General features: G+C 44.7%; 67 protein-coding genes, 1 tRNA gene and 2 other annotated features (2 of these 70 cut by a window edge). Of the genes, 11 read left to right on the top strand and 57 right to left on the bottom strand.

Features of this window, described 5'->3' with window-relative positions:
* The 15 genes from recN to FFM70_RS02400 all read right to left on the bottom strand — a co-directional run.
* Positions 1–467, bottom strand: partial view of a DNA repair protein RecN gene (recN, locus tag FFM70_RS02470; RefSeq protein WP_137615263.1) — the 5' end (the start) only. 1,228 nt of this gene lie to the left of the window's left edge; 467 of the gene's 1,695 nt are visible here — the first part of the coding sequence; the start codon lies at positions 465–467; the stop codon falls past the left edge of the window.
* A 62-nt stretch (positions 468–529) separates the two neighbouring features.
* The gene (locus FFM70_RS02465) at positions 530–988 is read right to left on the bottom strand and encodes an arginine repressor (protein ID WP_137615262.1); all 459 of its coding nucleotides are present in this window, start codon (positions 986–988) and stop codon (positions 530–532) included.
* An 85-nt stretch (positions 989–1,073) separates the two neighbouring features.
* Positions 1,074–1,889, bottom strand: a complete 816-nt coding sequence (locus tag FFM70_RS02460; RefSeq protein WP_137615261.1) for a TlyA family RNA methyltransferase — start codon at positions 1,887–1,889, stop codon at positions 1,074–1,076.
* A gap of 13 nt (positions 1,890–1,902) precedes the next feature.
* A complete protein-coding gene (locus tag FFM70_RS02455) occupies positions 1,903–2,793 on the bottom strand; it encodes a polyprenyl synthetase family protein (protein ID WP_137615260.1) in 891 nt (296 codons plus the stop codon).
* Positions 2,786–3,025, bottom strand: coding sequence for an exodeoxyribonuclease VII small subunit (locus FFM70_RS02450; protein WP_137615259.1), 240 nt, complete (start codon positions 3,023–3,025; stop codon positions 2,786–2,788). The genes FFM70_RS02455 and FFM70_RS02450 overlap by 8 nt, the downstream gene beginning before the upstream one ends.
* On the bottom strand, positions 3,018–4,370 hold the full coding sequence (gene xseA / locus FFM70_RS02445; protein ID WP_137615258.1) for an exodeoxyribonuclease VII large subunit: 1,353 nt from the start codon (positions 4,368–4,370) through the stop codon (positions 3,018–3,020). The genes FFM70_RS02450 and xseA overlap by 8 nt, the downstream gene beginning before the upstream one ends.
* Positions 4,363–5,223: a bifunctional 5,10-methylenetetrahydrofolate dehydrogenase/5,10-methenyltetrahydrofolate cyclohydrolase gene (locus tag FFM70_RS02440; RefSeq protein ID WP_137615257.1), complete on the bottom strand. Its 861-nt coding sequence runs from the start codon at positions 5,221–5,223 to the stop codon at positions 4,363–4,365. The genes xseA and FFM70_RS02440 overlap by 8 nt, the downstream gene beginning before the upstream one ends.
* A gap of 143 nt (positions 5,224–5,366) precedes the next feature.
* Complete coding sequence (gene nusB / locus FFM70_RS02435; RefSeq protein WP_137615256.1) at positions 5,367–5,786, bottom strand: transcription antitermination factor NusB; 420 nt, start codon at positions 5,784–5,786, stop codon at positions 5,367–5,369.
* The gene (locus FFM70_RS02430) at positions 5,783–6,241 is read right to left on the bottom strand and encodes an Asp23/Gls24 family envelope stress response protein (protein ID WP_137615255.1); all 459 of its coding nucleotides are present in this window, start codon (positions 6,239–6,241) and stop codon (positions 5,783–5,785) included. The genes nusB and FFM70_RS02430 overlap by 4 nt, the downstream gene beginning before the upstream one ends.
* Positions 6,242–6,285: 44 nt before the next feature.
* Positions 6,286–6,843, bottom strand: coding sequence for an elongation factor P (efp, locus tag FFM70_RS02425; RefSeq protein WP_137615254.1), 558 nt, complete (start codon positions 6,841–6,843; stop codon positions 6,286–6,288).
* A 72-nt stretch (positions 6,844–6,915) separates the two neighbouring features.
* Positions 6,916–7,980 (bottom strand): M24 family metallopeptidase, encoded by a 1,065-nt coding sequence (locus FFM70_RS02420; RefSeq protein ID WP_137615253.1) that lies wholly within the window; start codon positions 7,978–7,980, stop codon positions 6,916–6,918.
* Positions 7,981–8,104: 124 nt separating this feature from the next.
* Entirely contained in the window at positions 8,105–8,383 is a 279-nt protein-coding gene (gene rpmA / locus FFM70_RS02415; protein WP_137607477.1) for a 50S ribosomal protein L27, read from the bottom strand.
* Between the two features lie 23 nt (positions 8,384–8,406).
* A complete protein-coding gene (locus FFM70_RS02410) occupies positions 8,407–8,742 on the bottom strand; it encodes a ribosomal-processing cysteine protease Prp (RefSeq protein ID WP_137615252.1) in 336 nt (111 codons plus the stop codon).
* A gap of 21 nt (positions 8,743–8,763) precedes the next feature.
* The gene (gene rplU / locus FFM70_RS02405; protein WP_137607475.1) at positions 8,764–9,072 is read right to left on the bottom strand and encodes a 50S ribosomal protein L21; all 309 of its coding nucleotides are present in this window, start codon (positions 9,070–9,072) and stop codon (positions 8,764–8,766) included.
* A gap of 22 nt (positions 9,073–9,094) precedes the next feature.
* Positions 9,095–9,167: a sequence feature (ribosomal protein L21 leader region), on the bottom strand.
* 61 nt (positions 9,168–9,228) lie between these two features.
* Positions 9,229–9,858: a TetR/AcrR family transcriptional regulator gene (locus tag FFM70_RS02400; RefSeq protein ID WP_137615251.1), complete on the bottom strand. Its 630-nt coding sequence runs from the start codon at positions 9,856–9,858 to the stop codon at positions 9,229–9,231.
* Positions 9,859–10,073: 215 nt separating this feature from the next.
* On the opposite strand from FFM70_RS02400, the gene FFM70_RS02395 reads away from it, so the two are divergent.
* Positions 10,074–10,229 (top strand): hypothetical protein, encoded by a 156-nt coding sequence (locus FFM70_RS02395; protein WP_137607473.1) that lies wholly within the window; start codon positions 10,074–10,076, stop codon positions 10,227–10,229.
* Between the two features lie 81 nt (positions 10,230–10,310).
* On the opposite strand, the gene FFM70_RS14025 is transcribed toward FFM70_RS02395, so the two are convergent.
* Positions 10,311–10,436, bottom strand: a complete 126-nt coding sequence (locus FFM70_RS14025; protein ID WP_263390595.1) for a hypothetical protein — start codon at positions 10,434–10,436, stop codon at positions 10,311–10,313.
* A 327-nt stretch (positions 10,437–10,763) separates the two neighbouring features.
* A tRNA-Arg gene (locus FFM70_RS02390) sits at positions 10,764–10,837 on the bottom strand.
* Positions 10,838–11,041: 204 nt separating this feature from the next.
* Between FFM70_RS02390 and FFM70_RS02385 the strand changes: the two genes are divergently transcribed.
* Entirely contained in the window at positions 11,042–11,536 is a 495-nt protein-coding gene (locus FFM70_RS02385; protein ID WP_137615250.1) for a sunset domain-containing protein, read from the top strand.
* Between the two features lie 76 nt (positions 11,537–11,612).
* Here FFM70_RS02385 and FFM70_RS02380 read toward each other — a convergent pair whose 3' ends face one another.
* The 7 genes from FFM70_RS02380 to FFM70_RS02350 all read right to left on the bottom strand — a co-directional run bounded on the left by FFM70_RS02380 (position 11,613) and on the right by FFM70_RS02350 (position 17,731).
* Entirely contained in the window at positions 11,613–12,152 is a 540-nt protein-coding gene (locus FFM70_RS02380; RefSeq protein ID WP_137615249.1) for a dUTPase, read from the bottom strand.
* A gap of 15 nt (positions 12,153–12,167) precedes the next feature.
* Positions 12,168–13,118, bottom strand: a complete 951-nt coding sequence (locus tag FFM70_RS02375; RefSeq protein WP_137615248.1) for a hypothetical protein — start codon at positions 13,116–13,118, stop codon at positions 12,168–12,170.
* Positions 13,108–13,995 (bottom strand): exonuclease SbcC, encoded by an 888-nt coding sequence (locus tag FFM70_RS02370; RefSeq protein WP_137615247.1) that lies wholly within the window; start codon positions 13,993–13,995, stop codon positions 13,108–13,110. The genes FFM70_RS02375 and FFM70_RS02370 overlap by 11 nt, the downstream gene beginning before the upstream one ends.
* Positions 13,996–14,181: 186 nt before the next feature.
* On the bottom strand, positions 14,182–15,528 hold the full coding sequence (gene glnA, locus FFM70_RS02365) for a type I glutamate--ammonia ligase (RefSeq protein ID WP_137615246.1): 1,347 nt from the start codon (positions 15,526–15,528) through the stop codon (positions 14,182–14,184).
* A 44-nt stretch (positions 15,529–15,572) separates the two neighbouring features.
* Complete coding sequence (locus tag FFM70_RS02360; protein WP_137615245.1) at positions 15,573–15,953, bottom strand: MerR family transcriptional regulator; 381 nt, start codon at positions 15,951–15,953, stop codon at positions 15,573–15,575.
* 110 nt (positions 15,954–16,063) lie between these two features.
* On the bottom strand, positions 16,064–16,990 hold the full coding sequence (miaA, locus tag FFM70_RS02355) for a tRNA (adenosine(37)-N6)-dimethylallyltransferase MiaA (RefSeq protein WP_137615244.1): 927 nt from the start codon (positions 16,988–16,990) through the stop codon (positions 16,064–16,066).
* Positions 16,991–16,996: 6 nt separating this feature from the next.
* The gene (locus FFM70_RS02350; RefSeq protein ID WP_137615243.1) at positions 16,997–17,731 is read right to left on the bottom strand and encodes a glycerophosphodiester phosphodiesterase; all 735 of its coding nucleotides are present in this window, start codon (positions 17,729–17,731) and stop codon (positions 16,997–16,999) included.
* Positions 17,732–17,834: 103 nt separating this feature from the next.
* Here FFM70_RS02350 and FFM70_RS02345 point away from each other — a divergent pair, with 103 nt between their 5' ends.
* Complete coding sequence (locus tag FFM70_RS02345) at positions 17,835–18,011, top strand: DUF3042 family protein (protein ID WP_024625559.1); 177 nt, start codon at positions 17,835–17,837, stop codon at positions 18,009–18,011.
* Between the two features lie 52 nt (positions 18,012–18,063).
* Here FFM70_RS02345 and FFM70_RS02340 read toward each other — a convergent pair whose 3' ends face one another.
* The 7 genes from FFM70_RS02340 to FFM70_RS02310 form a co-directional block, all read right to left on the bottom strand.
* Positions 18,064–18,477, bottom strand: a complete 414-nt coding sequence (locus FFM70_RS02340; RefSeq protein ID WP_137615242.1) for a rhodanese-like domain-containing protein — start codon at positions 18,475–18,477, stop codon at positions 18,064–18,066.
* 135 nt (positions 18,478–18,612) lie between these two features.
* Positions 18,613–19,575, bottom strand: coding sequence for an ROK family glucokinase (locus FFM70_RS02335; protein ID WP_137615241.1), 963 nt, complete (start codon positions 19,573–19,575; stop codon positions 18,613–18,615).
* 17 nt (positions 19,576–19,592) lie between these two features.
* A complete protein-coding gene (locus FFM70_RS02330; protein ID WP_137615240.1) occupies positions 19,593–19,814 on the bottom strand; it encodes a YqgQ family protein in 222 nt (73 codons plus the stop codon).
* A 27-nt stretch (positions 19,815–19,841) separates the two neighbouring features.
* Complete coding sequence (locus FFM70_RS02325) at positions 19,842–20,519, bottom strand: rhomboid family intramembrane serine protease (protein WP_137615239.1); 678 nt, start codon at positions 20,517–20,519, stop codon at positions 19,842–19,844.
* Entirely contained in the window at positions 20,506–21,072 is a 567-nt protein-coding gene (locus FFM70_RS02320; RefSeq protein WP_137615238.1) for a 5-formyltetrahydrofolate cyclo-ligase, read from the bottom strand. Before FFM70_RS02320 ends, FFM70_RS02325 begins: the two co-directional genes overlap by 14 nt.
* A 158-nt stretch (positions 21,073–21,230) precedes the next feature.
* The gene (gene rpmG, locus FFM70_RS02315) at positions 21,231–21,380 is read right to left on the bottom strand and encodes a 50S ribosomal protein L33 (RefSeq protein WP_137607457.1); all 150 of its coding nucleotides are present in this window, start codon (positions 21,378–21,380) and stop codon (positions 21,231–21,233) included.
* 127 nt (positions 21,381–21,507) lie between these two features.
* On the bottom strand, positions 21,508–23,547 hold the full coding sequence (locus tag FFM70_RS02310; RefSeq protein WP_137615237.1) for a peptidoglycan D,D-transpeptidase FtsI family protein: 2,040 nt from the start codon (positions 23,545–23,547) through the stop codon (positions 21,508–21,510).
* A gap of 484 nt (positions 23,548–24,031) precedes the next feature.
* Here FFM70_RS02310 and FFM70_RS02305 point away from each other — a divergent pair, with 484 nt between their 5' ends.
* Both FFM70_RS02305 and FFM70_RS02300 read left to right on the top strand, forming a co-directional pair.
* Positions 24,032–26,671: a YfhO family protein gene (locus tag FFM70_RS02305; RefSeq protein ID WP_137615236.1), complete on the top strand. Its 2,640-nt coding sequence runs from the start codon at positions 24,032–24,034 to the stop codon at positions 26,669–26,671.
* A gap of 174 nt (positions 26,672–26,845) precedes the next feature.
* A complete protein-coding gene (locus tag FFM70_RS02300) occupies positions 26,846–27,304 on the top strand; it encodes a hypothetical protein (RefSeq protein WP_137615235.1) in 459 nt (152 codons plus the stop codon).
* 67 nt (positions 27,305–27,371) lie between these two features.
* Here FFM70_RS02300 and FFM70_RS02295 read toward each other — a convergent pair whose 3' ends face one another.
* The gene (locus FFM70_RS02295; RefSeq protein ID WP_137615234.1) at positions 27,372–27,674 is read right to left on the bottom strand and encodes a HesB/YadR/YfhF family protein; all 303 of its coding nucleotides are present in this window, start codon (positions 27,672–27,674) and stop codon (positions 27,372–27,374) included.
* A 258-nt stretch (positions 27,675–27,932) separates the two neighbouring features.
* On the opposite strand from FFM70_RS02295, the gene FFM70_RS02290 reads away from it, so the two are divergent.
* Together FFM70_RS02290 and FFM70_RS02285 are read left to right on the top strand one after the other, a co-directional pair.
* Positions 27,933–28,388 carry a LytTR family DNA-binding domain-containing protein gene (locus tag FFM70_RS02290; protein ID WP_137615233.1) on the top strand — a complete coding sequence of 152 codons (456 nt, stop codon included), beginning with the start codon at positions 27,933–27,935 and terminating at the stop codon, positions 28,386–28,388.
* A complete protein-coding gene (locus tag FFM70_RS02285) occupies positions 28,385–29,092 on the top strand; it encodes a LiaF transmembrane domain-containing protein (RefSeq protein WP_137615232.1) in 708 nt (235 codons plus the stop codon). The genes FFM70_RS02290 and FFM70_RS02285 overlap by 4 nt, the downstream gene beginning before the upstream one ends.
* 71 nt (positions 29,093–29,163) lie before the next feature.
* Here the strand turns inward: FFM70_RS02285 and greA are convergent, their stop codons facing one another.
* The 8 genes from greA to FFM70_RS02245 all read right to left on the bottom strand — a co-directional run bounded on the left by greA (position 29,164) and on the right by FFM70_RS02245 (position 37,652).
* Positions 29,164–29,646 (bottom strand): transcription elongation factor GreA, encoded by a 483-nt coding sequence (gene greA / locus FFM70_RS02280; protein ID WP_137615231.1) that lies wholly within the window; start codon positions 29,644–29,646, stop codon positions 29,164–29,166.
* Positions 29,647–29,753: 107 nt separating this feature from the next.
* Positions 29,754–30,383, bottom strand: a complete 630-nt coding sequence (gene udk / locus FFM70_RS02275; RefSeq protein WP_137615230.1) for a uridine kinase — start codon at positions 30,381–30,383, stop codon at positions 29,754–29,756.
* 17 nt (positions 30,384–30,400) lie between these two features.
* Positions 30,401–31,597, bottom strand: coding sequence for an endolytic transglycosylase MltG (gene mltG, locus FFM70_RS02270; protein ID WP_137615229.1), 1,197 nt, complete (start codon positions 31,595–31,597; stop codon positions 30,401–30,403).
* Between the two features lie 197 nt (positions 31,598–31,794).
* Complete coding sequence (pheT, locus tag FFM70_RS02265) at positions 31,795–34,212, bottom strand: phenylalanine--tRNA ligase subunit beta (protein WP_137615228.1); 2,418 nt, start codon at positions 34,210–34,212, stop codon at positions 31,795–31,797.
* Positions 34,213–34,221: 9 nt separating this feature from the next.
* The gene (locus FFM70_RS02260; protein WP_137615227.1) at positions 34,222–35,268 is read right to left on the bottom strand and encodes a phenylalanine--tRNA ligase subunit alpha; all 1,047 of its coding nucleotides are present in this window, start codon (positions 35,266–35,268) and stop codon (positions 34,222–34,224) included.
* Positions 35,269–35,319: 51 nt separating this feature from the next.
* Positions 35,320–35,553 (bottom strand) — a binding site (T-box leader).
* A 45-nt stretch (positions 35,554–35,598) separates the two neighbouring features.
* Positions 35,599–35,970 carry a winged helix-turn-helix transcriptional regulator gene (locus tag FFM70_RS02255; RefSeq protein WP_137615226.1) on the bottom strand — a complete coding sequence of 124 codons (372 nt, stop codon included), beginning with the start codon at positions 35,968–35,970 and terminating at the stop codon, positions 35,599–35,601.
* A 31-nt stretch (positions 35,971–36,001) separates the two neighbouring features.
* Positions 36,002–36,508 (bottom strand): HD domain-containing protein, encoded by a 507-nt coding sequence (locus tag FFM70_RS02250; protein WP_137615225.1) that lies wholly within the window; start codon positions 36,506–36,508, stop codon positions 36,002–36,004.
* 373 nt (positions 36,509–36,881) lie between these two features.
* The gene (locus FFM70_RS02245) at positions 36,882–37,652 is read right to left on the bottom strand and encodes a TrmH family RNA methyltransferase (RefSeq protein ID WP_137615224.1); all 771 of its coding nucleotides are present in this window, start codon (positions 37,650–37,652) and stop codon (positions 36,882–36,884) included.
* A gap of 149 nt (positions 37,653–37,801) precedes the next feature.
* Between FFM70_RS02245 and FFM70_RS02240 the strand changes: the two genes are divergently transcribed.
* Positions 37,802–38,074, top strand: a complete 273-nt coding sequence (locus FFM70_RS02240; RefSeq protein WP_137615223.1) for an acylphosphatase — start codon at positions 37,802–37,804, stop codon at positions 38,072–38,074.
* Between the two features lie 63 nt (positions 38,075–38,137).
* Positions 38,138–39,067, top strand: a complete 930-nt coding sequence (gene yidC / locus FFM70_RS02235) for a membrane protein insertase YidC (protein WP_137615222.1) — start codon at positions 38,138–38,140, stop codon at positions 39,065–39,067.
* A 49-nt stretch (positions 39,068–39,116) separates the two neighbouring features.
* On the opposite strand, the gene FFM70_RS02230 is transcribed toward yidC, so the two are convergent.
* Positions 39,117–40,010 carry a helix-turn-helix domain-containing protein gene (locus FFM70_RS02230; protein WP_137615221.1) on the bottom strand — a complete coding sequence of 298 codons (894 nt, stop codon included), beginning with the start codon at positions 40,008–40,010 and terminating at the stop codon, positions 39,117–39,119.
* A gap of 101 nt (positions 40,011–40,111) precedes the next feature.
* Between FFM70_RS02230 and FFM70_RS02225 the strand changes: the two genes are divergently transcribed.
* Positions 40,112–41,332: an MFS transporter gene (locus FFM70_RS02225; protein ID WP_137615220.1), complete on the top strand. Its 1,221-nt coding sequence runs from the start codon at positions 40,112–40,114 to the stop codon at positions 41,330–41,332.
* 31 nt (positions 41,333–41,363) lie between these two features.
* On the opposite strand, the gene FFM70_RS02220 is transcribed toward FFM70_RS02225, so the two are convergent.
* From FFM70_RS02220 to FFM70_RS02195, 6 genes are all read right to left on the bottom strand, one after another.
* Positions 41,364–42,302, bottom strand: a complete 939-nt coding sequence (locus FFM70_RS02220; RefSeq protein ID WP_137615412.1) for a 1,4-dihydroxy-2-naphthoate polyprenyltransferase — start codon at positions 42,300–42,302, stop codon at positions 41,364–41,366.
* 160 nt (positions 42,303–42,462) lie between these two features.
* The gene (locus FFM70_RS02215; RefSeq protein ID WP_137615219.1) at positions 42,463–44,112 is read right to left on the bottom strand and encodes a HAMP domain-containing sensor histidine kinase; all 1,650 of its coding nucleotides are present in this window, start codon (positions 44,110–44,112) and stop codon (positions 42,463–42,465) included.
* A complete protein-coding gene (locus FFM70_RS02210; RefSeq protein ID WP_024626232.1) occupies positions 44,112–44,798 on the bottom strand; it encodes a response regulator transcription factor in 687 nt (228 codons plus the stop codon). Before FFM70_RS02210 ends, FFM70_RS02215 begins: the two co-directional genes overlap by 1 nt.
* A 210-nt stretch (positions 44,799–45,008) precedes the next feature.
* Entirely contained in the window at positions 45,009–46,346 is a 1,338-nt protein-coding gene (locus FFM70_RS02205; protein ID WP_137615218.1) for a replication-associated recombination protein A, read from the bottom strand.
* A 152-nt stretch (positions 46,347–46,498) separates the two neighbouring features.
* Positions 46,499–47,851, bottom strand: coding sequence for an MFS transporter (locus FFM70_RS02200; RefSeq protein WP_137615217.1), 1,353 nt, complete (start codon positions 47,849–47,851; stop codon positions 46,499–46,501).
* 139 nt (positions 47,852–47,990) lie between these two features.
* The gene (locus FFM70_RS02195; RefSeq protein WP_137615216.1) at positions 47,991–48,275 is read right to left on the bottom strand and encodes an ArsR/SmtB family transcription factor; all 285 of its coding nucleotides are present in this window, start codon (positions 48,273–48,275) and stop codon (positions 47,991–47,993) included.
* A 110-nt stretch (positions 48,276–48,385) separates the two neighbouring features.
* Between FFM70_RS02195 and FFM70_RS02190 the strand changes: the two genes are divergently transcribed.
* On the top strand, positions 48,386–48,688 hold the full coding sequence (locus tag FFM70_RS02190) for a bacteriocin immunity protein (RefSeq protein WP_137615215.1): 303 nt from the start codon (positions 48,386–48,388) through the stop codon (positions 48,686–48,688).
* A 78-nt stretch (positions 48,689–48,766) separates the two neighbouring features.
* On the opposite strand, the gene gndA is transcribed toward FFM70_RS02190, so the two are convergent.
* The 10 genes from gndA to yqeH all read right to left on the bottom strand — a co-directional run.
* On the bottom strand, positions 48,767–50,203 hold the full coding sequence (gene gndA, locus FFM70_RS02185) for an NADP-dependent phosphogluconate dehydrogenase (RefSeq protein WP_137615214.1): 1,437 nt from the start codon (positions 50,201–50,203) through the stop codon (positions 48,767–48,769).
* A gap of 355 nt (positions 50,204–50,558) precedes the next feature.
* Positions 50,559–50,738 (bottom strand): 50S ribosomal protein L32, encoded by a 180-nt coding sequence (gene rpmF / locus FFM70_RS02180; RefSeq protein WP_137607429.1) that lies wholly within the window; start codon positions 50,736–50,738, stop codon positions 50,559–50,561.
* A 60-nt stretch (positions 50,739–50,798) separates the two neighbouring features.
* Positions 50,799–51,350 carry a YceD family protein gene (locus FFM70_RS02175; RefSeq protein WP_137615213.1) on the bottom strand — a complete coding sequence of 184 codons (552 nt, stop codon included), beginning with the start codon at positions 51,348–51,350 and terminating at the stop codon, positions 50,799–50,801.
* A 134-nt stretch (positions 51,351–51,484) separates the two neighbouring features.
* Positions 51,485–52,627 (bottom strand): nucleotidyltransferase, encoded by a 1,143-nt coding sequence (locus tag FFM70_RS02170; RefSeq protein ID WP_137615212.1) that lies wholly within the window; start codon positions 52,625–52,627, stop codon positions 51,485–51,487.
* A 10-nt stretch (positions 52,628–52,637) separates the two neighbouring features.
* Entirely contained in the window at positions 52,638–53,375 is a 738-nt protein-coding gene (locus tag FFM70_RS02165; protein ID WP_137615411.1) for a class I SAM-dependent DNA methyltransferase, read from the bottom strand.
* Positions 53,372–53,728 carry a ribosome silencing factor gene (gene rsfS / locus FFM70_RS02160; RefSeq protein WP_137615211.1) on the bottom strand — a complete coding sequence of 119 codons (357 nt, stop codon included), beginning with the start codon at positions 53,726–53,728 and terminating at the stop codon, positions 53,372–53,374. Before rsfS ends, FFM70_RS02165 begins: the two co-directional genes overlap by 4 nt.
* Before the next feature lie 24 nt (positions 53,729–53,752).
* Positions 53,753–54,376, bottom strand: coding sequence for a bis(5'-nucleosyl)-tetraphosphatase (symmetrical) YqeK (gene yqeK, locus FFM70_RS02155; protein WP_137615210.1), 624 nt, complete (start codon positions 54,374–54,376; stop codon positions 53,753–53,755).
* Complete coding sequence (locus tag FFM70_RS02150; RefSeq protein WP_137615209.1) at positions 54,354–54,995, bottom strand: nicotinate-nucleotide adenylyltransferase; 642 nt, start codon at positions 54,993–54,995, stop codon at positions 54,354–54,356. Before FFM70_RS02150 ends, yqeK begins: the two co-directional genes overlap by 23 nt.
* A gap of 13 nt (positions 54,996–55,008) precedes the next feature.
* Complete coding sequence (yhbY, locus tag FFM70_RS02145) at positions 55,009–55,323, bottom strand: ribosome assembly RNA-binding protein YhbY (RefSeq protein WP_137615208.1); 315 nt, start codon at positions 55,321–55,323, stop codon at positions 55,009–55,011.
* Between the two features lie 9 nt (positions 55,324–55,332).
* Positions 55,333–56,101, bottom strand: the 3' portion of a protein-coding gene (yqeH, locus tag FFM70_RS02140; protein WP_137615207.1) for a ribosome biogenesis GTPase YqeH. The gene runs 368 nt beyond the window's last position; 769 of the gene's 1,137 nt are visible here — the last part of the coding sequence; its start codon lies off the right edge, out of view — the gene reads right to left on this strand; the stop codon is at positions 55,333–55,335.

Genomic DNA, 56,101 nt, shown 5'->3' with positions numbered 1-56,101 from the left:
TGCACCTTCTGCGCAGCAAACTCATCCAACAAACCGAGATGTTTTTCAGGTTGCATGAGTTCTTGATGTTCATTTTGACCGTGAATATCGACAATCGTTTCACCGATTCGCTTAAGCGTCGTCGTATTCACTAACATCCCATTAATTCGACAAGTATTCCGACCACTTTTAGCAATCTCACGTTGCAGGATCACCGTATTATCCGCATGATCAATACCCGCATCATCCAACATGCGCGCCGTGACACCATCTGCTGGCAAAATAAACATGCCTTGCAAGACTGCCTTATCCGCACCGGTTCGAATAAACTCTTGGGAGCCACGGCCACCAGCCAATAGTCCGACCGCATCGATAATGATCGACTTTCCGGCGCCAGTCTCACCAGTCAAAACCGTCATGCCATTTTCAAAAGCGATATCCAATTGCTCGATGATTGCAAAGTTCGTAATTGATAATTCTTGTAACACCGCAGATTCCCCCTATAAAAAACGGCCCGTCTCACGAATCGAGAACAGGCCCATGATAACCCTTAGTTATCGCTTAATAGTCGTTGAAGCGTTTGTTGTAATTCTAAGGTCGCATCGAGTGATTTACAGATAATTAAGACGGTCGAATCATCACCCAACGTCCCAAACACATGCTCATAGTGCATCGCTTCAACTAACGAGGCGAGTGCTGGGCCGTTGCCGGGTAAAACTTTGATCAAGACGAATTTATCTTGCGTCGCATAGGACACGTAGGCATCTTTCAAAGTCCGTTTGAGTTTTTTTTCAGTATTCATCTTTTTTTGGACCGGTAGGCTGTAATGATAGCCACCCGTTGCCGAGGGAACTTTAACCAGTTGCATGTCCTTAATATCTCTAGAAATGGTGGCTTGCGTCACTTCAATATTTTCTGCATGTAATAAGCTGACAAAGTCTTCTTGTCGTTCAATTTCTTTTGAACTTAATAATCGTTTAATATAGCGTTGGCGCTCCTGCTTTTTCACCCGATCACCCCCGGCGTTTTAGTCAGTTCACTAACCACATCATAAGCTATTTTGCATAAATATGAAAGACTGGATTACAAAATAATTACTTATTCAATTGGTCGTAAGCGGCTTGCTGCGTCTGTTCAATGGATACGGCGGGTTTGATTTCAGCGACCCCATCAGTCGCTTGCAAATGGACTAAAAATTCAATATTGCCTTCGCCGCCTTTAATCGGTGAAAAGTCCAAACCTAAGACATTGTAGCCGGCAGATTGTGCAAAATTGACAATGTCGGTTAAGACGGCCGTATGAACGGCATGATCACGCACAATCCCGTGCTTACCCACGTTTTCACGACCGGCTTCAAATTGCGGCTTGATCAACGCGACGACCTCGCCACCATTTTTAAGAATGGCATGGAGCGGTGGCAAAATCAAATGTAAGGAAATGAATGACACATCGATCGAAGCAAAGCTGGGTTGGCCACGCTTAAAGTCGGCTAACTTGCTGTAACGAAAGTTGGTATGTTCCATCACTTCGACCCGTGGATCAGTCCGCAATTTCCAGACCAATTGGTTACTCCCAACATCCAAGGCATAGCTCATCTGGGCGCCATTTTGTAGCATGACATCCGTAAAACCACCCGTTGAAGAGCCAATGTCTAAGACGATCCGATCGGTCACGTCGATTTCGAAACTCTTAAGCGCTTTTTCAAGCTTCAAGCCCCCTCGAGAAACGTAAGGCATCGGCTTGCCCTTTAAATGTAATTCAGTCGTCACTGGAATCTTGACGCCCGGCTTGTCCAGCCGTTCTTCATTAACGCCTAAGATTTCACCAGCCATCACGGCACGCTTGGCTTTTTCCCGCGTATCAAATAGTCCTTGTTGCACTAATAAAACGTCGATCCGTTCTTTTTCCATCTATATAAGTCCTCTAATTCATAAAATACGTTAAAAACGATGCCAATAAGCTTAAATCCCGTTGACTCAATTGTTCAGCACGATCAAGCGCCGTTTGGGCAGTCGTCACAGCTTGGTGCAACGCATCCTGAGCTCCTGCAAGTCCTAAGAGTCCAGGATAAGTGTTTTTATGCTCACCAGCATCTTTATGAGTCTGCTTACCAAGTTGTTCGGGCGTACTCGTCACATCTAAGATATCGTCATAGATTTGAAAAGCTAAACCAAAAGCATCACCAAAGGCCAATAACGCCGTCTGCACATCAGGGACAACCTCGGCTTGGATGGCACCTGCCAACACGGCATAGTGAATCAAGGCGCCCGTTTTTTCACGGTGTAACTGTTGTAAAGCTGGTAAGGCTAAACGCGTCCCAGCGCCCTGAACATCCGCAACTTGACCAGCAACCATCCCCGCTGCCCCAGCCGCTTGTGCTAGACCCAAAGTCAATTTAGTCACTTGTTCAGCAGGTAGCCCACTGTCCGCTAACCATTGAAAGGTCAGTGGTTGTAAGGCATCACCTGCTAAAATGGCAATATCTTCACCAAACTTAACGTGATTGGTCGGTTGGCCTCGACGCAATCGGTCATTATCCATGGCAGGAAGATCATCATGGATTAACGAATAAGTATGCATTAATTCCAAGGCCGCACTGGCACGTAAATTAGCCGCTGTAATGGCCTTCCCGAAAACCGTCAAGACTGCTAGCGTCAATAAAGGTCGCAACCGTTTGCCACCAGCAAGCACTGAATAACGCATTGATGCGGTCAAACTAGCCTGATCACTGACTGACCGTAAATTCTCGTCCAAATAAGTATTGAGCCGTGGTCGCCAAGTTGCTTCAAAGGCCGCTAACTGTTGCTTACTCATTGGAATCAGAGGCTTGTGGTTGCTCGAATGGGACTTCACTGCCGTTTTCGTCCATCATCTTAGTCAGTGTCTTCTCGGCCCCTTCCAACGTCGTTTGTAACTGTTTGCTCAGGGCAACCCCTTTTTGGAATTGATCCAAAGCTTGTTCTAGTGGCACGTCGCCTTGCTCTAATTGGTTCACGATTGTTTCTAATTGCGTTAAATTTGCTTCAAAAGTTGGTTTGTCAGCCATTTGTTTTTCCTCCATCAATCTTTGTAATAGTCGCTTCCGCTTCACCATCCGCAAAATGGACAGCGACGGTCTGATTCGGCGCAACTTGTTTGACTGACCGTACGATTTGATCCTCGTGCGTCACAAAAGCATAGCCACGGCCCATAATCTTCAACGGGCTCAGTAAGTCTAACGATTGAATCGTGCGGTTCAACTGCTGCTCCTTACCTGTCAGGACTAATTGCGCCCCTCGTTGTAAACGTTGCTGTAAATTCGTCAACTGCGTTTGCGCCTGGCGAACGCGATGGATCGGCGTCTGCTGCCCCAATCGTTGGGCTAACCATTGATAGGCCTGCTGCGATTGAGATAATCGTTGCGCTCCCGCTTGCTTTAGCCGTTCCGACAAGAAGTCTAGTTTTTGAATATAGCCTTCATATAGGCGATTCGGTTGGGTGAAGACATACGAACCGGTTAACTTATTCAGGCGTTGTCGATCCCGTTGAACTGAATTTTGAAACGCATTGAAAAGCCGCGTTCGGTCCTGATTCAGTTGTAACAAAATATCGTTATAAACTGGCACTGCTAGTTCGGCTGCAGCCGTTGGCGTCGCAGCTCTGACATCGGCAACTAAATCAGCAATCGTCGTATCCGTTTCGTGTCCGACCGACGAAATCACTGGTAAGTCACTCGCAGCAATCGCTCGAGCGACGACTTCTTCATTAAACGGCCATAAGTCTTCAATTGAGCCACCACCCCGACCAATGATCAAGGTGTCAAACGTCCCAGCCGCATTTGCGCGCTCAATTTGGCGGGCAATTTCCGGTGCTGCCGCGTCACCTTGGACTTGTGCAGGGAATAACACGATCTGTGCAATTGGGTAACGGCGCCGGGCAGTCGTGATAATATCACGAATCACAGCCCCAGACTGACTCGTAATCACCGCAATACGCTTAGGAAAACGTGGTAACGGCTGTTTAGGCGCACTAAAAAGCCCTTCAGTCGCTAATTTCTTTTTCAATTGTTCATAAGCTTGATAAAGCGCACCGACCCCATCTGGTTCCATGCGTTCCACGTAAATCTGATAACTACCACTTGCCTCGTATAACCCAATTCGGCCGACGACTAACACTTTCATCCCGACTTCTGGTTGAAACTTCACTTTGGCGAAGGCGGAACGAAACATGATTGCCGAAATCTTGGCATGGTCATCCTTCAAGCTAAAATACTGATGCGTATTCGGTCGTGGTCGATAATTAGAAATCTCACCTGTTAAATAGACTTTGCCTAAATACGGGTCCACATCAAACTTGCGCTTAATATATTGCGTCAGTGCGGAAACTGTCAAATATTGCTGACTGTCACTCACCTAAATCACTCCACTTTGCTAATTCTACGGTTGTTTGCATCAAAGTGGCAATCGTCATCGGACCAACACCACCGGGAACTGGTGTTATCGCACCTGCAATCCCTTGTGCTGAGTCAAAATCGACATCGCCCACTAATTTGCCATTTTCATCGCGATCCATCCCAACATCAATGACCGTTGCCCCCGGTTTAATATCTGCCCCGGAAATCAGATGAGCGATCCCGGTTGCCACAACTAAAATATCCGCCGTGCGAGCGACCGCTTTTAAGTCAGCTGTTCGGCTATGGGCAATTGTAACTGTCGCGTTAGCATTGGTTAATAATGCGGCCATGGGTTTACCCACAATCGTACTACGGCCAATGACGACGGCCGTCTTGCCCGCTGGATCAATATCATAGGCCGCGAGCATCGTCATAATTCCGCGCGGCGTGTTTGCCACCGGATAGTTGCCCGGAAAATTCGTGACTAGTTTTCCAACGTTGGTTGGATGGAATCCGTCGACATCCTTTTTAGGATCAATCGCCATGGTCACTAACGGTTCATTAATCTGTTTTGGTAATGGTGATTGCACTAAGATTCCATGAATTGATGGATCTGCATTGTATTCGGCAATGATTGATAGTAGTTCGGCTTGCGTCGTTGAAACTGGTAACTCGCGCACGATGGAGTGCATCCCGAGTTTCTCGGCTTTGCGATTCTTGTTACGAACATAGATTTGACTGGCTGGATCTGCCCCCACAATAATGACTACGATTCCAGGTTGGACACCTTGTTCAACTAACTTGGCAACTTCAGCTTGCGTTGCCTGATTAACTTGTTTCGCTACGGCTTTACCATCAATAAGTGTTGTCACACACGCCACGCTCCTTTGATTTGTCTTTTTTCATTTTAGCATATTCCGTGGCGGATAATATAGCAGGTTCACTAAGAGTTATGAAAAAAAGCCTGGCAACTTGCCAGGCTTTCAAATTGAACATAATATTGTTCGGTTTTAGACTAAATGTTATCGTTCATGACGGCTTTACCCAAGACGCCACTCACAAATTTCCGTGATTGATCATCACTGAAAGCCTTTGTTAATTCGATGGCTTCATTGACGGCAACCTTGGCAGGCACATCATCCACATATTTCAACTCATAAAAAGCAATGCGCAAGACGATCAAATCAGTTTTTGCCAACCGATCTAATGACCATGTGCTACTTAAGTAAGTTTGAATTTGGGCGTCTAATTCCGCTTGATGTTCCGTGACACCCGTAACCAACGTACTGAGATAACTCGGAATTTCTAATTCCGCGGTTTCATCAGGATTGAGTAATTGTTGATACAACTGATTTTCATCAGCATCTGGGTTAGCGTTCAAGGCAAATAAGGCTTGAAACGCTTTTTCACGAATTTCATGACGCGTTAAACTCAAGATTCTTCACCGTCTTCATTTTCTGGGGTTTCCGGGTCAGCATCACCGAAAAGATTATTCGGGTCGATCCCGCTTTCAGTCTTTTCAGTGACGATCCCAGTAATGTGCACGTTAACTTCGCTCAAGGCCAAATCGGTCATGAACAAAATTTGTTGTTTGACCTTATCTTGAATCGCTAAAGCCACTTTAGGTACGGAAACACCGTAATCCAAGTAAGCATAGACATTCACACTAATTTGGTCATCCACAATCGTTAACTTAACACCTTTACTGAGTGGCTTTTTACGACCGAACAACTCATTTACACTGGAAGAAATCGAGCCACGCATCCGGTTAACCCCATCAATCTGGCTTACCGCGATACCAACGATTATCTCAAGCACTTCTGGTGCAATTTGAATTTGTCCCAAGCTGGGTTCTTTACTTTGTAACGTAATGTTGCTACTTTCAGCCATTTTGACATTCCTCCAATTCCATGTTTGTCGGTACTATTAAAAAATTAAGCCCGAGAAACGTAGGTGCTGTCAACCGTATTAACGATCAACTTGTCGCCAGCCTTAACGAAGAATGGGACTTGAATAATCGCACCAGTTTCCAAAGTAGCTGGTTTTGAACCGCCAGAAGCAGTATCACCCTTGATACCAGGTTCAGTATCGGTAACATCCAAGGTAACCGTATTAGGCAATTCGATACCTAAAACTTCGCCATTGTATAAGGTTACTTGAACTTCCATGTTTTCCTTCAAGAACTTCAATTCTGATTGAATGTGGTCGCCAGGAATTTCAAGTTGTTCGTAGGTATCCGTATTCATGAAGACATAGTTGTCGCCATCTTCATAAAGGTATTGCATCGTGCTCTTTTCGATTGGAGCTTGTTCCATCTTAGCACCGGCACGGAAAGTCTTATCTTGAACGGCACCAGTCCGCAAGTTCTTAAGCTTTGAACGTACGAAAGCACCACCCTTACCAGGCTTAACGTGCTGGAATTCCACGATACGCCAAATGGCATGGTCAACTTCAATTGTTAAACCGTTTTTAAAATCTGCTGTAGAAATCATATAAAAGTTCCTCCTATGAAGATATCTTTATTACTATAACAAGACAGAGCCACCGTGGCAACTGTCTTACCATTATAAAATCAATAAATCACGCGTGGCCGTCGTCAAACGTTCATGTCCCGTTGTAGTGACTAGCACATCGTCTTCAATGCGCATCCCACCTAAACCAGGGAAATAAACGCCGGGTTCAACCGTTACAACACTATTGCTGACCAGTTTCTCATCACCATGGGTTGAAATCAGCGGTCCTTCATGGATCTCGAGGCCAATCCCGTGTCCCATACCATGATTAAAGGCTTCACCGTAGCCCGCATCCGTGATGAGCTGACGCCCGACTGCATCTAGCTCAGCGCTCAAAGCGCCAGGCTTAACTTGGTCGACCACCGCTTGCTGGGCCGTTTTAACCGTCTCATAAGCAGCTGCAAGCTTGGCATCCGGCTGACCTAATGCAAAGGTCCGCGTCATGTCTGACGTATACCCTGCCAAAAAGTAACCGAAATCCAAGGTAACGAGTTGACCAGCTGACAACAAGGCGTTTGACGCCGTTCCGTGCGGCAATGCTGCCCGAGCGCCACCCAACACAATCGTGGTAAAGGATGGCCCACTGGCACCGTGCGTTCGCATGAAGGCGTCTAACAGGTTGCTGACATCAATCTCCCGCATGCCAGGACGCACGATACTCGTGACATACTCAAAGCCGGCATCCGCCAATTTAGCGGTTGCTCGCAGCTTAGCTAATTCATCAGGCGTCTTAACCATCCGAATCTGTTCAACGATGTTTGGTAACGCCACCAAATCACTGGCCAAATTTTCATCCAAATAACTATAGGCCGTGTATGGTAACCCGTCTTCAAAGCCCATGACACCCGTTTGCTGCGCGGCAATCACATCACAAACGGCACCTAAATAGTCGCGGGTGATTATGAGATGCTCGGCATCATATTGATCCGCGAACGCCGTTTGGTAACGCGCATCCGTAATCAAATACACTGTATTCGCCAGAACGAGCAAATAGCCGTCGCCAGCCATATCCGCCATTCCAGTTAAATAATGCAAATTGCCTTCACTCGAAACTAGAAAGGCATCGATCTTCAACTGATCAAATCGTGCTTGTAACCGTTCAATTTGACTAGACATCCAGTCACTCCCATCATAACTCATGCTTCATTATACCAAACTTGAGTCACATCGACGCGCTGGAAGGCTAATTCGCACCTCAAGCGTTAAAAAAAGAGCCTCAAGCAGAGGCTCTTTCAAAAGATTATTTTGCTGGGTAAACAGAAACTTGGCGCTTGTCGCGACCTTTGCGTTCAAAACGAACGACACCGTCAACCTTTGCAAATAATGTATCGTCGCCACCGCGGCCAACGTTAACACCAGGGTAAATATGGGTTCCACGTTGACGATAAAGGATGTTACCACCCTTAACAGTTTGGCCATCAGCCCGTTTGGCACCTAAACGCCGACCAGCTGAATCACGACCGTTGGCAGTTGAACCGCCACCTTTATGGTGAGAGAAGAATTGCAAGTTCATTTTCATAGTGAGTCCACCTCCGAATGTGGTTATCGTGTTTGTTCACGAACTCGGATATAGTCCTGATAGTTCGCGGCAACATCGTTTAATCCAAGAGTGAAGCTTTCAAGCAGTGTCTGCAATTGAGAATTTGTTAAGTCAAGCTTAGTAAAATCTGCAATCAACAAACCACCGTTGGCTTCATCGCTTTGGACCTCGGGTTTTAGCTGAGCAACTTGTTCAATCCCATTGATTGTACTGATTGCCAAAACTGAAACTGCCGCACAAACGATGTCTTGTCCATAAGCACCTGAATCAGCATGACCCGTCAATCGAAAGCCAGTAATTAAACTGTCCGGATTACGATAAATCATTGCTTGAATCATAAGGAATGCCTACTTTCTTATTTATGCATTAATTGTGTCGATCGTTACCTTAGTGTATGGTTGGCGATGACCCTTCTTAGTATGTTGGCCTTTCTTAGCCTTGTACTTGTAAGTAATCACTTTACGTTCGCGGCCTTGTTTTTCAACAGTACCTTCGACCGTCGCACCATCAACAGTAGGCGTACCAATCTTGGTTGAGTCGCCACCGACAAAAACTACTTGATCAAAAGTAACTTTGTCGCCTGCAGCAGCATCAAGCTTTTCTACATAGATTGCTTGGCCTGCTTCAACTTTATATTGTTTACCACCAGTTACAATAATTGCGTACACGTTTGTGCACCTCCTTAAATTATGAATCACTTAGACTCGCCAGATTAAGCGCCATTGCTGGACTTAATACTCAATCCGTGCGGTTGTAGCTGCAGAAGTCCACAAATACAACAAGAAAATACTATCAAAATACCGATGACTAGTCAAGTAATATTTTCATTGAACGAAGAAATCAGTGAACGTAATATTACGTGCCGTCATTAGATGATGTAACTTTTTAATACATTTAGTCAGATAGCGTGGCGTATAAATCATGTCATGTGCCAGCCAATCCGTAATGATTCCTGTCGTGGCCGAAACATAATACGCAATCTGTACACTGACCGGAACTTCTAGATCCGCAAACTGATCCTCAAAATCGTGATAGAACCGTTGCATCCATTTAGTGAGCTGTTCATTGATCCGTTGATTGACGGCCAACTGACTCTGGTCGAGCAACAACGTCTTAAACGCTTCTGCGTGCTGATCAACATATCCCAACGCCTTCGATAGTGACAGGACTTGGACTCGTCGGAGCGGATCGAGTGGATTCGTGATCACGTCACTAACGGGGACCGAAACAATCGCCTGATCAAACAAATCCGTGACCAGATCATCTAAAGCTTGATCAACAAAGGCTGGTTTATCTTTATAATGAAGATAAAAGGTCCCGCGAGTCACGGACGCCGTGGCAGTCAGTTCCTGAACCGAGATGTTTTCAACTTGCTCATTTTGTAGTAATGTAATTAGTGCTTGCCGTAAATGTCGGCGGGTCTTATCGACGCGTGGATCCATGTCGTGACTCATAGTTAACTTCCCTACTTTCTCAATTGATTTAAATATACCATCATTTCGAAAAAGTGTCTAACAGTTCGAGCAATCAAGACAAATTATGCCTAAACGTACATAATTTTCGGGAAATTTTCAAAAAATACAGCTTTTTCATTAATTTTTGTTGCATTTTACGTTATACTAGCTTTACAATAATTGTTATTGGACTAAATAAAGGAGGAATTTCTCTCATGACCGAAGTACGTAAGCCATACAATACATGGGCATCACGTCGTCCAGTTGCTGATAAGCAAAAGCGCATTCGTCGCGAAAAGCAAACTGCTGCCATCCAACGTTTCGCTGCTGGCAAGACTGAAACCATCGAAGCAACACCAAAAATCAAGTAATTAAAAAAAAGAACTGACCACTTGCTGGTCAGTTCTTTTTTTGGACCTCATCATGATTAGTGACTTTAAAAGACGATTTGGTTAGCGATTGTCGCGGGAAGCAGTGAAGTGTTTACTTGCTGCATTTTCCTTTTTGACAAAATTTGAATAATATTGAACACCGCCGGCAATGGCAAGCATGCCGATAATTGCTAAAACTGAACCCATGAGCGTCACACCTTCCCTTTCTCTGATTACAATTATATTATCTTTATGTTACAGGAACATTTCAAGTGAAATGTTTAAAATGTCACTTTTTCCACCTAACTTTTAACTTTTCTTAAGTTATTTAAACCATCTAACCAATTAAATTGTCACCAGTCAGTTCCAAAATTGGCTTACATTTGGGCACACAGCACGCTGCTGAGCGTGTTGGGATCAGTGACGTGCTAGTTACAATCTGTGTCTGCAACCCCAAGAATCATCGTTTTGATGACACTAAAATAGCGCCGATTGCTAAGCTGAACTTAACAATCGGCGCTATTTAATCAGTTATGTCGCGAGTGAGACTTGAACTCACAACCCTCCGCTTAGAAGGCGGATGCTCTATCCAGTTGAGCTACCGCGACAACAACAAGATTAATTATAGTTAACAAAAGAAAGGCTGTCAATTCTTATTTAGCCAGCTAACAACGGATTTAGGGTGACCGAACATCTTGACCATTCTGTTGAAAAATAATCAAAATTAAAAATGAAACCTACTCCAAACGACGTATTTAAGTAATAGTGGCTCAAAGTCACGAAAAATTTATTGCTTTGGAGGCGTTTCAGTCATGAAACAGTTTAAGCATCAAGTATTAGGTCTTATTTTATTAACCGCTACTGGGGTCATCTTAACTGGTTGTCGCTCAGAAACTAGTGCCGACTCAACCACGTCTAGCTCATCGACGGCCGTAGCAACCTCAAGTGGGAGTACGACTAGCCATTCTGCTAGTACGACAATCAGCAGTTCCAATAATTCTGCTTCCAGTCAGCCAATCCAAGCGTTAGACGCTAGCATTGCTGACGAAATGACACAACCATCTAGCAGTTCCACCGCCAGCAGTCAAAGTCAAACAGCGCCAGCCACGACGGCAGCTAACACAAAGAGCGCAACAGCAACCACTAAAACCACCGCAGAAAAAACTAGTGTCATCTGGGGTAATCCTAAGAGCAAAATTTATCACGTTCCCGGCCAACATAGCGATCGAAATCCAACCGGTAACGGTGTCCACTTCGACAGTGAAGCCGCCGCAATTGCAGCTGGCTATCGCCGATCAAAAAAATAACGAGCAAAAAGCATCTGGGATTGACCCGGATGCTTTTTTGCAGCGCTGAAGTGCAGCTGCTGGCCACACTTTTAGCTTAGTAGTTATTTTCTTGTCGTTCTTCATTAACTTGATTTTTCGCTACGAACGCCGCTTGAATCTCATCTTGTGAATAACCGAACTCAACGAATCCAATCTTTAAAAAGACATGCCAAGCATGCTTGTAGCTTACCTGACGATGGTCAAAGTAGGCGTCATACAATAAGTGCTTAATGGCTAAATACTGCTTGTTCAAGTCCGTCGGTTGCTTTTCACTTAATGCCGTCAATTCGTCTGCAGTCAGCGGAATTAAATGGGTCCACTGTTGAATCGCTGCAACTAAGAAGAAAAAGTCCATCGCATCTACATATTCGTTAAGCAAGGTCTCACGATGGGTCTTCCCCGCGTCAGCTTTCCCTTTATGGATCTTCCAAACTTTAAACCACTCCGACGTATTCGCCATTTCAGCTAATTCGACGTCTAACGAAACCATCGCATTCTGTAAACGCGTCGCTGGTTTCCAATGAATCGCCTGGCGCGTGGTAATATCTTGATCCAAATGAATCGATTGTTGTAATAGTGCAGTTAAATCTAACATTTTGACCTCCGTTACTTACGCAAAGACTAATGGATCCGCTTTAATTTCAAGGGAGTCAATATTAGCCAAATACCAATCACGAATGAAGTCAAAGTGTAATAAAATATCAAACCACGAGACCCGTTGTTCAGGATCACGGACGGTCAAGACCCATTTAGCTGCTTCAGGTGTACCGGCATCAAAGACATCCACGACCAATTCCCCTGGCAAATCAATTTCAGCCCCGTGACCATTTGGTGAATTGCGTAACATATAGTCATGTTGCGCCGCAATCACAAATAGTTTGTCCAAAATTTCACCATTCAAGTTAGCTTCACGTAATTCATAGCGGGCAGCATTATTGACGTCCAGAATATTGAAATCAACGTTAAAGCCAAAATCATCTTGTAAATAATGGCCAAAATTGATCAACGTTGCCAAGACAGTATTAATTTGATCAACGCCAGTCCCCTTTAATAGCAATTTATTAATAAATAAATTGGTGAACGCTGTACTGTTAAAACGCAGTAAGCGCCGTTCCAAGTGAATATAGAATAAGTTTTCACCGGTAGTTTGTTCCCGGTAGTAGGCGCCACCATTCTCACCAGCGACAACCGAATACAGGAACGTGTAGTCATCTGACAACGCTTCAAAAACATGATAAAGTGCTTCGCTGTGTGCCCGCGTGTTCAATGTGGCTTGCTCATCATCATGCATACTTAAAAGGCGACTCATGAAAATTAAGTAATAATCCGCATTTTTATATTGATGTGGAAAGGTTACGTAAGCAGAATCCAACTTAAAGTTGGCCAGTTTTTGAGCTGCGGTCAGTAAAGTTTCCCCATCCGTGGTATCAATCAACTGATCCATTAGCGTCGTGAACGCTTCACCATTTGCAAGGCCCTTTTTCAGTCCTTCGTTAAACATCGCGAGTTTGCCATGAGTACTTAGCGTTGCCGAGTCAATTTTCTTGGTCTCATTCGTCATCAGCTGCTACCTGCGCCTTTCCAATCAACGTGGTCAGGTAGTCCACATAGAGACTCCGGTTACGTTCATTAAAGTTTTCAAAGCTCTTAAAAGATGATTCGATCGCTTGTTTTTCATAAGCTAAGATCGTGTCTTCTTTAGAAAGCGTCAAAATTTTGGCTTCGTTATCTTTCATTGTGGCATGCGCATTGTTAGCTTGTTCATCCGCATCCGCTAATTTGGTCAATTCATCAATAATTTGTTGCCGTTCTTCCTTGATTCGGCCCGAGTCAAATAAGGAATTCCGTTGACCATTATCTTTAAGTTGTTGCCGTAATTTTTCTTTTTGAGCATCACGGTCATCTTGCGCATCAATGAGCTTTTGCAACTCATCATTCGCCGCCGAAACTTTTTGAATCTGATCCGTATTAAACCGTTTATGGGCAGCGGCCAGCTCAAACGTCTTTTGCAGTTTGTTAAATTCTTCCTGACTAAAGTCAAACGCAACTTTCAAGACGTTCAATTTACCGAAGCGTCGCCGATCCCACCAATTCCCAAAATAAATCTGGAACTCGCCAGTCTGCGTTTCTTCATAGTAAAAGAATGGGTATTCATGTGCCAAATAATCAATCAATTTTGTACTAAGATAGTGACTGATTGCGGGATGAACATCCGTAATTAAATCCACCTGCGCATTCCGAGTTGGATTTGACTCTTCGTTCAATAAGGCTTGATGATAGTGGTCGCCATCGATCAATTCGTAAACTAACCGGTCGTCACCAGCCGTTATTGCTTGACGCAGCGTTGATAAATAGTCCAGTTTTTGCTGTAAGCTATTTGTTAGCTCGCGCGTAGATTGATCTTGTTTTTCAAGATCTGGCTGATTTTGTTTTTCCATGATAATCTCCTTGCAATCATTGATAATTGGCAAATTGCTGAATTGCACTTCCGTCCCTAATGTTACCGAAAATTAAGCGATTAATAAAGGCATCTGCCGTCAATTTTCCAAAAAAATAACAAAAAAGCGGTTAGAACGACCAACTCGGTGTTCTAACCGCTCGATTAACGTTAACTAATTGTCTTATTAGTACAATTCCATGTACTGTTCACGTTCCCATTCACTAACTTGTTGACGATATGAGGCCCATTCAAGTCGTTTAGCTTCCAAGAAACTTTGATAAATGTGTGGCCCTAAAGCCTTCTTCATCGTTGGGTCAGTTTGGAATTCTTTCAACGCATTATGCAACGTTGATGGCAAATCAACGATCCCAGCGGCCCGACGTTCGTCTTCATCCATCACATAGATGTTGCGATCAACTGGCTTTGGTGGTTCGATGTTATTTTTAATGCCATCAAGTCCGGCTTCCAAAACAGTAGCGAAAGCCAAGTATGGATTAGCTGAAGCATCCACACTCCGTAATTCCAACCGCGTTGACAAACCGCGAGCACTTGGAATACGAATCATTGGTGAACGGTTTGACCCAGACCAAGCCACATAAACTGGGGCTTCATACCCTGGAACCAACCGTTTGTATGAGTTAACGGTTGGATTCGTAACCGCCGTATAACTACGCGCATGCTTCATCAACCCGCCTAAGAAGTGATAAGCATCGGTTGATAATTGTAACTCGTCTTTTTCACTGGCATCGTAAAAGGCATTGCCTTGATCATGGAACAAGGACATATTTACGTGCATCCCAGAACCGTTGACACCATTGAGTGGTTTTGGCATAAAGGTCGCCCATAAATTGTATTTACGTGCAATCGTCTTAACGACTAATTTGAACGTTTGAATGTGGTCCGCCGCAGCTAAAGCATCTGCATACTTAAAGTCAATTTCATGTTGGCCAGGGGCAACTTCATGGTGACTGGCTTCAACATTGAAGCCTAAGCGTTCGAGTTCGAGCGCAATATCACGCCGACAATTTTCGCCCATGTCCATTGGCGCTAAATCGAAATAGCTCCCCTTATCATTTAATTCGGTCGTTGGTTCGCCTTTTTCATTCATCTTGAATAAGAAGAATTCAGGTTCCGTCCCAATGTTAAAGGCGGTATAACCAGCGTCACGCATATCGCTTAAGACCCGAATTAAATTGTTACGGGGATCCCCTTCGAAGGGTTTGCGATCAGTGGTATAAACTTCACAGATAATCCGGGCAATCTTGCCATGTTCCGTGTTCCAAGGCATGATCAACCAAGTTGATAAATCTGGGTACAGGTACATGTCACTTTCTTCAATCCGCACAAAACCGTCGATTGAAGAACCGTCAAACATTAACTTGTTATCTAATAACTTGTCCAGTTGCGAAACTGGCACTTCCACGTTTTTGATGGTACCGAATAAATCAGTGAACATTAAACGTAAGAAATTAACGTTTTCTTCTTTGACGATTTTACGAATATCGTCCTTAGTATACTGCTGTTTTGCCATGAAAATCGCTCCTTAAATTGGTTGACTATCTGGATGCAGATGCATTAATGAGTTGGATATTCCGGACCATCCTTGGCTTTTAAGCCCCCGATATTCAGAAACTCATCATGTAAGATTCGGCGTACATCATTATCCGTTAATGGCCGCGCCAAGTCCGCTTCTTTTTGCTGGGCTTTTTGCTTTTGCATGGTATAAATTGCTTTAATACCAGCCATATTAATGCCATCGGCTAAATAATCTTTGATCTCTAACAGTCGGTCAACATCGTTTAATGAAAACATTCGGCGATTGCCCGCATTACGTTCCGGGTGAATCAAGTCTTGTTCTTCATAATAACGAATTTGACGAGCTGATAAATTGGTCAATTTCATAACCGTACCAATTGGTAGTACCGCTAACGAACGACGTAATTCCTTTTCTTTCATGACGACCCTCCTCTTTAATACAGTGATAATATTAGCAATCTCATTCCGGAATGTCAATCATTCATGTAAGAAAATATCACATCATTTATATAGGTATACCAATTTAATTTTTAGTTTAACCAACTAGCAAGTTTTGTCTCAATATCTGTACGTTGGGATGGCGCTTGTAGCAAATTATACCAATCAACCGTCATTTTATTGCGGAACCAAGTTAGTTGCCGCTTGGCGTAATGGCGGGAATCTTGCTTGATTAGGTCAATCGCTGTGGCCAAATCCCGCTCCCCGTCAAAATAAGGAAAGAGTTCATGATAGCCAATGCCTTTCCCAGCCGGCAAGTCGGCCCCACCTTGATCATAAAGCCATTTAGCTTCATCGACCAATCCTGCTGTTAACATTTGATCCACACGCTGATTGATCCGGTCATACAACAATGGCCGTTCAGTCGTCAGACAAATCGTCTGAGCATCCAACGTTTGGGGCGCGACATCGGCCTGGTCTGAAAACTTCTGACCACTAGTGTGCCAATATTCCATGGCTCGAACGACCCGCACCAAGTTCTGTGGCTCGATGGCAGCGGCGGCGGTTGGGTCAATCGCTTGCAGTTCCTGCCAAACGGCTGGTGTGCCATGGACGGCCGCGTAATCGAACCAAGTCTGCCGGTAAGTCATGTCCGGGGCCGTTTCAGTCGTCCCAAACTGGTAACCTGCAAGTAAGGACTGCAAATAAAAACCCGTCCCACCCGCAATGATGGGCAGCTTGCTGCGCGCCTGAATCTGATTGATCAGATCTGTCGCCCGCGTGACAAATTCTGCCACGGTAAATCGTTCCTGTACCGTCTTAATATCAATTAAATAATGCGGAATACCCTGTCGTTCGGCTGGCATGACCTTTGCCGTGCCAATATCTAAGTGGCGATAGACTTGCATTGAATCCCCAGAAATAATTTCACCATTAAATTTTTTTGCCAATTCAATTGATAACGCCGTTTTGCCCACAGCTGTGGGGCCGGCAATCAATAACACCTTGTTTGCTGTCAAGCGTTCTTAGCCCCCTTGCATTTTTAACCGTAACCGATGCGCCAACCCCGGATAGTCCGTAATCAGCCCCGCGAAACGATGCCGATAACAGAAACGCATGTCGCGCTCTGTATTCACCGTCCAAGGCCGCAATTGCACTTTAGGCAATAACAACCAATGTCGCCGAACCCAGCGAATATCTGGGTGGTAACCAATAATCACATGCTCGGCGTGCAATCGCTTGGCAGTTTTAAATTTAGACTCAAATAGACTGTCAAACTCCGCCTCCGGTTGCAGGGCATGTAGTCGCTCAATCGACTTGGGATAGAAGCTGGAGTACACCAATTTGAACGGCACCTGATGATGATTAAAGTAATCTGCCACCAGCGCTTCAATACCGTCATAATGAATCTTGTTTGTCTTTAATTCTAAATTGAAAATACCCGTAAAATGGGCTTGAATCAATAATTGCACCACTTCATCTAACGTTGGAATGCGAGTCCCCGCGTAAACTGGGTCAAACTTAGCCCCCGCATCTAACTTTTTTAATTCGGTAAGGGTCAGATCCAACACGCGTCCCTTACCGTCAGTAGTCCGGTCAACTTTTTCGTCATGAATAATAATCAAGTGCCCGTCTTTGGATAAATGGACATCAGTCTCAATACCATCCGCCCCATCCGCCAAGGCGGCTTGGAAAGCAGGTAACGTATTTTCGGGACGTGTCCCTTTGCTGCCACGATGGGCAATAATTTGAGTCAGCATCTAATCACCTCAATTAGCTTAGGCCTTTTTTAAGCTTTTAATATTGCGCTTTCACTAAAAAACATACATAATGAATATAACAAATTATTAGGAGGTTCAAACGATGAAATCATTTACACGTGGGTTCTTATTTGGGGTCGTTGCCACTGCTGGCGCCGTTATCGGTTCCGTTTTATCTTTCAAGAAGCAGGTCGTTGACCCAATCGAAGATCAAGAAAACAAATTTGAAGAAAGCCGTAAAAAGGCTTTACGCAAGAGCCGTTCAGCACATAACGGTTAATAGCAAAAAATGGTGGCACGAACAAAGTTATTTTGTTCCAGCCGCCATTTTTTTAATACTTCGCTTTTTTCGTTTTACCTTCCCAACGTGCATAGCCAGGCTTCAAGATAAATAGTTCCTTAAACCCCTTCTTAGCTAGCATCGCCACTGCACGGGTACTTAACGTATGCGTTTGATCATAAACGTATACTGGCATATCCGTCCGCAATTCGTTCATGCGAACTTTCAACGAATTAAAAGGAATGTTCCGCGCACCCAAAATATGGCCAGCGTCAAACTCCTTCTTTTCGCGTAAATCAATCACTTGAGCTTTACGCATTCCCTTGGTAAATTCTTCTTCATCGAGCATCGTTGAAACTTGGCGACGACGAATATAACTATAAAAAACATAAATAAAATATGCCGCGATAAGTACGATTAACACAATGTTAACGTAGGTCATCGCATTGACTGCACCTAAAACCACGCTATCCCTCCTAATTTCTACTTCTTTATTTTACACAAAACCGCTTACTTTTACTAGTCCTTCCCGCTTATCCACTCAGATTTAGCTGTGGACTAACAAAAAAGAGCCCTAAAAGGCTCTTTTTTAAACGATTACTTAGATAAACCGTTGGGCTAATGAAGCGGCACCAATGACACCGGCGTCATTACCTAAAACAGCTAGCTTCAAATGAGTCGTTTCACGAACAGTTGGGAATGTAAATTCGTGGAAGTAAGCATCAACTTGCTTCAATAAGAAGTCCCCAGCAGCTGAAACCCCACCACCGATGATGATTGAAGATGGGTTCATGGTATTACCAACGTTAGCTAAAGCTAAACCAAGGTAATAAGAAACCTTATCCACAACCTTCTTAGCTAAAGCATCGTCTTCTTTAGCCAAATCAAAGGTAATCTTTGAGCTGATTTCTTCGCCGTTGTCTAAAAGTTCTTTTAACTTAGAAACGCCGGAGAATTCTTCAGCCATGTCGCGGGCAACATGCACAACACCAGTAGCTGAAGCGTATTGTTCCAAACAACCGCGCTTGCCACAAGTACACATGTAGCCATTTGGTTCAACCGTGACGTGACCAATTTCACCAGCGGCACCAGCAGCACCGTGAAGTAAATGACCACCAGCAATCAAACCACCACCGACACCAGTGCCTAAGGTCACGAAAGCAACATCGTTTCCGTTTTCACCGGCACCCTTCCAGCGTTCGCCTAAGGCAGCAACGTTGGCATCGTTATCAAGCGTAAACTTGATGCCAGTCCCAGCTTCGATTTGTTCCTTAACTGGTTGCAGGGTCTTCCAGTTCAAGTTGTAGGCGCCAATAACAGTCCCAGCATCTAAATCAACCGTTCCTGGCGTCCCCATCCCGATCCCAACAAATTGAGAACGATCCATCTTATAAAGATCCAAATGATGGTTGATTGAGTCAATGATGTTTGGCACGATATGTGAGCCTTCATCTAAGATAGTGGTTTCAATACTCCACTTTTGTTGAATGTCGCCATTTTCTGTTAAAATGGCGAATTTGGTCGTCGTCCCGCCAAGGTCGACACCGATTAATTTGCGATCCATGTTAAGAAATCCCTCCATTAATCATGCGCGTGGTCTTCACGTGCATGTTCTGCTTCTATCCGGTGCTCATGAGCCAATACGAGTTTTACGCGAGCATACATTTTGGCATCTAGCACCCCGGCTTGGTACAAATGATCGACCTCGATCGCCATGAGTTCAATATCCCAAATCCGCTTGCCCACGTATACGTAAACACCAAACTTTTTCAGTAACTGTTGTACGTCGTAAAGTGTTTTCATGTGCATATCCTCGATTAATTATACAGTTTATTGAAAATTTGTAAAACCTAATTTTATCATCGCGACCCAAGCAATGACTAAGGTGATACCAGCTAAGAGCCGTTTGATGGTTGGAATCTTGCCCATCCGTGGCACGCCAACCATGTAACCGATTAAAAAGCCACCAATTAAACCACCAACATGACCCCAAATATCGATCCCCGTTGAGAACAAATCAAAGACTAAGTTTAAAACGGTAAACATTAAGAATTGGCCGGTCAATTGGCGAATCATCGGATTTTCCCAGAAAGATTCACCGACCATTAAAAAGGCCCCAAACAGTGCAAATATCGCGGTACTGGCCCCGACCGATTGATCCGGTGACAAGCCAAAACTCATGATATTACCGCTGATGCCACCTAACAAGTAAATTGCCAGCAACCGCCAATGACCAAACAGCGCCTCAATCTGCATTCCCATAAAATAGATCACGACACCATTTAGCGCAATGTGCGTCAATCCCATATGTAAGAATATTGGCGTGATCAACCGCCACCACTGCCCAGCAATGATAGCTTGATTGTTTTTGGCTCCCAGCATATACAAGACTGCTGGTACCGTACTACCACCCAGTAAAAATTCGCCCAAGAAAACGATAACTGTTATGCCTAGTAGCAATTGGGTCATCGCTGGTTCGGTTTGCCACCAACGTTTAAGACTCGTCATGAACACCATCCTTTGCGACCAACAATTGATCTAATAAAATATCATAGGCATCAACGGGCCATTCCGCCTGTTCGAAAGCCATTTCACGGAACGCCAACGTTAATTTAACACCTTGGTAATCCGCAAGGTACCGGTCATAATAGCCACCGCCAAAGCCAATTCGAGCTAGTTCAGTGCGACTATACCCTAGACCTGGTACTAAAATCAAGTCAATCGCCGTTTTCAAGAATGTCGGCCCAGCGGTTGGTTCAAAAATGCCAAACTTAGTACGCTCTAACTGACTTTCGGGCGTATATGGCATAAATGCCATCTGCCGATGTGGTAATGTTTTTGGGATGACAACTTGTTTGCCAGCGGCCCAAGCCAATTCAATGATTGGCTGAGTCGCAACTTCAATCTCACTACTAATCGTGGTCGCAATCACTGAAGCTTGCTGCCAGGCCGTAGTCGCGACTAATTGCCGTTGCAGATCGAGATTTTGCTGTGCACGTTCTGTCGCTGATAACTGACTCAAGCGGGAAATCTGTTGTTTTCGAAAAGCACCTTTTTCCATGCGTCACACTCCCATAGTCAACTGACTTTTTCTCTTAATACCAAAAAATCTCATTCATCAACACGGCTGATTGTTTAAAACAAGCAGCCATTTGCCAACAAATGAGAAACCCATTGCCTAACGACAATGCCACGAAAAAACAACAGGTAACCCCGTTGTTATTTCGTTTCGCGATGTAATGTCACTTTGTGATCCCGTGGACAGTACTTCTTAAATTCAACCCGGTCCGGATTGTTCCGACGGTTCTTTGAAGATAAGTAGTTGCGTTCATGGCATTCTGTACATTCTAGTGTAATGTGTACCCGCATGTTGTAAACCCTCCAAACTCATTCGCATAATACAGGGCTGGAGCCCTTAACTTGAACTACTATACCATTATTACTAAAAAAATACCAGTATCAATTCAGATACTGGTACCGAAAAAACATTTTTTAATTATTTGGCATTATACTTCCAAAAAGCCTTATAGATTGAGATGGCAGTTTCCAAGTTGACATGACTCGTCGTGCTGTCATTCATCCCAGGAAAGACGATTGCAATCGCCACTTTTGGATTTTTGTATGGCGCATACGTCGCTAAACTCAATGTTTCAGTCGGCGTCGTCCCGTGGAACGTTTCAGCCGTCCCAGACTTGGCCGCTACAGCTGGTTTCACATCCGTTAAAGTTGACCCAGTCTTATATTGACTCGTCCCATGTACCACGTCCCAGTAGCCTTGATGAACCACATCAAAGTATGAGCTTGGTACATCGATCGTATTGAGGACCCGAGCCCCGACGTTCGTTTTCACTTTACCTTGACTCCCGTCAGCGTTCGTCCCAGAAATTGCTGCAACCACGTGCGGCGCAATCCGTTGTCCACCATTGGCCATCGTTGCGATATATTGGGCGACTTGAACCGTGGTGTAAGAGTCATAGTTCCCGAAGGACAAGTCTAACGCTTTACCAATATTGGCTTGGTTAGCAACCCCTTCATAGCCAGTGGCTTCACCTGGTAAATCAATCCCGGTTGGCACCCCAAGACCAAACTGGTTAAAGTAGCCACGTAATTTTGAAAAGATCGAGGTCGACATGCTCAAGGCTTTACCAGAAGCATAGCTATAGCCGCCTTCCTTCATGGCCAATTGCATCATGTACGAGTTAGAAGAAACTTCCATCGCAGTTGACGCATTCAACGTCAAACTCGTTCCACCGGCATGATTAAACCATGAACTCTTGGTTGCCGTCCCTTGTAACTTAATTGGGGTATCGGTCAACGTACTGCTAGTTGGCGTGATGACACCAGATTGAAGGGCACCCATAACGGTCGCACCCTTCACAACTGACCCCATAACAAACGATTGGTTAATCGTCCCCAACGCGTTTTCAGTCACCTTACCAGTTGAAAGATCCCGGCTCGCACCAGCCAAGGCATAAACCGCCCCAGTACTTGGGTTCAGCACAACCGCATAGGCCCCAGGAGAATAAGGATTGCTCCCGCCAACCGACTTAGCGGCGGACATAATGATACTTTGAACTTGTTCTTGGAATTTAGCATTGATGGTTAAATCAACGTTATCACCCTTTTGACCACCGTATTTCTTGATTTCCTTTTTAATGACACCATCTTGCGTTTTAACTTCAGTTTGTGATTTAGTGCCTCGTAAGACGCTTTCGTATTGCTTTTCCAATTGACTTTGACCAACAGAATCATCACGCGAATAGCCTTGCGCAAGCAATGTCTTGATACTGTCACTTGGTAACCCTTGCTTTTCAGTAGTCACAGTCCCAAGCACACTTGTTAAGCTCGTCCCATTTGGATAACTGCGCGTCCAACTCGTCCCAACTTTGATCCCCGGCATCTGAGATTGATGTTCCCCAATCTCAGCCAGTTCCGTGTTGGTGACACCGGTCGACTTGATATTGACCGTTGATAAGGAATAAGCCCCACTCATCTTGGCATAGATTTCGGCGGCATTCTTCTCACTTTCAGTGAACCCATCGATAAGGTTGTCCGTCACAAATTTGAGTTCACGATCGTACAGCACGCTAGCGTCTGAGGACGTCTTAACATGTTTCGCGATTGCTTTAAGATGCTTGGCATTCGCTAAATAATAATCAGCCTTGTTCCGATCAGTCAACGTATCGGTTGGGACCGTTAAATAATCGCTCAATTTCGTCGCAACAGAATACATTCTAGTAGAAGCAACATTTAGCCCCTTGGTATATTGAATCGCTTGGTGGGACTTGTTCCCAACCATTACCCGGCCAGTTGAATCATACACGGAACCCCGTTGCACACTAGCGGTCGCGGTCGTATTATTTGCCGAATTAACTTCCGTGGCAAATTTATTCCCATAGTCGACTTGTAAGTAAGCCAGCTGACCAATTAACGCTGCAAAGAGTAAAAAGACGATAAAAAACAAAAAATTCAATCGAAATGGAATATGTGATTTATTGGGATCACGGTTTGCAGTTACTTTCTTAAACAGTTTCAATTCTCAGGCTCCCGTTCTTAATTTGGTCACAAGACGGCACAACCACGTTGCCCTGTGACTAGCAATCGCACTTTATTGCACTACTTATGCTATTTTACCCTGTGGGTATTCATCATTCAATAGTGTACTATAAATCCCATTGTTTCGCATTCCAGATGAAATGAATTTATACGCTTCTTTAACAAATCATCACAAAGACTTATCGCAACCCGACTAGCCGTCGCGTGCCAACACACTTGTTTGGAAACTGCCGGGTATTGTTTTTTGAAGACGCCTATTCAACCCATGTAAAGTCAGCAATATTATAGAAAGAAGCTAACAAGTTCCCACAATAAATTTCCGAACAATTATAACAAAGTTTTAACCGACGATTGAAGTCACTTATGCTATCCTAGACGATAGACATAAAATTTCAGTGCCTCCTCACACGCAACAAACAGATAACCGAGACACTGAAGATTTAGAAAGAGATTGAGGTGGCATTTTGAGAATCCGTCGTATTTTTGACAAACGAACTTGGCCGCTCTGGGTCAGCTTCTGGTTGCCGTTAATCATTATGACCGGTTATTTTATCTATCGGCACATGGCCCCATTTGGGTCGAGCAGTCTATTAACAGTCGATTTGGGACAACAGTATGTTGATCTCTTCGCCTACTTCCGCCACACCCTCTTGCATGATCCAAGTGCATTTTTCTACTCCTTTTCCAAAACAATTGGCGGTGAAATGGTTGGCGTCTGGGCTTACTATTTAATGAGTCCTTTCAATTTAATTTACTTATTCTTCCCTGGACAATCACTCACGACCGGGATCTTCATCGTCACCGTTTTAAAATATGGGTGTGCCGGTTGGGCCTTCGCGTGGTTACTCACCAAGACTCAGACGCAAAAAGGCTGGTTAATCCCAACTTTTAGTACCGCCTACGCCTTAATGGGTTGGATGGTCGCCAATCAACTGAACATGATCTGGCTGGACACGACCGCTATTTTACCATTAGTTATCTTAGGTCTAGAACGCCTTTTCAAAACGGGTAAAGTTCGTTGGTTTGCTGGCTGGTTAGCCGTTATGCTGATTGACAATTATTATATGGGTTACATGGTCATCTTGTTCAGTTGCCTCTATTGGTTGTATGGCGCAACTAAATATTGGCAAAACTTCAAGACCTTTGGCATGCACATTCTCAAGTTTGCCTGGGGTGGCCTCCTCGCTGTCGCACTTTCAGCTTGGTTGCTACTACCAACCTTCTGGGCCTTGATGCAAAGTAAGGCCAAGTACAACGTTACGAAGCTCCATTGGAAGTTCGAGTATGCCCCTTGGAAAATGCTAGCAAAGTTTGTAACGGGTAGTTTTAATTTTGATCAGATGCCATCTGGTCAACCTAATTTTTATCTCGCTTGGCTAGTCATTTTTGCTTTCATTTTATTCTTCTTGCGAAAGGGCCCCAAATGGTCGGTTAAAATTTGTGCCTTGCTCGTCACGGCCGTTCTCGTCCTGTCGTTCTGTTATGAGCCATTGGATCTACTCTGGCACGCAGACCAATTTCCAGTTTGGTACCCGTATCGTTTCTCCTTTGTCTTCTGCTTTTGGATCGTTTGGATTGGCGCCCAGGCGCTGACACAAAAGTTGACCATCAAGTGGTGGCAAGGCCTGATCATGCTCGCATTGACGACCGGCCTGTTTACAACCGTTTACCTGAACATTAAGCATGTCACCTATATTAATGTTCCCAACTTGTTGATTACGATTGGGCTGGCAGCGGTCAGCTTAGTTTTGCTACTCGTACCCAAACAGAACCGGATTATTTATCACTTAATCGCGCTACTACTTGTCGCGACTGATATGAGTGTGAACGTTGTCGCTTCGCTAAATAATATCTCTTACGTCTCACAGGATGAGTTTGGTAAATACACCGTGGCCCTTGACAAAACGGTTAACCAAATTAAGGGCAATGATAACAGTTTCTATCGGATTGGTAAGACCTTCACTCGAACCAAGGATGATCCCATGCAGGCCGCTTACAATGGCGCTGATCACTTTAGTTCAACCTTTGAAAGCATCATTCCCAATTTCTTTGGGTCCATTGGTCAACCGGATGGTGACGGGGTCGTGACCTATTCTAATGGGACACTGATTACCGATTCACTCTTAGACATGCGGTATTTCATGGGCAAGCACATCCCGAATGCGCAAGCAGATAACAATAATTACAATAGCTATATTCCGGTCACCAGTACAAAGCCTGATTTGACCCATTATCAGAAAAAGACTGGTTTAAGTAATCCCGAAGTGACGACTTATAAGAATCCCTACGCCTTGGGACTCGGTTTTGCGGCTTCGGATAAGATTACTGATTTGAAAGTGTCTAAGACGACTGGTGATCCAATCGCCCGCCAAGAATTGATCTATCAAACCTTGGCTAACCGTTCTAAGACCGATTTGATCTCAGCTGAAAACTTCGATCAAGTGGTCTTCCAAAACGTGAAACAAGTGACCACGTTAACCGGCGCCGTGGTCAATAAGAAGAATCTGGCAAAAACCGGGTCCATTTATTTCAAGTTCACTCCTAAAACAAATGATTCCTATTACATTACATTAGGATCGAACCTGACAAACACTAACGCCAGTTATTATATTAACGGTAAAGAATTGCAACAATATCCGACTTATCGCCATACGATCGCGGTCAATGTGGCTACGAATAGTAAAGGTAAGACCGTCACATTTGGGATTCAGATGAAGAAAACCTCACTCTGGCTACAAAACTTTACGCTTTATAAGTTGAATAATCAGCAATTTAAACAATCTGCCAAAAAACTCCAACAGTCGCCTTGGCAACTCACCAAGCACTCTAGCCGCAAGCTGACTGGCACGATCAACATTAAGCAAAAGCAACCAGTCTTGATGACGACCATTCCATATTCAGCTGGCTGGCACGCGACGGTTGATGGTCAAGCGGCCAAGACTAAGAAAGTCATTAACACTTTTGTTGCCGTCCCGCTCAGTCAAGGCAAGCATACCGTCACTTTGACGTATCGACCGCCCTATCTGGTCACTGGTTTGAGTCTGACTGGTCTGACTGCCATCGGAACCATTGCCTGGTTTGCCTTGAAACGACGGCGTCACTAATTAAAATGTTCCAGCATCGATTTAAATCGACGCTGGAACATTTTTTTGCCAAAGTTTGCACACTGACCAAGCTAAACGCGAAAATTGACACCAAGTTCACCGGCAACTATGCTGACAATAATCTGATTGCATCACAACTGCTGAAACTGGTTCACTCATAACGGAGGTGGTCACATGTCACGTCTCAAAATCTTCATTCAGGCCTATCTCAGTACGGCATTTTTCGTCTTAATTGTTGGTTATTTAGTTACAGCCCCCCGCACTGGTGCTTTTGTTTTTCATTGGAATGTCGCCAATATGTATCTAGCAAGTAGTTATTTGGTCTGGTATCCGATCCTCAACCTCTCGTTACCAAAATGGCGCCAGCACCATGTGACTGTTCGGTCGACAGGACAACAAGCCTATCAAAACGTCTTGCGTGATCAACCTGGAACCGCTCAGCGAACTTGGAGTAGTTTGAATCCAGCTGTTGCACATACGAGTTTAATGTTGCTAAATGGCGCGGCAGACGATATGATCGGGCCACTCATCAATTGGCTCTTAAAGAGTCTCAGCCTATTGTTAGTGTTGCCGATACTGATTGGTCTCTTAATCAGTAAAGTCATAAAAGCTCGCAAGCAGTCAACGATCTAAGATTGGACTAAAAAAAGCCGTTCCAGTATAGAACGACATTCTTTTGATTGCGATAACCTACAATGGTCTAGTCTTGATTAGGCGTATACTCGTACTTTGGTCCGTCATTCTCTGCATCAAAATCAACAGTCAAATCATACCCTTTAAAGAACCATTCATCACGATCATTAACATAATAGTTCACACCATCAACCTCGTTAATTACGATTGGCTGATGAGGGTCATCATCTCGCATCACGCCGATTGAAAAACCGTGATGAACCGCCGTTTTACCATATGTTTTACCGTAAAAACGGACACCGTTACCAGCTGTGACCCCCATGTCCTCATGGAACCACTTGCTAGCTGCTGGCGTAATTGTAATCTTCATTAACGCTCACCTCATCTTTTGTAATCGTTTACAACATTGTCTCCTTTTTTCACCTAAAACGCAACATTGTAAGCAATTGAACAAGGTAGCAGTCTTTTTTCCACGCTAATACCATGATCCAGGCCGTTCAGAGCTGCTTGGAACTTCAATGCAACTCATACAACCACTTACGCCTGAAATCAGACCACTTAGGCCGTAAGTATTTACAAGCCATGGGCAACTGTGGTGTACTATTATCAGCCAAGGGAGGTGAGCACCATGCGCTTAACCGTCAAAACTGAGACGGGATTGACCGAACCAATGATTACCCTACACTTACCAGAAAATGATCCCAACGCTGCGCAATTACGTGCTCAACTTGAAAGTTTTTTGTTCGCATCATTGACGTTCACTGTTTCACAGGCCGGTCACACGATCCAGCTCCCACTAGCAACGGTACTATTTTTTGAAGCGACTGGTCACAAAGTACACGCCCATACGCGCACGACGAGTTACCAGATTTCGCAATCATTAGCCAACTTAGCGACAAAACTACCCGCAAATTTCTGCCGCGTCTCTAAGTCGGCGATCGTTAACACCCAACTGGTCCGTTCATTGACCAAATCCTTAACTGGAAATTTAATTGAATTTGAGGCAACACACAAACAGTTGTATGCTTCACGTCGATATTATCGCGAGTTAAAACTATCACTTGAAAAGGGGTCCTTTAAATGAAACAACGTTGGTTTTGGGGTGCTTTCTTCCTCGTCAGCGCCATTGTCCTCGTCACTAGTCAGTTAGGTCTCTTCACCTATCATGTTGGCATCTGGACATTACTTTTATCCATCGTCTTAATCGCCATCATCATTACGAGTCTGCGAAATTTGGTCATGCCAAGCTTAGTCTTTGCCATAGCATTGCTAGCAATTATTTATGCGAAGCCACTGGGAATTACAGCACTAGTTCCTTGGACGGTGCTGGGAGCCGCCTTACTACTCAGTATCGGTCTGAGTCTCCTCATTCGTCCTCGATGGCGTTATCGTTTCCGTCATCACGGTAATTGGAATGGACACTTTGACCATGAACATCCTAGTAGTGCAACCGTTGAAGACCCGAATGTAAATATCGATCTTTCAATGAGTAACAGTATCCGCTACATTCACAGCACTGACTTTAATGGCGCCAATATACACGTTTCCATGGGCGGCGCGAAAATCTACTTCGATGCCGTTGAACTGGCACACTCTGACGCGACGATTACTGTCGACGTTTCCTTGAGTGGTGTTGAATTGTATGTCCCAAGAAGCTGGCAACTCAAGCTCAATATCAACAACAGTATGGGCGAACTTAATACCCAGGGGACGCCTGAAACTGAAGGGCCCACCATTTACTTGCAAGGCCGGCTTTCACTCGGACAATTAACAATCACCTACATCTAACACAAAAGGGACGCGTCGTCACAACTTGGTTATCCCAAGTCATGACGATGCGTCCCTTTCTTGCAAATCAATTAAGCATTTTCAACTTTTAAAATCTTAACTTTCATTGAACCAGCTGGAATATTGATGCTAACTTCTTCATCAATATGGTGGCCAATCAAGCCCTTGGCAATTGGTGAATCATTTGAAATCTTACCTTGCATTGGGTCAGCTTCAGCAGCCCCAACGATGGTGTAGCTTTCAGGATCTTCATCAGGCAATTCCTTGAACGTGACGATCTTCCCAACTGAGACTTCAGTTTCGTCAATCTTCTCGCTATCAATAATTTCTGCGTATTGTAGCATGTGTTCAACCGTCTTGATCCGGTTTTCGAGCAAACTTTGTTCATTTTTAGCTGACTCATACTCAGAGTTTTCGGACAAGTCGCCGTAACTCCGTGCAATTTTAATTCGATTAATGATTTCAGGACGTTGGTTAAGCTTCAAGTCTTCTAATTCATGTTCAAGCTTAACTTTACCTTCCTCTGTCATTGGATAAGTTTTATCTTCTGCCAATGTTTCCACTCCTCTATTTCTTTAAATAGTTAACAGAGAACAGCCTACCATGTCGAATTTTAATTGTAAACTGCCAAATTCGAAAAATAGACTGTTGCGAGTTAAATTTATAAAATTGACCGAACCTTGGTCGTTAACAAATCGATGGCAACTTCATTCTCGCCACCTTCTGGCACAATAATGTCAGCATAACGCTTGGTTGGTTCCACAAATTGATGATACATCGGTTTCACGGTCGCCAAATACTGCTCAATGACCCAGTCTAGTGTCCGCCCACGTTCTTTGATATCACGTTGAATCCGCCGAATAATCCGAATATCATCATCCGTATCGACAAACACTTTGATGTCCATCAAATCACGCATCCGTTGATCATCTAAAATCAAGACCCCTTCAACGATAATGACGTCGCGTGGTTCTTGATGAATCGTGTGACTGCTACGTGTGGATTGTTCATAATCGTAGACTGGCTTTTCAATGGGTTCGTAATTGATTAACTGCTTGATCTGTTTGATCATCAACTCCGTATCAAATGCGAGCGGATGGTCGTAGTTGACAGCGCGTCGTTCCGCCATCGTCATCTCGCTTTGATCATTGTAATATGAATCTTGTTGCAAAATTAATAGTGATTGTCCGGATAATTGATTGTAAATAGCCTTGCTGACCGTTGTTTTTCCACTACCGGAACCACCCGTCACGCCAATCACGATCGGGCGACGATGTTTATTTTCACTCATCTCTGTCTTTAACCTCATTATTGTCCGTTTTCATCTGTGCCGTTATGCTTGGCAACTTTTTTAATATTAGCCGCATGTCCAGCTGCATCTTTAGCGTAGTACACTTTACCCGTCTTTAAATCCGCAACAAAGTACATGTAATCTTTGGACCGTTCCGCTGGATCAAGCACTGCCTTAATCGACATCAAGCTAGGACTATTGAAAGGTCCCGGGCCATAACCAAGGTGCAACCGTAAATTATACGGTGACGTTGATTGTAGATCCTTTGCCGTCAAGGTCGATTTACTTGAATTGATTGCATAAAAGACTGAAATATCAGAATCTAAACGCCATTTCGAGTCTAACCGATTCAAGAAGACCCCAGCAATCAAACGCCGGTCTTTGTTCGTACTACCCTCACGTTCAACTAACGAAGCCAAAGTCATCACTTCTTGTACTGATAGCTTTTCCTTCTTAATTTTTGCGTAGTATGGTTGCATTTCAACATCAGTCTTGGCTACCATTTGGGTCACCAAGGACTTCAGCGTAGTTTTCTTATCCGCTGTATAAGTTGCTGGGAATAAGTAACCTTCCAACCGGTAACGAACTTGCTTAGCATTCATTGCTGAGCCAAGTAAATCTGGATACTTCTTCGCCAACGATTTCACAAAAGTCTCATCTTTCATCAAAGCCAAAAACTCTTGTGAGGTAAAGTCAGTCTGCTTTTCAATCGTTTTAGCAATCGTCTTGATTTGACTGCCTTCCACAACCAGCACCTTACCCGTGGAACTTTGGATTGGTTCGGATGAGCCGCCTTTATTCAAGGCTTTCGCAATTTGTGAAAGTGACATTGACGGTTTCAATTGATAGTAGCCCGCATGGAAATTGGATAAGTTATGTGCTTTGGTCCAATATTCAAATACGAAGCCGCTCTTGATCACTTTTTGCGACTGCAAAATATCAGCAATCTTTTTACCGTTAGCGCCAAATGGAATCTCAACTTGAACGACACGTTGATCACTCTTATTCAATGGCTGCGTGGCATTATCAAAATAGCGATACCCAAGAAAGCCGATAATGACGACTAATGCTACCAAAATACCAATCACGCCGCCAATGACGTGTTTGGAAAAAGACTTCCGCTGTTTCTGGACGAGCCGATTTGGTTGGTCGGCCGATCCGTTGTCTTGTTGATCCTGATTATTTTGGTCGTTATTCAAAATTCGCCCCTCCATCTATTGATTAATCTTATCAATTATACAAAACTACCGCAGGCTTTGCACGATTTCTGAAAGACTTTTAGTCTTTTTTAGCATTATCAAACTGAATTAATGCCAAATTAATGACGTAACCCGCGTTTCAACATCCGACAATGGCAAATTACGAAAAACCAGTCAGGTCCCTCTCGGTGACACTGACTGGTTCATCAATATTAACGAATTTCTGCACCTAAAGTTTCTGTCAAGGCGGTTAAGACCTTTTCAAACGCTTTGTTGATTTCTTCATCTACTAAGGTGCCGTTTTGGTCTTGATAAGTCAAGGTATAAGCCAATGACTTCTTACCAGCTGGCACATTCTTGCCGTTATAAACGTCAAAGAGTTGGACCTTACGAAGGTGAGCGCCACCCTTGTCCTTAATCAACTTAACAATTGCGGCATTCGTCACTTGGTCATCAATTAACATAGCAACGTCTCGCGTAATGCTTGGGAACTTCGAAATGGTTTGATATTGTTGATGCTCTTTTGGTTGGGCAATCAAGGCATCTAAATCTAATTCAAAGACATACGTCTCACGAACCTTGTAAGCTTTAGCGGTGGCTGGATGAATTTCCCCAACAAAACCAACTAAATCTTCGCCAACATAAATATCAGCCGTTCGACCGGGATGCATTTCAGGATGTGCCGTGGTTGCCACATAGCTCACTGGGGCCGCCAATGCTAAACTCTTGAGATAACCCGCAACGATTCCCTTAATTTGATAGAAATCAACAGGAGTGGCAGCGGTATCCCAAGCCGTTTGTACCATTGATCCGGTAATGGCACCGGCAATATGTTCAACTTCCTTTGGCCGGACTTGTTCTGGCTGGCTAAAGAAGACCCGACCTTCTTCATATAAGGCCACATCATGCTCTTTACGGGCATTGTTGTAAGCTAAGTCATCTAACAAGCCAGAGATCAAATTCAAACGTAAGGCTGACCGCTCTGAACTCATTGGGAAATCGAGTTTGGTGACTTCACTCGCATGCAACGCAAACGCTTTGGCTTTAGCTTCGGTCGTCAATGAATAACTAATCGCTTGCGTCAAACCGGCACTTTCCATGAGCTTCCGAGAGTCACGAATAATTTGTTGCGTTTCGTTGAGTCGACCAATTGTTGGTTGACCAGTTGGCAAAGTTGATGGCAAATTATCATAGCCATATAACCGAGCCACTTCTTCTATCAAATCAGCGGGAATATGAATATCCCAACGCCGTGCTGGGACAGTCACAGTATACGTGTCACCATCGATCGTGGTTGGAAAGTCTAAGCGGCGGAAAATCGCTGCGACTGTATCCAAAGATAAGTCAGTCCCTAAGACATGGTTGATCCGGCTCAAACTAATTTTAACAACGACTGGTTGAACATCTTCATCCCGACCAACAACAACCCCAGTTGTCACAGTCCCATCGCTTAATTTAGCGATTAATGCAGCGGCTGCATCTAAAGCTGTTTCAGTGGCACTGTGGTCAATTCCACGTTCATAACGCATTGAGGCTTCACTGTGCAAATTGTGATTGTGCGCGGTCTTCCGAATCTTGACCGCATCAAAGATCGCACTTTCAAGCGCAATGGCAGTGGTCTTGTCAGTGACTTCACTATCCAAGCCACCCATGGTCCCAGCCAAACAAATTGGCCGATCATCACTACAAATAACCAAATCAGTCGCAGCCAATTCCCGTTCTTCGCCATCCAAAGTCGTTAATTGCTCGCCTGCTTTAGCAAAACGCACATTTACTTGGCCCTTAGTTAAGCTATTGAAGTCAAACGCGTGTAATGGTTGTCCATATTGCATCAAAATGTAGTTCGTCGCATCGACCACATTATTGATTGGCCGCATTCCAGCGTTCCAAATTCGAATTTGAAGCCATAATGGACTTGGTTTGATGGTTACGTTTTTGATCAATCGCATTTTGTACATCGGCACTGCTTGTTCATCAGCTTGCACCGTGACATTGAGTTCATCATCGGCTAATTCACTCGCATCTTCATGCAAGTCAACCGTTGGCATCGTTGGCGCTTGGTCATAAATGGCCGCTAATTCGTGCGCTGTGCCGTTCATGCTTAACATATCTCCACGGTTAGGCGTGACGGACATATCAATAATTTCATCATCCATCCCAATGTAAGAAAAGACTGGTTCACCAGGTTTAGCCTCGGCTGGCAAAATAAAGATGCCGTCAGCAACTTCTTTTGGCACTAACTTTTCATCAAAACCGAGTTCATCCAAGGCACATAACATCCCGTTAGAGACCACGCCCCGCATCTTGCTCCGCTTGATTTTCGTGTGATTGCCGATCCAAGAATTTGGCAATGCCACAATCACTTTTTCACCGGCAGCGACGTTCGGTGCCCCACAAACGATTTGAATGGGATCATCCTCACCCACATCAACTTGGCAAATGTGTAAATGGTCAGAGTCAGGATGTGGCACGCATTCGAGCACGTCCCCAACGACGACCTTCTTCAAGCCTTCGCTTGGCCGGATCACGCCGTCAACTTCGACGGCCGTCCGTTCAATTTTTTCTGCTAATTCGTCGGCTGGAATGTCCAGCTTTAAATAATCACGTAACCATGCATAAGATATTCTCATTGGGCCAGCCTAACCTTTCTTGTAAAACTGTGACAAGAACCGAACATCATTTAAGTAGAAGTTCCGGATATCGTCAACACCGTATTTCAACATTGCGAAACGATCTGGGCCTAAGCCAAAGGCAAACCCGCCATAGACTTCTGGGTCAATGCCAGACATTTCTAAGACGCGTGGATGCACCATTCCGGCACCCAAGACTTCGATCCAACCAGTCTGTTTGCAGACGGCACAACCCTTACCATTACAATTGAAACAAGTGACATCAGCTTCAACGGAAGGTTCCGTGAATGGGAAGTAACTTGGTCGTAACCGAACTTCAAATTGATCACCGAACAATTCGTTTGCAACTAAGGTCAAGGTGCCTTTCAAATCAGCCATCGTGATGTGTTTGTCCACGACTAAACCTTCGATTTGATGGAATTGATGCGAATGGGTCGCATCATCAGTATCACGACGATAAACACGTCCTGGTGACAAGACCTTTAATGGGCCTTTAGAAAAATCATGATTTTCCAATGATCGTGGTTGGTCAGCTGACGTTTGCGTCCGTAATAAAATTTCTTTCGTAATATAGAACGTATCTTGCATATCACGAGCCGGATGGTCTTTAGGCAAGTTCAAGCGTTCGAAGTTATAATAATCTTCTTCAACTTCGTCACCATCAACGATTTGGTAACCCATTCCCATGAACAAATCTTCAAGTTCAGTAATGATCTGAGTGATCACATGGGGTTGGCCTTGTGGCACTTGACGACCAGGTAAGGTCACATCCAGCTTTTCAGCAGCTAGTTGCTTATTTTGAACAGCTAATTCTAGTTCTTCACGCCGATGCTCAATTGCTTCTTGTAACTTATCACGAACTTCATTGGCATAAGCGCCGACTTTTGGCCGTTCTTCAGGGGTTAAATCACGCATGCCCCGTAAAACTTCCGTAATGGGACCTTTCTTACCGAGCAGGTCAACCTTAACTTGGTTCACTTTTTTCAAGACATCCGCAGACTTAATATCCGCTAAGCCTTGATCTCGTAATTCGGTTAACCGATCTTGTAAACTCATATAGTTCCCTCCAATTTTTACTACCCTTAGACACAAAAAAGACCTCATCCTAAAAGGGACGAGGTCATCGCGGTACCACCCTTGTTCGTTGAGCCAAATCTTGTTTGGCTCAAACGCACTTTCACCGGATAACGGCCGGGTACCGAAAATTGTTTTTTAAGTTCTAAATAGTCAATTTCAGCTCAGAGAGTGAATTCGTTAGCTAAGTCGCCGGAGTGCTTCCAATCGATGACACTCTTCCCTAGGACGCCGCTACTAACTACTATTTCTCATCAAGGCTTTTTCAATCTACTATGCCAGTTTATGGCAAAGTCACCACAGCGTCAAGCCCTAACGGCAAGATTCTGCAGGACTGTACCACTTATCTGACCAGTTGTGAACCGTGGCCATGACTTGTTTCAAGTCAGCACCTTTGTCCGTCAACCGATATTCAATCAAAGCTGAATCACAATGGGTCACGCGACTAACGATGCCATTTGCTTCCAGTTCTTTTAGACGAACCACTAAAACCCGGTCGCTGCATTTCGGAATGCGGCGAGCTAAATTCTTAAACCGTTGTGGCCCATCCTCGAGCAAGACATCAATAATTAGGCCATTCCACTTCTTACCTAAAATAGAAAACGTCTTCTCAAATTTGGGACACAGTTCGAATTCAGATTCCACGGTTGCGTCTTCAACCGTCTCTAGCATCATTTCTGACATTTGCATGACCTCCAATAATCCTGCTTTCGGCCTAACCGGCAGAGATTTTCCCCCGGAACCGATCTAATTGCTTGGCCACCTTGGTACGTAATGGTCCAAAAAATTCATGTTCTGCTTCATAATCATCGACTAAAGAGACTAACAAACTTTCACGATACTTAGGCAGGGCCAACGTTGCCCCAAACATATGCTTTAAAATGATATCTTTTTCCATCGGCGTTAATTTGGTCAACTTTTCAGCGTTACGTAACGCAACGCGCGGATGAATAAAGGCATGCGAGCCCAAGTCAAACTTGGTCTCCCGCCAATCATAATAAAACAAATCGTGTAGTAACCCGGCACGAGCTACCGCAGTCGTATTGAGGTGCCACTTTTTTGCCAATAAGTAACTATCATATGAAACTGCAATTGAATGATCTAAACGATTCGAGTGATGGTGTTGTGTAAAATCAGCTAAACGTTGAACAGCTGGTTGGGCCAATAAGTCAGCGACAATTGCCACGTAATCGGAATCTTGTTTCCAAACATTGGTTTTCATTGAAAGCTCCCTTTACTAATAACTACCGCTATTCTACTAAAAAGTAAGTAACTTTGAAAGTATTTTGTTCAATTTGACTTGAATTCTAACTAATCGCCTGAACACTGCATTTGCTAAGCTTGCCGCTCCGGGTGGGCTGGATGAGGCTGGAACGTGGTGGTCACGGTTGTGAGCCATAGTGCGGTCTCACAAACCGGGCTTTTACTAAGCCGAGTAACCCCCTCGACTAAGCAAAATTTCACCACTGAGCCTCATCCAGCCCACCCTGCGCTATTTAACTTCAGCACTATTTGAACCCATTAAGACACCAATAATCTGCCCACAATAATGATTAATTAATATGCAATCATCAGTGACAATCGGAAATACCAATTTACCGATACAGCCCAAACATCAAGATACCAGCCGCAATGGCGACATTTAATGATTCGGCACGGCCTTTGATTGGAATATAAAGATTCTTATCCGTCAACGCTAACAGCTCGTCGCTCATTCCATTACCTTCATTACCCATAATCAGACCGAAACTGGCTGGGGCGTCAATATCTAAATATTGAGCTGCCTCAGGATTTAGTTCAGACCCGTAGACGGGAGCGCCTTGCGCTTGCAATAATTTCACAAAATCAACCAAGTCCGTGCTGATCAATTGCAGATGGAATTGACTCCCCTGCATCGCCCGTTCAACTTTAGGTTGATGAATGTCAACCGTCCCGTTCCCAAAGGCAACCCCAGCAAATCCAGCTGCATCCGCCGTCCGAACCATCGTCCCAATGTTGCCCGGATCTTGCACGTTATCCAGCAACAACCATGGACGACTCAAGTCCAAATGTGCTAATGGATCTGCGGTCGGCTTAGGCAAAACCGCCAACGCAAACACACCCTGTGGCGAGACTGTCGCACTGATATGACTCGCAACTTCTTCCGAGATCTCAATTAAGGCTGGAAAATGAGTCAAATCAGGTTCAGTCGCCAATTGTTTTTCGGTAATCAAGAGCGTCTTGATCGACACTTTAGCTTTGACGGCTTCGTTCACCAAATGCCAGCCATCAAGCAAATAAAGCCCTTGTTGTTTCCGGCCCTTTTTGGTTTGAAGCTTTTTCCAAGCCTTCACATGCACATTTTGCAATGAATTAATCTTTTCCATGTTTGTAACTTCCTATTCTGCGTTGTTTTCATAAGTATAGCATATCGCTTGGAAGGAATTTCCATGCTATTATATTAGTATGGTGTGGGACTTTTTCGAAAACCATTCGATAACCCCATCAGGATCGTTTATTAGAAGGAAGTGACAGTATGCGTGCAGTAACACTCCAAGCCAGCGGTCGGGTCCAGGGCGTTGGCTTCCGCTGGGCAACCAAGGTCGCCGCTGACAAATGTGGCGTCAATGGGATCGTCCGTAACTTAATGGATGGGTCAGTTTTCATTGAAGCAGAAGGCGAAGATCAACGGGTACAAGTTTTTATCGATGTCATTAAACAATCTCCCACTGATTTTGGGAAAGTCACCAAATTAATCGTGAATGACGTTGAACCGCAAAATTATCATAATTTTCGGATAACTAATTGAAATCCCTTACCATCTCTAGTATCATCGAGCTTATATGACTTAAATAAAGGGGATTAATATCAAGTGAAAAATAAAAAAGCCCTCACCGTCACGCTAGCACTATCAAGTTTAGTGTTCTTCTTAAGTGGCTGTGTGCAGGTCAAAAACGGTAAACCATACGGCTTCGTTTACGATTACTTAGCACGTCCAGGTCAAGCCGTCATGCAATGGTTGGCACAACTATTTGGCAACAACTACGGTTGGGCTATTATCGGTTTAACAGTTTTAGTTCGATTGGTCTTGCTTCCAATGATGATCAACCAACAACGGAAGTCAACTTACCAACAAGAAAAGATGGCCGCCGTTAAGCCACAGTTGGCGATTATCCAAGAACGGCAGAAAAATGCAACGACGCAAGCCGAAAAAGCGGCTGCTAGCAACGATATGATGGCACTTTACAAGGCCAACGGTATCAGTATGACTGGTGGGATCGGTTGTTTACCACTACTGATTCAATTTCCAATTTTCTCAGCCTTGTATTATGCGATCCGTTACTCACCAGAACTTTCCAGCGCGAAGTTTATGGGTATCGCATTAGGTCATTCGAGCTTTTTACTGGCCGTTTTAGCCTTCTTATCCTACTTAGCCCAAGGTTACTTATCCATGATTGGGATTCCTGATGAACAAAAGAAGACGATGCGGACGATGTTAGTCGTTAGTCCCGTCATGATTCTGTTCGTGACCATGTCAGCCCCAGCCGGATTAGGCTTGTACTTCTTCGTCGGTGGGTTATTCGCCTGCTTGCAAACCTTGATCATCAATTACTTCCGTCCACGGATTCGCCGCGAAGTTGAAGAAGAATTGAAAAAGAACCCGATCAAGATGCCGAAAGCAACGGCCGCGAAACCGGTCAATGCCACGGAACAACCTGTTAAAGGTGAAATGTCGACTAATCGAAATGCACATCCAAATGAAGGTCGTAATGCTGGTAAACAGCAACGTCATCATCATTAATTGATCATTTAAAAAAGTCACTCGCTAATTTGGCGGGTGACTTTTTTGTTTACCTTTTCCGATACCGCTGGGCTTCCGCTGTTCTAACTTGAATAATTGAACGCAAGTTGTTATCCAAGAATGGCCGCTGTTGCTTTTCAATCGCCATGATTTCACTCAGCGTGTCTTGTCCAGCCTGCCAATCACCAAAATAACATTCCCATAATGCCAGCCAGACTTGCTGCGTCAGCCGTCCATCCCAATCTAGTTCAGCCGGTGCAATTGCGAGTAACTTGGGCCGCAACTGGCGGGCTTGATCAAACGCTTGACCACTTAACAAGACTTGAAAAACCGTGCCGTAAAACGCGAGCAACTCGCCTAAAACCCTGAATGGATCACCCCAAGGCGTGCAATACCGCTGACAATTAAGCACCATCTTAGTCATTAGTGCCGTGACACCCGTCAGACCTTCGTCATGCATGCTCAGCGGCACCAAGACGTTCGCAAACTTTAACTCCTGCAAAGTCCACATCGGTGTTTGCTGCAAATGTTGCACTGCCGGTCGCACCGCGGCGGTCATCGCAAATTGGGCACGGTCAAAACTCAACAACTTGATCTGCATATAACTCGCCACCAACCGGTCATAAGCCCGCGGACTCTTAGCGTGCGACTTGATCCACTGACTAAGCGCGGGAAAGTTTTGCGCTTCATAATAGCGATTTGCCTGACTCAATGCTTGATCCAGCGGTGACGGCTGATAGTGCTGATGGATAAAGCGGAACTCATCCACCGAAACCGCTAGATTATCTAAAACTTCAAATAATTTACTCGCACTAATATCGTGGTGACCACTTTCGAAGCGACTGGCAAACGACCGTGAAACGATCCCGCTATATACAGCAGCTTGCGTCAGTCCTTTAGCCAATCGTAATTGCTTGATCGTGACACCTAAACCATCCGTCATGCACTCACATCCTTATGTGGCATATATGCCACTAATTTAACGTTCATCATACACTGCCGCCGGCTATAATGCCATTATCAACGAGAAAGACGGTGACTACCATGTTAACAATTCTTAAAAACCACACCTTACAAACCCTAGCGAGTGCGAATTGCTTTGCCACGCTCGGGATGAGTCTATTTAATATTATTTTACTTACCTATGCCAAAGGCTACATGCAACCCAAGCTATTCGTCTCAATTGTTTCAATCGCAACGGTCTCCCCGTATGCCCTGAACGTTGTCATGGGTGATTTAGCAGATCGAACGACCGCCAAGGCAACCTGGTTGATTGGCACTAAAATTGGCCAAGCGTTTATGTATTTCGGCCTTGCACTCGTCATTAACCAGCAAACGATTTTCAGTTTTGCCGTGGTTGTCAGCCTGAATGTCCTCGCCACATTACTTGGCAATTATGGTAGCAGTTTGTTCAATGTTATCGTCCAAACACGACTAGTCGCAGCAGATCGCCAGCAGGCCTTTGGGATTAACCAAAGTGTTGGTACCCTCATGGCCCCAGTTGGTCAAAGCCTCGGCGTCCTAATCATCGCAACGACTCATAACTACGCCTTGGCTGCAGTGATTAACGGTGCCACCTTTTTGATCGCTACGGCCTGTCTGTTTATTGGCCATTCGACAATTATGACCCGCGTTGCCACAATCAAGCAGCCAAATTTAAACACAATCTGGCAACTGGCTAAAAGTGCCATCGAACAAGCCACCAAGTTACCAGCTATCAGCTTTTTAGGAATTATCATGTTGCTCAATATCTTAGCGATGAGTGTGGATACTGTCTTAAATTTGTACTTTATCACTGCCGCTTCCAAGTTCGGACTGCCATATGCCACCGCAATCTTGCTCACAAACCTCGTTTTCGTAGTAGGCAGCGTCCTTGGTGGTGTCTCACGTCACACCTGGCTGGACCAATTAAGCTTTACCAAACTGACTTTAATTACCACTATTGCCATCGGTAGTATTTACCTAGGCTTATTGTTACTGCCAAATATCTGGTTGATCCTGGTAACCCAATTTGTCACCGCTTTTTGCAGTGGTAAGTTAGATTCAAAAATGTACGCTTTATTCACGACTACCGTTGCACCGAACCTGACTGGGACCGTGCTTGGTCTGGTCAGCACAACCGTCACGATCGGCGCACCCGCGGGCAGTGTCGGTCTTGTGCTGCTCTATAATCTCATCGGACCGCAACTGGCCTTTGCAGTTGCAGTCGGTCTCACCGGCATCATCATGTTATGGCTCTGGGCAGCCAGCGCCCTCAGACACTAAAAAAGCGCCCATTACTGGACGTTTTCATTGATTAAAAAATAATACCAATAATCAACCCTAATAACTGCATCCCTTGAAAAAGCATCAAGTTTTGTGGGGCTGTATTAAAGGTCGTTTCTTTAATTTGGACGGCGTTAAAAGCTTTAATGTTTTTAAGAATCTTCGGTAACACTAATAAAACTAGTAATTGATAGATTGGCAACAACTGTAGTACCACGCTGATAAGTACCGGCAAATAACCTAACAAGGCTAAGATGTCGTAGGTCTTTAATGCGCGCGGTTTACCAATATAATATGGCACCGTATAGCGTTTATTGCGGATATCTTGTTCTAAATCACAAATATTGTCGGCTAGCATAATATTAGAGACCAAGAAAATGTTTGGCAAGCCGACTAACATCATGACTAAGATGTTTTGCAAATTACCAACCACTGCAAAATGTGGCCAATTGAAGGTGAACCCCATCAATACTGGCGTTGCCACATTCATATAAACTGCCAGGAAGAAGACCCCGAAGCCTTCAACCGTCCCTGACAACAATTCACCTAATGGGAAGCGTGAAAATGGCACCGGCCCATAGGTATAAAAGATTGCGACCCCGATTGCCGCCGCACCCATGAATAATAAGAGCAGATTCGTTTTGAAAACGAGCACGATGCCTAAAATAATCGCCGTCGCGAGCATAACTAAGACCAAGCGTAATGACCGCTTCGGTGATAAATGCTCACGTCCGATAATGTTATAAGTATCCCGATAATGCAGATCGACTGCGAGAAAATAATCTTGGACATTGTTGAAGCCAGTCACGAATAAGGCAATCGACACCTGTGCAATTAAATAGATCAGTGAATTGACCCAGTTAAATGCGTGAAAATAATAGATTGAAAATAAAATACCAATGAAATACGGCACGACACTGGCCGTTTTCGCATTCAGCCGAATGAATTGCAAAAAGATCTTGAAAGTCATTGGCCGATAAGTTGTTTCGTTCGACAACTGTTACGCCCCCCGAATAATAATTACTGCTCTTCCACTATAACAGTCTTTCCGACTTGTGAAAACCGTCGCAAGTATTTTAATGCCATTAAACTAAAGACGCCCACAATTAACTTGCAGGCGCCTTTTTAAGTTATTTTTCTAAATTTGAGTCGTGCTCATGATCATCCAATGGGGCTTCCTCTGGATCTTTGACAGCTGGTCGAATGCCAGCGGGTAGTTCGGATTTTGCAATCTTTTCAACAGCATCTGTATTCGCCTCGGCTTGTGCCAGTAGTTTAGGATCCTTCAAAATTGGTAATTGGAAACGGAAAATTGACCCTTGTCCAACAACTGACTCGACACTGATGTGCCCGTGGTAGCCTTCGACTAACCGTTGCGCAATTGACAACCCAAGCCCATTACCGCCTTTATCCCGACTCCGAGCTTTATCGACCCGATAGAACCGATTAAAGACGCGGTCCAGATTATCCTTCGAAATGCCTTCACCAAAATCTTGTACCGCTACTTCGATGTAACGAATATCGGTCGACAAAGACAAGTGAATCTCTTGACGTTTTGTCGAATACTTCACCGCATTATCTAACAGAATAATCAAGATCTGTTCGAGATGGTTGCGGTAAATTTGCGCGTAGACCGGCTTTTTGACATCATCATCAAACGTGAACGTAAAGTCCGGATGAATCATTTTAAAGTCATTGAACGCCTGCGTGACTAACTTTTGAATATCAGTCGTTTCATGACTAAAGTTGATTTCCAATTGTTCCGCTCGCGATAGGTCCAACATTTCTTGGACCAAGCTCTGCATGCGTTGGGTTTCTGACAAACTAGCCGACAACGATTCCGCTAGAACTTGTGGATCATCTTTGCCCCAGCGATTCAACAACTCCATATGACCTTGGATAATGGCGACTGGTGTCCGTAATTCATGCGAAACATCTTCGACGAACTGTTGTTGCTGCGTGATATAACGCTGCATTTGATCCAGCATATCATTGAACAGCACCGCTAAATCTGATAATTCGTCATTACGATTTAAATCCGGCACCCGCGAATCTGTTTGTGGATCAGCGTTGACCGCATTGATTGTTTTCGTAATTTTTTTCATCGGCCGCAGTAAGAATGCTGCTAAAAAGTAACCTAATAACGTGGCACCAAAAATCGCAATCAAGGTCATCACAATAAAGATCCACATCAAATTGTGAGTCGTATTATGGTAATCAGCCAAACTATCCGTCACTTGGGCATAACCGATGAGTTTATGGTTAGTGGCCGCATGAATTGGCGCCCGTCCCACTAACTCCGAATCACTTCCATGACCAATCATTTGAATCGTGCGACTGGCATTCTTCTTGAATTCGTGTGAATCTTTCCGCGAAATATATAACGTAATGCCTTCTGGATCGTAGACCGTAACTGCTAAGTTGGTTCGCGATAAGGCGGTCAATTCTGAATCAGAGAAAATCGTCGTCTGTAACGCCCCATGCTTACGTGACTCCATGCCATCAGCCGGTTCAATGTTGGCCTCCGGTTGAAGTTTGGCTGCTACCGATTTAATCGTCAACCCTTTCGACTCCGTCCGTAACGACTGTTGAATGGTTGAGACCGCACTGGCAACATCGCGCTGTTCTTGCCGGATCAAGAGGTTCGTGAAGCTCTTATAAACCAGCAATGAAAAGCAAATAAAAATGAGCGCGGTCCCAATTGCGGTCCCGAGCGCCCATTTCCATTTCAACGACCAACGTTTATGTTGCGTTGTGCTCGTTTGATTTTCGTCAGTCATTACGACCGAATCACGTATCCAGTCCCACGAACAGTTTGGATGTAGCTCTTTTCACCCGGACGGTCGATCTTGTTCCGTAAATAACGGATATAGACATCGACCACGTTAGTTTCAACTTCGGATTCATAACCCCAAACTTTATTTAATAAAACATCACGCGCTAAGACGACATTAATATTTTCCATTAAGGTCAATAATAATTCGTATTCCCGCTTCGTTAAGTTGATGACTTCATCACCGCGCTTAACGACTAAGTTTTCTTTTTCAATCGTTAAATCTTTATAAGTGACAGTGGTTTGCTTCGTATTTTGTTGTTCACTTTCCAAATCGATCCGTCGTAGCAACGCCCGTAAACGTGCCAACAATTCTTCAATGGCAAATGGCTTGACGATATAATCGTCGGCCCCATGATCTAAACCAGAAACGCGGTCAATCACGGAATCTCTGGCTGTCATCATAATGATTGGGGTGTTTTTAACTTCCCGCACCCGCCGACAAACTTCCAACCCGTTTAATTCGGGTAACATTAAGTCTAGAAGGATCGCATCAAAATCTTCACCCAACGCTGCGTCCAAACCCTTACGGCCATTGTACTCAACCTGAATGTCGTAACCTTCATGCTTTAATTCCAGTTCGACAAACCGAGCGAGATTTTTTTCGTCCTCAATAATTAATATTCGACTCATTTACTTTTAGTCACTCCTAATATTCAACTTATCTAGCAATCGTGCGACGCCGTGTTTAATGAGAAATACGCTCAACAAACATGTACAACATGTTATTTTACCATGAATACGGTAAATTTCCTACACCTGAAATTTTGCCAAGCCTTCATTTAGCTCTCATTTTAGCCGGTTTTACCGTGATTGCAATTTTGAAGTTCGGTTCGATGACGGCTAATCCTGATCCGAATGCGGATGTTCCGCATGCCACCGTTTAATGGCAGCTAAGCGTTGTTGCCAAGCTTTTTCTTGACCTTGATCCGTGGGATGATAATACGTTTGTCCCTGCAATTCTGGCGGCATGGTCGTCATATCTGTTAACTTGTCCGCAGTATCATGCGCATACTGATAATGATCGCCATAGCCTAAATCTTTCATCAACTTGGTGGGCGCATTCCGAATTTGCAATGGCACTGGCAAGTTCCCTTTCGCTTTGACATCGGCCTGCGCCGCCGCCTTCGCCATATATAGCGCGTTTGATTTCGGCGCCAAGGCCAAATAAGTCACCGCTTCAGTCAAATTCACATCACATTCGGGCATGCCGATCAGCTGACAAGCTTGAAACGCTGCTACGGTCAGCGGTAGCGCTTGGCGATCAGCTAAGCCCACATCTTCACTAGCAAAACGAATCAAGCGGCGTGCAATATATAACGGATCTTCACCACCCTTTAACATTCGCATCAGCCAATAAATCGCCGCGTCCACATCACTATTGCGCATCGACTTGTGCAACGCCGAAATCACGTTATAGTGTTCTTCACCATTTTTATCGTAACGTAACGATTTCGTATTGATCAGTTGATATAGCCCAGCTTCAGTAATCGTCACCGTATCACCATCACGATCACCGTTTAAAACGGCCATTTCAAGCGTATTCAACGCCATCCGCGCATCACCATTGGCAAATTCAGCGATTAATTTCAAGGTGTCCGGCTGTAACTTAATCGTTAGCTTGGGGAAGCCATTTGGATTATCCAGTGCGGCTTGCAAGACCGCCGTCAGCGCCGTCGTGGACAATTCTTTTAATACCAGCACCTTGCAACGTGACAACAATGCGGCATTGATCTCAAAGGATGGATTTTCGGTCGTCGCGCCAATCAGCGTGATACTGCCACGTTCGACATACGGCAAAAAGGCATCTTGCTGGGCTTTGTTGAAACGATGAATTTCATCGATAAAGACCAGTGTCTTCTCGCCAAAATCTCGATTGGCTTCGGCCTCATCCATAATTTTTCTAATTTCTTTGATACCGCTAGTGACGGCACTAAACGTAATAAAGTGTGATTTCGTTTGTTGCGCGATAATTTCCGCCAGCGTCGTCTTACCGACACCCGGTGGTCCCCAAAAAATCAATGAGGGTAATTGGTCCTCAGCGATTAATTGTCGCAACATTTTACCCGGACCTAACAGGTGTTCCTGACCCTTAAACCCATCTAAGGTCGTTGGTCGAACTCGATAAGCTAACGGGCTGCTGGCTGCATGTTCTGGATTAAATAATGATTCTTGCCGCATTCACTCGCCTACTCTCGAAAAAGATAACTATCTTCATTTTAACGCAAACATCCGTTCGTTTCACCTGTTTTAGACTCAATTGACGTAAAAAATGTGCAAAGCCAAGCACTGACCCTGCACACCTTAATTGGCTGTCGTTCACGCCAGCCAACTTAGTTTTGTTTTAATTTTTTAGCCCCAACCAGCCCTAACAATGAAATGGCACCAGTCGCCAGCATCGTGGCTTGAAATCCAGTCGTAAAATCGGACCCATGAAATTGGTAAAAGACGATGACAGCCAGCGTCGTTCCCAGCGCACCACCTAATAGTCGGAAAATGTTATAAATTCCAGAGGCTTTGCCAATCGCGACACGGGGCACCGCACCGAGAACCGCCTTTTGTAGCGCCGGACCAGCCATCGATAACCCCACTCCCGCTAGCATTAGCGGTAACACGAGCCAACCATAGTTTTTATGGACGAAGAGGGCAATCAACCAATACCCAAGCCCTTGAAATACTAATCCCAGCATTGCCAACCACCGTTCACCAAACTGATCCACTGCCCGACCTGAAAATGGCGCCACAATCACTAAAGTTCCCGTCCAAGGCAATAACTCAAGTCCTGCAGTTAACGCATTCGCGTGCCCATTAAGTTGCAAAAATTGGGGTAAAAAGAAGACGACACCATACATTGCCGCATATAAACAAGCCGTCGCCAGATTTCCACCCGTAAAGGCACGCTCTTGAAAAAAGCTAAGCGGGATCATTGGCATTTTTTCCTTAGCTTGACGGCAAATAAACCAGATACCACTACCCAGGCTGGCAAGCCCAATCAATAAGACTGAACTAAACTGGCTCAGATCTAGCTGACTCGTCGCAGCGGACAAGGTCCAAATAAGTCCCGCTGAAGCAATGATAATCAAGCCATGATCTAATAAGTTAATTGGTTCAACTTTGCCGTGACTTTCAGGTAAATACAACCATGATAGGGCTAACGCCAAAAGACCAATTGGCACATTGATCCAAAAGATCCATTGCCAAGTCAACCGGGCTACGATTAGGCCACCCAACGACGGCCCAACAATTAAGGCCAAGCCCCCAACCCCGCTCCAGATCCCCAATGCTCGGCCGTGTTGTTCAACCGGCAAAGTCGACGTCAAAATGGCCATCGACATTGGTGTCATCACTGAAGCACCCAGGCCTTCCACAATTCGGGCCACAATTAACCAATCAAGCGTCGTTGCCATGGCACAAAAGACCGAGCCAATGGTAAAAATCAGCAACCCCAAATTGTAAAGCCGCCGGCGGCCCCAACGTTCCCCTAGCGCGACGCCTACCAATAGAACCGCTGCAATAGTGATATTGTAGGCATTCAAAGCCCACTGTAATGATTTAACCGAAATTTGAAAATCAGTTCGAATCGCAGTCGAAGCCGTGGTCACAATCATCGCATCCATCATTGCCATAAAAAAACCGAGTGACGTCAGTCCCAAAACCCAACGTGTTTTAATCACTTGTCCAGTCATCCTTTTTCGTCCCCCAATGTCGAAAAATAGTTCAAATGTTTTTGAACTATTTAAAGATAGCATTGCGACTAGGCGCTGACAAGCCCCAAATCAAAAAAAGCCCAACTCTTGATGAGCTGCGCTTCAGTGGTCTAAAATACTAGACGTTTTGCCAAAAATGCGTCAAGTACTCATCAAAAGTTGACCGGTCTAATTTGACATATTTTTCGCGTGCGACTTTCTGTACCGTTATCAAACCTGCCTCCTGTAAAATTTTAAAATGATATGAACCAGAAGTCTTAGAAATATGCATGGCCTGACCAATCTCGCCACAGGACACGGCCTGATCCAGCCCATTCAGATAATGAATCACTTCCAAGCGAATTGGATCAGCCAAGGCTTTAAAAACTTTGAGTTTTTCTTCAGTTGTTGGTTGTTTTGTCATAAGTTATATCCTACACGTAATTACGGTTTACGCAATCCTATTTTTTCGAAACGTACATTATCAATTGGCCCTTCAAGGTGCTATACTCTGGCTATACAGGGGATGATCGCATGTTAAGAGATCCAAAAGCTGAACACCTGCTACAGCAGATTAGTGTCGCCTATAATGACCCCGAGGTCGCAAAAGACCCCGAACTCGAAACCCGCTTATTGAGTTGTGCCAAAGAACTGGCTAAATACGAAAATTGTTTGTTGACTGCGCCACGGGTCAACGCACTCATGATTGCCGCCACCCAAAAACATCAGCAGCATCCGATTCAAGCCTTAAATACGCTGTACGCCCAAACGACGCGCACTTCGGAATACTATTGGGGCGTTGCCGCTGCAACTATCTTGGGTGGCACCCTTTGGTAAAATGATTGTCTTATTGAGACAAAAAAGGCGTCTGAAAAGTTTTCACTTTTCAAGCGTCTTTTTTAAACTCATTAATTTCTATTGTTCTTCATACCAAGTGTAGTGGAACATGCCTTCGCGGTCAGTCCGTTCATAGGTATGTGCCCCAAAGTAATCCCGTTGTGCTTGTAACAAGTTAGCAGGTAAAACTTCAGCCCGGAATGAGTCGTAATATGACAATGCGGCACTAAATGATGGTACTGGCACGCCAGCTTGGATAGCCAAGCTTAAGACGTCACGCGTTGATTGTTGATATTTAGCAGCGATATCAGCAAAGTAGTCGTCCATCAATAAGTTGTTTAAGTCAGGTTTCTTATCAAACGCATTAGTAATGTTTTGTAAGAATTGGGCCCGAATGATACAACCAGCACGCCAGATCTGAGCCAATTCACCAAACTTCAAGTCCCAACCGTAATGTTCTGCGGCGAAACGTAATTGTTCGAAGCCTTGGGCATAACTCATGATTTTGCTAAAGTATAAGGCTTGGCGAATCTTTTCAACCAATTCTTCCTTAGCAGGTAATTTAACGTCGTTCTTAGGACCAGCTAACTTCTTAGAAGCAGCGACCCGTTCGTTCTTCATCATTGAGATGTAACGCGCATAAACGGCTTCAGTGATTACTGATTGTGGCACTTGAACATTCAAAGCATCTTCGGAACTCCACTTACCAGTCCCTTTGTTGTTCCCACGGTCTAAGATCATGTCAACAATTGGCTTCGTCTTGTCGTCACCCAAGTCGTCCTTACGTGACAAAATGTCAGCGGTAATTTCAACTAAGTAACTGCTTAATTCGCCTTTGTTCCAGTCAGTAAAGACATCAGACATTTCATCAACGGATAACCCAGCAACATTACGCATGATGTTGTAGCTTTCGTCGATCAATTCTTCATCACCGTATTCGATCCCGTTATGGACCATTTTAACGTAATGACCGGCACCATTTTCACCAATATAAGTGACACATGGTTCGCCGTCTTGAGGGGCCTTAGCCGCAATCTTCTTCAAGATTGGTTCAACTAAGTCATAAGCTTCCTTTTGACCACCGGGCATCAATGATGGGCCTTGTAAGGCGCCTAATTCACCGCCGGAAACACCCATCCCGATAAAGTTAATCCCAGATTTGTCCAAACGGGCATTCCGGGCCATCGTGTCGTTGAAGTTAGTGTTCCCACCATCGATCAAGACATCGCCTTTATCTAATAATGGTAATAATTCATCAATCACAGCATCCGTTGGCTTCCCAGCTTTAACCATCATGATAATCCGACGTGGTGTTTCAAGTGAAGCGACGAAGTCTTCAATCTTGTAACTTGGGACTAATTGCTTGTCAGCATGGTCCTTAACAACTTTTTCAGTCTTAGAACCAGTCCGGTTGAAAATGGCAACCTTGTAACCGCGGCTTTCAATGTTCAAAGCCAAATTTTTACCCATGACAGCCATACCAATGACGCCAATTTGTGGTTTTTCATTACTCATGTTCTGTTTGCCTCCCAAATTTTACTACGTGACTATCGTACCAAAAACGCTTTCGTAATTAAAGCAATTTGCGCTGATTTTATCAAATAATTTCATATTTTTTCATGAAGTAAGAAATTAGTTTTCACGTCAACCTTTAAAATTGAGACGAATAACTCATCGCCAACAGTTCCCCTCACATTTGCAACAGAACATTTCAGCCATGACGTTCAAACCTGAAAGTACCCCAAGACCGCAGCGTGTATAAAAATAAGGACACAAAAAAACTCGCCGAAGCGAGTTTTAACATCGTTGTGTAAAGAAAATTAGCATGCGCCATGGCCGCGATGCGCCTTTTCATCAACTAAATCGAAATTTAGTTGTTTACTTTAACGACTTCTTTACCATTGTAATACCCACAGCTAGGGCAAACACGGTGAGATACACGTAATTCACCACAATTTGGGCATGGTGCCAAATTAGGCGTAGCCAATTTAATATGACCACGACGGTTGCGTTTACGCATCTTTGATGTTCTTCTCTTAGGTACAGCCATCAACGAACACCTCCTTAAAATAATTTCACAAATGTGATGTTTTTGATAGGTCTAGCTAATTTAATCCTTGGCTTCCTGATCAGGGAACAGGTTTTTCAATTTAGCTAAACGCGGATCAACAGTTTTATGTTCTTCAGCTAGCTTGGCTAAGTCTTCCTCGCGAATGACTTCCCAACCTTTACCGGCTGGCATCGCTTCGCCATTGAGCTCTGCTTCAGAAAGAATCTGCATGGGGATGTGAATTAAAATGTTATCCTCCACAGCGACATCAAAATTCAAAATATCATCTTCGGGTAAAAAAATGACCGTGTCAGTTTTTTCAAACCGGCTTAAATCGGTCCCCTGTGGGACATAATATTCTGTCATTTGAAATGCCAGCGGGGTGTCCACTGGCGTCAACGAACGGCTTGAAGGCAACGTTAAGGTCGCTTCAACGTTCGCTGAGATTAGCACGCTACCTTGATCATAACTGGCAAAACCTTTCGCTTGAACGGCTTTGACGTCAATAATATCTGGATAACGCGTCATCAGGGAGTGTTTTAAATCCAGTGCTTCATCAAACTGAAGTGGCTCATCGCGGTAACTTTTAAGTTGCCCTAACGACCATTTCATTTAAAAACCTCCTAATGCAACGTGATAAATTATACCTGTGTGAAAATCCTTTGTCAATGTTTTTTCCTTGACAGGTCAAAATGCCCGTTACTGTTCACCACCATAACAAGAAATGTGACCAGGGTCAACCAATATTACCTCGGAAACATGATTGGCCGCCGATAGAGATCTTGGGAGTGACCATTGACCAGTTCATAGACACGCCCTGCCCGATAATCAAGCGCTAAACCGTGTAATCGCAAGTCTTTAGTGATCTTCGTGTATAACGGCAACGTGAGCTGCTTTTTCACCTGATGTAAATAAGCTTGCCCGGTCTTATTAAACCCTAACACCCGCACATAATTATGTTGCTGGGCTGTTTGGACTTCAGTAGCCGTTAATTGTAACAGGGCTGCGGTCGCCACCCGTTGTAGTCGCGTATACGTGTAACGTTTCGACTTGGCCCGCGTCATCAGATCCGCAAAACTAGTGGCAGACTGGGCCGTTTCTTTCATACGGTATTCCAAGCCTTCCGCCATCTGATCATAGTCATGGGTCTGCGTTACCGAGGCGGTCATCAATTGATACTGTAAATACGGCCAAAAATCGGGCCAAGTTTGCAAGCGTTGCGTTTTTAACTGAGTCAGTGTCGCTGCGGGTACGACCGCGCTAATTTGTGACCAAGCTTGTTGTAACGCCGCCGCCCGAATAGCCGTGCCGCTCGCAAACGATTGATGAGCTTGAATCTGATCATCATGATGGTCAGCCACCTGCCGTTGAATTGGGATAAGTTTTAACTGATTACCAAACTGTTGATTAGCCAAATAGTAGCAAAATCCCAACATATCATTCGCCTTAGTCAAAGTAACGCCCGTCGTTTGTTGCAAGGCCGCATTGAACTGCGTGGCATAGGTGGCATTATAGTGCTTAAACGCCGCCTGCGTCTTGGGTAACGCCGTCATCAATTGGGCAAAATCGAGTTCAGGATGTTCCGCACCAAAAACTAAGCTCTGACACCCCAGGGCCGTCAAAATTTCGACCCCACCGCGTGCAAACAAATGCGCCGGTTGCGTCGCATAAAAGACTGGTAACTCTACCACTAAGTCGACACCCGCAGCTAAAGCCAACTGAGTTCTGGTCCATTTGTCCAATAACGCCGGTTCACCCCGTTGTAGCCAATTACCGCTCATGACCACGATACTGCAATCTGCGCCAGTTAACTGTTTGGCCCGTTGTAAATGGTATAAATGACCATTGTGTAGCGGATTATATTCAGTTATCAGCCCTACTGCTTGCATGGTCAGTCACCTACTTTTGGCACTCGAAGAACCAACGTGTGGTTTTCGCATCCGGTGTACTTTCACCGAAATCAGCGGTCACTTTGACTTGGCTAAACCCAGCCGCCGCTAACGCCCGTTGATAATCTTCTAAAACATACGTCCGTTCTTGATGGAGTTCACTGACTTCATCAAAAGCTTGTTTTTCTTCATTCCAAATAAAGAAGCTTAAGTCATGCTCCGCACTGTGTGGCGTCGTTTCACTCGCATAACTCGTCCACATAAATGCCCGTTCTTCATCACGATAATTATACATGTACCCTGGATAAACCTCATCCGTCTGGTACGGCGTGATCACGTCAAACAGGAACTTACCGGTATCCGTAAGATGCTGTGCCACTTCCGTAAAGGCAGCTTGAACTTGTGATAAATCTGACAGATAACAGAAAGAATCTGCAAAACAAGTCACCGCTGAAAACGTCCCAATTTCACTCAAATCAAGCATGTTACCCTCAATAAGTGGCAATGGCACATTCGCTTCATCCGCATGCTGTTCGGCCAAAGCCAGCATATTGTCGGAGAGGTCCAGTCCCGTCACATGATACCCAGCTTGAGCCAGTAATACGGCTAGGCGGCCTGTGCCACAAGCGAGTTCGAGCACTTCACCACTTTGGTCTGGTAATTCACGACGCACAAAATCCAGCCATTGCTGGTACATGGCTGGATCGAAGAGTTCGTCGTAAAGTTCGGCAAACGTCTGATAGATCATGCGTTTACCCATTGATCAATGTCCACTAATGGCGCATCTGACCATAATTTTTCAAGGTTGTAATGTTGACGCGCATCCTTTTGGAACACGTGCACGATCACGTCACCACAATCGATCAAGACCCATTCACCAGCGGTCCGACCTTCAACGCTCTTCACGTCTGAGCCAGCTTGACGAATAAATTCGACCACGCTGTCAGCAATGGCTTGAACTTGACGTCTTGAGTCAGCTGAAACAATGAGGAAGTAATCCGCCATCAAACTAACTTCGGCAACATCTAAAGCCACCATATCTTCAGCACGTTTGTCATCGGCCGCTTTGACCGTTAATTGTAATAATTCTTTGCTATCCATGTAATTCTCCCTTTGAGTTCTTGATTAGTTGGTTGCAACTGCGTTAACACCACCGACCCAAGCATTGTATGTTGCCAAGGTCTGTGGGTAAACTGGCGCGCCTTGACTGACCAGATAAGCCAACGTATGTTGAATCTGGTAGCGCACCCCAGCAGCTAACGATTTTTGTGTGACTCGACGCGCTTCATCGACCCCTGGAAAGTTCCGGTTAGGTTCAATAAAGTCCGCCATGAAAACGATCTGGGCTAGCTTCGGCATGTATGGGGCACCAACCGTGTGTAACCGGACCGCAGTCAAAATATCTTCATTATAAATATGCAATTCATCTTTGATCAGTTCAGCACCAACCACGCCATGCCAAACCCCGTTGCCATAATTCAGCAAAGCTGGGTCAAGGCCTCGCGTTTTAATCAACTTAATAAATGTGTCATCCGAACGCTGCTTCGCATAGTCATGTAATAGCCCCGTGATGCCGGCCAATTCCGGATCTACACCATTTTCAGCCGCTAACTCACGACTCGTTTGTTCGACCCGTAGACAGTGTTGAAAACGGCTATCGGTCAGCTTAGCGGCCACTTTTGCGGCTAACTCAGCATGCGTATAAGGCACTAATTGTTCAGTAAACTCAATTGGTTGGTTTTGATTCATACAACTGATGCTCCTTAATATAATCAGCCACGGCATCCGGTACCAAATAGCGCACCGTATGACCTTGGCTCACCTTATGACGAATTTGAGTGGAACTGATATCGACGAGCGGCGCATCGACCCAGATAACCGGATATTGACTTGTCGTCGGATAACCAGTGCGCTTAATCCCGACAAACGTGACTAATTTGACCAAATCATCGATGTGATACCACGTGTGTAAATAATACACCATGTCGCCACCGATAATAAAGTAATATTGGGTCTCGGGATGCCGAGCCTTCAATGCTTTCATCGTATCATAAGTATAACTTTTACCGCCACGTTTTAGTTCGGCTGTTTCTAGTTTAAATAACGGATTATCAGCAATCGCCCGTTGAACCATGTTGACGCGATCTTTAGCGGGTAATGTCTTCTTTTCATCGACATGTGGTGGCTGCGCGTCTGGCATAAACCGGACTTCATCCAACCCTAACTGATCGCCAACTTGTTGCGCCATAATCAGATGCCCCAAGTGCGGCGGATTAAACGTCCCACCCATAATACCGACACGGCGATGTGGCAGGTCGGTCACGACCTCGGCCATCACTTTCGTTGCTGTTTGACTAACCGTCTTCACTAAAAATCCCTCCCTAGATCTTTGAGACTTCCAATGAAAGTTTTTGGAATTCTGCGTGTGATGATGGTAAATATAACACTAAGACCCGACCAATGGTTTGAACCACCGTAATGTCGGTCTTGGCTTCAATGGCTGTTTGAACTTCATCAGTGGTCACATCAGAATTTTGTAAAATGTTGACCTTGATCAATTCGCGCTTGTCCAATGCCCCAACTAATTGTTCGAGCCAATCAGCCGTTAACCCATTTTTACCAACAGCAAATAATGGGCGTAAATGATGTGCTTCACTGCGTAAATAACGTTTTTGTTTTCCTCGTAAGTTTTCCATTAAATTCTCCTAGTTCTTATTAATCATGGCTGGACGGGTTAAGACGTCCACCCCTTTAGGTGCCCAACCAGCGACACGCGTCTCGGCGGGTACAGTGACCCAACCTAAGCCTTCAAACACCACATCGCTGATTTCAGTCGTCTTAAATTCATGCCGAACCAACGGTGGAAAATCAGCGACAGCATCGCCAGTTGGTGGGGTGATCAATTCGCCGACATGCTTCGTATAGAAGTTCTCAGCGTTCTCCGTCCGAGTCCGGTGAATCGTCAGGTTATTGTCGACATACGCAATTCCGGCAGGTTTCACCGTATCGACGATGTCTAAGCGAGCAACCCCGCCTAAGAATAACGTTTGACCGTTACCCAATTGGTAAGCTTTTGGTCGAATCTCTTTTTGTGGTGAGACGAGTTTCAAGTCGTCCCCGCTCAAGAAATGCGCCATTTGTTCTGGATGAATGATCCCAGGGGTGTCGACCATCTTATGGCCGTCCTCGAGTGGAATTTCAATCTTATCCAAAGTCGTGCCGGGGAACCGTGACGTGGTGATCAAATCTTTCAAGCCAGTGTTATTGGCAATAATGCGATTGATCAGCGTAGATTTACCCACGTTAGTGACCCCAACGACATAAACATCGCGACCGCGCCGATACTTTTCGATCATCGCTAATAACTCATCGATAGCGTGGCCTTTTTTAGCACTGGTCAAAGCCACATCAACGGGTTTAATCCCTTGTGCGCGGACTTGTTGATTCATCCATTCGCGTAATTTGGTTCGCCGT

The sequence above is a fragment of the Lactiplantibacillus nangangensis genome, from assembly GCF_005405065.1.
Lineage (GTDB): Bacteria > Bacillota > Bacilli > Lactobacillales > Lactobacillaceae > Lactiplantibacillus > Lactiplantibacillus nangangensis.
This window is presented reverse-complemented; position numbering and strand designations above follow the sequence as displayed.

Excerpts from the sequence above, each read along its gene's own strand:
- rpmA (WP_137607477.1), bottom strand. The coding sequence starts at position 8,383 with ATGAAAATGAACTTGCAATTCTTCTCTCACCATAAAGGTGGCGGTTCA.
- FFM70_RS02295 (WP_137615234.1), bottom strand. The coding sequence starts at position 27,674 with ATGAAGATTACAATTACGCCAGCAGCTAGCAAGTGGTTCCATGAGGAC.
- FFM70_RS02195 (WP_137615216.1), bottom strand. The coding sequence starts at position 48,275 with ATGACAAAACAACCAACAACTGAAGAAAAACTCAAAGTTTTTAAAGCC.
- FFM70_RS14025 (WP_263390595.1), bottom strand. The coding sequence starts at position 10,436 with ATGGGTTCAGTTTTAGCAATTATCGGCATGCTTGCCATTGCCGGCGGT.
- FFM70_RS02210 (WP_024626232.1), bottom strand. The coding sequence starts at position 44,798 with ATGAGTCGAATATTAATTATTGAGGACGAAAAAAATCTCGCTCGGTTT.
- FFM70_RS02375 (WP_137615248.1), bottom strand. The coding sequence starts at position 13,118 with ATGACGAATGAGACCAAGAAAATTGACTCGGCAACGCTAAGTACTCAT.
- FFM70_RS02370 (WP_137615247.1), bottom strand. The coding sequence starts at position 13,995 with ATGGAAAAACAAAATCAGCCAGATCTTGAAAAACAAGATCAATCTACG.
- FFM70_RS02420 (WP_137615253.1), bottom strand. The coding sequence starts at position 7,980 with ATGTCTAGTCAAATTGAACGGTTACAAGCACGATTTGATCAGTTGAAG.
- FFM70_RS02220 (WP_137615412.1), bottom strand. The coding sequence starts at position 42,302 with ATGACTTTCAAGATCTTTTTGCAATTCATTCGGCTGAATGCGAAAACG.
- FFM70_RS02240 (WP_137615223.1), top strand. The coding sequence starts at position 37,802 with ATGCGTGCAGTAACACTCCAAGCCAGCGGTCGGGTCCAGGGCGTTGGC.
- efp (WP_137615254.1), bottom strand. The coding sequence starts at position 6,843 with ATGATTTCTACAGCAGATTTTAAAAACGGTTTAACAATTGAAGTTGAC.
- rpmG (WP_137607457.1), bottom strand. The coding sequence starts at position 21,380 with ATGCGGGTACACATTACACTAGAATGTACAGAATGCCATGAACGCAAC.
- FFM70_RS02285 (WP_137615232.1), top strand. The coding sequence starts at position 28,385 with ATGAAACAACGTTGGTTTTGGGGTGCTTTCTTCCTCGTCAGCGCCATT.
- FFM70_RS02170 (WP_137615212.1), bottom strand. The coding sequence starts at position 52,627 with ATGCAAGCAGTAGGGCTGATAACTGAATATAATCCGCTACACAATGGT.
- FFM70_RS02320 (WP_137615238.1), bottom strand. The coding sequence starts at position 21,072 with ATGGAAAAAGGTGCTTTTCGAAAACAACAGATTTCCCGCTTGAGTCAG.
- FFM70_RS02410 (WP_137615252.1), bottom strand. The coding sequence starts at position 8,742 with ATGATTCAAGCAATGATTTATCGTAATCCGGACAGTTTAATTACTGGC.
- udk (WP_137615230.1), bottom strand. The coding sequence starts at position 30,383 with ATGAGTGAAAATAAACATCGTCGCCCGATCGTGATTGGCGTGACGGGT.
- FFM70_RS02335 (WP_137615241.1), bottom strand. The coding sequence starts at position 19,575 with ATGGATCGCAAATTAATCGGTGTCGACCTTGGCGGGACGACGACCAAA.
- FFM70_RS02215 (WP_137615219.1), bottom strand. The coding sequence starts at position 44,112 with ATGACTGACGAAAATCAAACGAGCACAACGCAACATAAACGTTGGTCG.
- rsfS (WP_137615211.1), bottom strand. The coding sequence starts at position 53,728 with ATGGATAGCAAAGAATTATTACAATTAACGGTCAAAGCGGCCGATGAC.
- FFM70_RS02450 (WP_137615259.1), bottom strand. The coding sequence starts at position 3,025 with ATGGCTGACAAACCAACTTTTGAAGCAAATTTAACGCAATTAGAAACA.
- FFM70_RS02250 (WP_137615225.1), bottom strand. The coding sequence starts at position 36,508 with ATGAAAACCAATGTTTGGAAACAAGATTCCGATTACGTGGCAATTGTC.
- yqeK (WP_137615210.1), bottom strand. The coding sequence starts at position 54,376 with ATGAATCAAAACCAACCAATTGAGTTTACTGAACAATTAGTGCCTTAT.
- yhbY (WP_137615208.1), bottom strand. The coding sequence starts at position 55,323 with ATGGAAAACTTACGAGGAAAACAAAAACGTTATTTACGCAGTGAAGCA.
- FFM70_RS02455 (WP_137615260.1), bottom strand. The coding sequence starts at position 2,793 with ATGAGTAAGCAACAGTTAGCGGCCTTTGAAGCAACTTGGCGACCACGG.
- FFM70_RS02330 (WP_137615240.1), bottom strand. The coding sequence starts at position 19,814 with ATGAAAACACTTTACGACGTACAACAGTTACTGAAAAAGTTTGGTGTT.
- FFM70_RS02165 (WP_137615411.1), bottom strand. The coding sequence starts at position 53,375 with ATGATCTATCAGACGTTTGCCGAACTTTACGACGAACTCTTCGATCCA.
- FFM70_RS02430 (WP_137615255.1), bottom strand. The coding sequence starts at position 6,241 with ATGGCTGAAAGTAGCAACATTACGTTACAAAGTAAAGAACCCAGCTTG.
- FFM70_RS02260 (WP_137615227.1), bottom strand. The coding sequence starts at position 35,268 with ATGAGTTTACAAGATCGGTTAACCGAATTACGAGATCAAGGCTTAGCG.
- pheT (WP_137615228.1), bottom strand. The coding sequence starts at position 34,212 with ATGAGAATATCTTATGCATGGTTACGTGATTATTTAAAGCTGGACATT.
- rpmF (WP_137607429.1), bottom strand. The coding sequence starts at position 50,738 with ATGGCTGTACCTAAGAGAAGAACATCAAAGATGCGTAAACGCAACCGT.
- FFM70_RS02205 (WP_137615218.1), bottom strand. The coding sequence starts at position 46,346 with ATGCGGCAAGAATCATTATTTAATCCAGAACATGCAGCCAGCAGCCCG.
- FFM70_RS02350 (WP_137615243.1), bottom strand. The coding sequence starts at position 17,731 with ATGCTGACTCAAATTATTGCCCATCGTGGCAGCAAAGGGACACGTCCC.
- FFM70_RS02175 (WP_137615213.1), bottom strand. The coding sequence starts at position 51,350 with ATGAAATGGTCGTTAGGGCAACTTAAAAGTTACCGCGATGAGCCACTT.
- FFM70_RS02200 (WP_137615217.1), bottom strand. The coding sequence starts at position 47,851 with ATGACTGGACAAGTGATTAAAACACGTTGGGTTTTGGGACTGACGTCA.
- FFM70_RS02345 (WP_024625559.1), top strand. The coding sequence starts at position 17,835 with ATGAAATCATTTACACGTGGGTTCTTATTTGGGGTCGTTGCCACTGCT.
- mltG (WP_137615229.1), bottom strand. The coding sequence starts at position 31,597 with ATGGAGGGGCGAATTTTGAATAACGACCAAAATAATCAGGATCAACAA.
- FFM70_RS02325 (WP_137615239.1), bottom strand. The coding sequence starts at position 20,519 with ATGACGAGTCTTAAACGTTGGTGGCAAACCGAACCAGCGATGACCCAA.
- FFM70_RS02230 (WP_137615221.1), bottom strand. The coding sequence starts at position 40,010 with ATGACGGATGGTTTAGGTGTCACGATCAAGCAATTACGATTGGCTAAA.
- FFM70_RS02360 (WP_137615245.1), bottom strand. The coding sequence starts at position 15,953 with ATGAAAGAAAAGGAATTACGTCGTTCGTTAGCGGTACTACCAATTGGT.
- FFM70_RS02290 (WP_137615233.1), top strand. The coding sequence starts at position 27,933 with ATGCGCTTAACCGTCAAAACTGAGACGGGATTGACCGAACCAATGATT.
- FFM70_RS02385 (WP_137615250.1), top strand. The coding sequence starts at position 11,042 with ATGAAACAGTTTAAGCATCAAGTATTAGGTCTTATTTTATTAACCGCT.
- FFM70_RS02225 (WP_137615220.1), top strand. The coding sequence starts at position 40,112 with ATGTTAACAATTCTTAAAAACCACACCTTACAAACCCTAGCGAGTGCG.
- FFM70_RS02300 (WP_137615235.1), top strand. The coding sequence starts at position 26,846 with ATGTCACGTCTCAAAATCTTCATTCAGGCCTATCTCAGTACGGCATTT.
- gndA (WP_137615214.1), bottom strand. The coding sequence starts at position 50,203 with ATGAGTAATGAAAAACCACAAATTGGCGTCATTGGTATGGCTGTCATG.
- FFM70_RS02400 (WP_137615251.1), bottom strand. The coding sequence starts at position 9,858 with ATGAGTCACGACATGGATCCACGCGTCGATAAGACCCGCCGACATTTA.
- FFM70_RS02190 (WP_137615215.1), top strand. The coding sequence starts at position 48,386 with ATGTTAAGAGATCCAAAAGCTGAACACCTGCTACAGCAGATTAGTGTC.
- glnA (WP_137615246.1), bottom strand. The coding sequence starts at position 15,528 with ATGGCAAAACAGCAGTATACTAAGGACGATATTCGTAAAATCGTCAAA.
- FFM70_RS02255 (WP_137615226.1), bottom strand. The coding sequence starts at position 35,970 with ATGTCAGAAATGATGCTAGAGACGGTTGAAGACGCAACCGTGGAATCT.
- FFM70_RS02380 (WP_137615249.1), bottom strand. The coding sequence starts at position 12,152 with ATGTTAGATTTAACTGCACTATTACAACAATCGATTCATTTGGATCAA.
- FFM70_RS02395 (WP_137607473.1), top strand. The coding sequence starts at position 10,074 with ATGACCGAAGTACGTAAGCCATACAATACATGGGCATCACGTCGTCCA.
- FFM70_RS02245 (WP_137615224.1), bottom strand. The coding sequence starts at position 37,652 with ATGGAAAAGATTAATTCATTGCAAAATGTGCATGTGAAGGCTTGGAAA.
- FFM70_RS02460 (WP_137615261.1), bottom strand. The coding sequence starts at position 1,889 with ATGGAAAAAGAACGGATCGACGTTTTATTAGTGCAACAAGGACTATTT.